53 protein-coding genes (1 of these 53 only partly in view) are annotated in these 57,096 nt (G+C 72.7%); 36 read left to right on the top strand and 17 right to left on the bottom strand.

Translation table 11 applies throughout. From position 1 onward, the window contains the following. From ABD363_RS07540 to pgi, 10 genes are all read left to right on the top strand, one after another. Positions 1 to 922, top strand: partial view of a gluconeogenesis factor YvcK family protein gene (locus ABD363_RS07540; RefSeq protein WP_344600912.1) — the 3' portion only. It extends 146 nt beyond the left edge of the window; the window shows 922 of its 1,068 coding nt (coding positions 147-1,068); the start codon falls outside the window, past its left edge; it ends in the stop codon at positions 920 to 922. Continuing rightward, entirely contained in the window at positions 913 to 1,902 is a 990-nt protein-coding gene (gene whiA, locus ABD363_RS07535; protein ID WP_344600910.1) for a DNA-binding protein WhiA, read from the top strand. Before ABD363_RS07540 ends, whiA begins: the two co-directional genes overlap by 10 nt. A 151-nt stretch (positions 1,903 to 2,053) precedes the next feature. After that, entirely contained in the window at positions 2,054 to 5,032 is a 2,979-nt protein-coding gene (locus ABD363_RS07530; protein ID WP_344600908.1) for a M14 family metallopeptidase, read from the top strand. Positions 5,033 to 5,267: 235 nt separating this feature from the next. Continuing rightward, positions 5,268 to 6,275 (top strand): type I glyceraldehyde-3-phosphate dehydrogenase, encoded by a 1,008-nt coding sequence (gene gap / locus ABD363_RS07525; protein ID WP_344600906.1) that lies wholly within the window; start codon positions 5,268 to 5,270, stop codon positions 6,273 to 6,275. A gap of 140 nt (positions 6,276 to 6,415) precedes the next feature. Continuing rightward, entirely contained in the window at positions 6,416 to 7,627 is a 1,212-nt protein-coding gene (locus ABD363_RS07520) for a phosphoglycerate kinase (protein WP_344600904.1), read from the top strand. Between the two features lie 6 nt (positions 7,628 to 7,633). Next, positions 7,634 to 8,410: a triose-phosphate isomerase gene (tpiA, locus tag ABD363_RS07515; RefSeq protein WP_344600902.1), complete on the top strand. Its 777-nt coding sequence runs from the start codon at positions 7,634 to 7,636 to the stop codon at positions 8,408 to 8,410. A 101-nt stretch (positions 8,411 to 8,511) separates the two neighbouring features. Then, positions 8,512 to 8,742 (top strand): preprotein translocase subunit SecG, encoded by a 231-nt coding sequence (gene secG / locus ABD363_RS07510; protein WP_344601152.1) that lies wholly within the window; start codon positions 8,512 to 8,514, stop codon positions 8,740 to 8,742. Between the two features lie 238 nt (positions 8,743 to 8,980). Next, entirely contained in the window at positions 8,981 to 9,316 is a 336-nt protein-coding gene (locus ABD363_RS07505; RefSeq protein ID WP_003957010.1) for an RNA polymerase-binding protein RbpA, read from the top strand. 120 nt (positions 9,317 to 9,436) lie between these two features. Continuing rightward, positions 9,437 to 10,705: an MFS transporter gene (locus ABD363_RS07500; RefSeq protein WP_344600900.1), complete on the top strand. Its 1,269-nt coding sequence runs from the start codon at positions 9,437 to 9,439 to the stop codon at positions 10,703 to 10,705. Positions 10,706 to 10,778: 73 nt separating this feature from the next. Further along, positions 10,779 to 12,434: a glucose-6-phosphate isomerase gene (gene pgi / locus ABD363_RS07495; protein ID WP_344600898.1), complete on the top strand. Its 1,656-nt coding sequence runs from the start codon at positions 10,779 to 10,781 to the stop codon at positions 12,432 to 12,434. A gap of 80 nt (positions 12,435 to 12,514) precedes the next feature. On the opposite strand, the gene ABD363_RS07490 is transcribed toward pgi, so the two are convergent. From ABD363_RS07490 to ABD363_RS07480, 3 genes are read right to left on the bottom strand one after another with little or no spacing between them, the layout of a single operon-like run. Continuing rightward, positions 12,515 to 14,800: an ABC transporter permease gene (locus ABD363_RS07490; protein WP_344600896.1), complete on the bottom strand. Its 2,286-nt coding sequence runs from the start codon at positions 14,798 to 14,800 to the stop codon at positions 12,515 to 12,517. A gap of 54 nt (positions 14,801 to 14,854) precedes the next feature. Next, the gene (locus tag ABD363_RS07485) at positions 14,855 to 15,607 is read right to left on the bottom strand and encodes an ABC transporter ATP-binding protein (protein WP_344600894.1); all 753 of its coding nucleotides are present in this window, start codon (positions 15,605 to 15,607) and stop codon (positions 14,855 to 14,857) included. Continuing rightward, positions 15,604 to 16,119 carry a PadR family transcriptional regulator gene (locus tag ABD363_RS07480; protein ID WP_344600892.1) on the bottom strand — a complete coding sequence of 172 codons (516 nt, stop codon included), beginning with the start codon at positions 16,117 to 16,119 and terminating at the stop codon, positions 15,604 to 15,606. Before ABD363_RS07480 ends, ABD363_RS07485 begins: the two co-directional genes overlap by 4 nt. 122 nt (positions 16,120 to 16,241) lie before the next feature. On the opposite strand from ABD363_RS07480, the gene ABD363_RS07475 reads away from it, so the two are divergent. The 5 genes from ABD363_RS07475 to ABD363_RS07455 all read left to right on the top strand — a co-directional run bounded on the left by ABD363_RS07475 (position 16,242) and on the right by ABD363_RS07455 (position 22,926). Continuing rightward, on the top strand, positions 16,242 to 17,504 hold the full coding sequence (locus tag ABD363_RS07475; RefSeq protein ID WP_344600890.1) for an ABC transporter substrate-binding protein: 1,263 nt from the start codon (positions 16,242 to 16,244) through the stop codon (positions 17,502 to 17,504). A gap of 214 nt (positions 17,505 to 17,718) precedes the next feature. Continuing rightward, positions 17,719 to 19,356, top strand: a complete 1,638-nt coding sequence (locus ABD363_RS07470) for a glycoside hydrolase family 13 protein (protein WP_344600888.1) — start codon at positions 17,719 to 17,721, stop codon at positions 19,354 to 19,356. 48 nt (positions 19,357 to 19,404) lie between these two features. Then, positions 19,405 to 20,730 carry an ABC transporter substrate-binding protein gene (locus ABD363_RS07465; RefSeq protein WP_344600886.1) on the top strand — a complete coding sequence of 442 codons (1,326 nt, stop codon included), beginning with the start codon at positions 19,405 to 19,407 and terminating at the stop codon, positions 20,728 to 20,730. A gap of 1 nt (position 20,731) precedes the next feature. After that, on the top strand, positions 20,732 to 22,090 hold the full coding sequence (locus ABD363_RS07460) for an ABC transporter permease subunit (protein WP_344600884.1): 1,359 nt from the start codon (positions 20,732 to 20,734) through the stop codon (positions 22,088 to 22,090). Continuing rightward, positions 22,087 to 22,926, top strand: coding sequence for a carbohydrate ABC transporter permease (locus tag ABD363_RS07455; RefSeq protein ID WP_344600882.1), 840 nt, complete (start codon positions 22,087 to 22,089; stop codon positions 22,924 to 22,926). The genes ABD363_RS07460 and ABD363_RS07455 overlap by 4 nt, the downstream gene beginning before the upstream one ends. 191 nt (positions 22,927 to 23,117) lie before the next feature. On the opposite strand, the gene ABD363_RS07450 is transcribed toward ABD363_RS07455, so the two are convergent. Next, on the bottom strand, positions 23,118 to 23,975 hold the full coding sequence (locus ABD363_RS07450; protein WP_344600880.1) for an NmrA family NAD(P)-binding protein: 858 nt from the start codon (positions 23,973 to 23,975) through the stop codon (positions 23,118 to 23,120). Then, entirely contained in the window at positions 23,972 to 24,403 is a 432-nt protein-coding gene (locus tag ABD363_RS07445; RefSeq protein ID WP_344600878.1) for a nuclear transport factor 2 family protein, read from the bottom strand. The genes ABD363_RS07450 and ABD363_RS07445 overlap by 4 nt, the downstream gene beginning before the upstream one ends. A gap of 156 nt (positions 24,404 to 24,559) precedes the next feature. Between ABD363_RS07445 and ABD363_RS07440 the strand changes: the two genes are divergently transcribed. Then, positions 24,560 to 25,153, top strand: a complete 594-nt coding sequence (locus ABD363_RS07440; protein ID WP_344600876.1) for a TetR/AcrR family transcriptional regulator — start codon at positions 24,560 to 24,562, stop codon at positions 25,151 to 25,153. A gap of 105 nt (positions 25,154 to 25,258) precedes the next feature. On the opposite strand, the gene pgl is transcribed toward ABD363_RS07440, so the two are convergent. From pgl to tkt, 5 genes are read right to left on the bottom strand one after another with little or no spacing between them, the layout of a single operon-like run. Beyond that, on the bottom strand, positions 25,259 to 26,044 hold the full coding sequence (gene pgl, locus ABD363_RS07435; RefSeq protein WP_344600874.1) for a 6-phosphogluconolactonase: 786 nt from the start codon (positions 26,042 to 26,044) through the stop codon (positions 25,259 to 25,261). Further along, a complete protein-coding gene (gene opcA, locus ABD363_RS07430; RefSeq protein WP_344600872.1) occupies positions 26,041 to 27,150 on the bottom strand; it encodes a glucose-6-phosphate dehydrogenase assembly protein OpcA in 1,110 nt (369 codons plus the stop codon). The genes pgl and opcA overlap by 4 nt, the downstream gene beginning before the upstream one ends. Then, a complete protein-coding gene (zwf, locus tag ABD363_RS07425) occupies positions 27,147 to 28,670 on the bottom strand; it encodes a glucose-6-phosphate dehydrogenase (protein ID WP_344600870.1) in 1,524 nt (507 codons plus the stop codon). The genes opcA and zwf overlap by 4 nt, the downstream gene beginning before the upstream one ends. A 4-nt stretch (positions 28,671 to 28,674) precedes the next feature. Beyond that, the gene (gene tal, locus ABD363_RS07420; RefSeq protein ID WP_344600868.1) at positions 28,675 to 29,793 is read right to left on the bottom strand and encodes a transaldolase; all 1,119 of its coding nucleotides are present in this window, start codon (positions 29,791 to 29,793) and stop codon (positions 28,675 to 28,677) included. A 34-nt stretch (positions 29,794 to 29,827) separates the two neighbouring features. Then, on the bottom strand, positions 29,828 to 31,915 hold the full coding sequence (tkt, locus tag ABD363_RS07415) for a transketolase (protein ID WP_344600866.1): 2,088 nt from the start codon (positions 31,913 to 31,915) through the stop codon (positions 29,828 to 29,830). Between the two features lie 373 nt (positions 31,916 to 32,288). Here tkt and ABD363_RS07410 point away from each other — a divergent pair, with 373 nt between their 5' ends. From ABD363_RS07410 to ABD363_RS07400, 3 genes are all read left to right on the top strand, one after another. Continuing rightward, entirely contained in the window at positions 32,289 to 33,242 is a 954-nt protein-coding gene (locus tag ABD363_RS07410) for a heme o synthase (protein WP_344600864.1), read from the top strand. 84 nt (positions 33,243 to 33,326) lie between these two features. Further along, entirely contained in the window at positions 33,327 to 33,659 is a 333-nt protein-coding gene (locus tag ABD363_RS07405; protein ID WP_344600862.1) for a hypothetical protein, read from the top strand. 86 nt (positions 33,660 to 33,745) lie between these two features. Next, positions 33,746 to 34,885 (top strand): amidohydrolase family protein, encoded by a 1,140-nt coding sequence (locus ABD363_RS07400; RefSeq protein WP_344600860.1) that lies wholly within the window; start codon positions 33,746 to 33,748, stop codon positions 34,883 to 34,885. A gap of 158 nt (positions 34,886 to 35,043) precedes the next feature. On the opposite strand, the gene ABD363_RS07395 is transcribed toward ABD363_RS07400, so the two are convergent. From ABD363_RS07395 to ABD363_RS07380, 4 genes are read right to left on the bottom strand one after another with little or no spacing between them, the layout of a single operon-like run. Further along, a complete protein-coding gene (locus ABD363_RS07395; RefSeq protein ID WP_344600858.1) occupies positions 35,044 to 36,066 on the bottom strand; it encodes a COX15/CtaA family protein in 1,023 nt (340 codons plus the stop codon). A 40-nt stretch (positions 36,067 to 36,106) separates the two neighbouring features. Then, entirely contained in the window at positions 36,107 to 36,823 is a 717-nt protein-coding gene (locus tag ABD363_RS07390) for an ABC transporter permease (RefSeq protein ID WP_344601150.1), read from the bottom strand. Between the two features lie 56 nt (positions 36,824 to 36,879). After that, positions 36,880 to 37,857, bottom strand: coding sequence for an ABC transporter ATP-binding protein (locus ABD363_RS07385; protein ID WP_344600856.1), 978 nt, complete (start codon positions 37,855 to 37,857; stop codon positions 36,880 to 36,882). Positions 37,858 to 37,892: 35 nt separating this feature from the next. Beyond that, the gene (locus ABD363_RS07380; RefSeq protein WP_344600854.1) at positions 37,893 to 38,705 is read right to left on the bottom strand and encodes an AAC(3) family N-acetyltransferase; all 813 of its coding nucleotides are present in this window, start codon (positions 38,703 to 38,705) and stop codon (positions 37,893 to 37,895) included. A gap of 161 nt (positions 38,706 to 38,866) precedes the next feature. Here ABD363_RS07380 and ABD363_RS07375 point away from each other — a divergent pair, with 161 nt between their 5' ends. The 14 genes from ABD363_RS07375 (at position 38,867) to ABD363_RS07310 (ending at position 50,113) form a co-directional block, all read left to right on the top strand. After that, positions 38,867 to 39,625 carry a helix-turn-helix transcriptional regulator gene (locus ABD363_RS07375; protein ID WP_344600852.1) on the top strand — a complete coding sequence of 253 codons (759 nt, stop codon included), beginning with the start codon at positions 38,867 to 38,869 and terminating at the stop codon, positions 39,623 to 39,625. Then, positions 39,622 to 41,043: a Fe-S cluster assembly protein SufB gene (sufB, locus tag ABD363_RS07370; RefSeq protein WP_344600850.1), complete on the top strand. Its 1,422-nt coding sequence runs from the start codon at positions 39,622 to 39,624 to the stop codon at positions 41,041 to 41,043. Before ABD363_RS07375 ends, sufB begins: the two co-directional genes overlap by 4 nt. Positions 41,044 to 41,126: 83 nt before the next feature. Then, positions 41,127 to 42,353, top strand: coding sequence for a Fe-S cluster assembly protein SufD (sufD, locus tag ABD363_RS07365; RefSeq protein WP_344600848.1), 1,227 nt, complete (start codon positions 41,127 to 41,129; stop codon positions 42,351 to 42,353). After that, a complete protein-coding gene (locus tag ABD363_RS07360; RefSeq protein ID WP_344600846.1) occupies positions 42,350 to 42,667 on the top strand; it encodes a non-heme iron oxygenase ferredoxin subunit in 318 nt (105 codons plus the stop codon). Before sufD ends, ABD363_RS07360 begins: the two co-directional genes overlap by 4 nt. 7 nt (positions 42,668 to 42,674) lie before the next feature. Continuing rightward, entirely contained in the window at positions 42,675 to 43,439 is a 765-nt protein-coding gene (gene sufC, locus ABD363_RS07355) for a Fe-S cluster assembly ATPase SufC (RefSeq protein WP_344600844.1), read from the top strand. Then, a complete protein-coding gene (locus ABD363_RS07350; RefSeq protein WP_344600842.1) occupies positions 43,436 to 44,692 on the top strand; it encodes a cysteine desulfurase in 1,257 nt (418 codons plus the stop codon). Before sufC ends, ABD363_RS07350 begins: the two co-directional genes overlap by 4 nt. A 16-nt stretch (positions 44,693 to 44,708) precedes the next feature. Next, a complete protein-coding gene (gene sufU, locus ABD363_RS07345; RefSeq protein WP_344600840.1) occupies positions 44,709 to 45,176 on the top strand; it encodes a Fe-S cluster assembly sulfur transfer protein SufU in 468 nt (155 codons plus the stop codon). Next, positions 45,173 to 45,508: a metal-sulfur cluster assembly factor gene (locus tag ABD363_RS07340; protein ID WP_344600838.1), complete on the top strand. Its 336-nt coding sequence runs from the start codon at positions 45,173 to 45,175 to the stop codon at positions 45,506 to 45,508. Before sufU ends, ABD363_RS07340 begins: the two co-directional genes overlap by 4 nt. A 214-nt stretch (positions 45,509 to 45,722) precedes the next feature. Next, the gene (gene dapD / locus ABD363_RS07335; protein WP_344600836.1) at positions 45,723 to 46,724 is read left to right on the top strand and encodes a 2,3,4,5-tetrahydropyridine-2,6-dicarboxylate N-succinyltransferase; all 1,002 of its coding nucleotides are present in this window, start codon (positions 45,723 to 45,725) and stop codon (positions 46,722 to 46,724) included. A 130-nt stretch (positions 46,725 to 46,854) separates the two neighbouring features. Next, positions 46,855 to 47,085: a hypothetical protein gene (locus tag ABD363_RS07330; RefSeq protein ID WP_344600834.1), complete on the top strand. Its 231-nt coding sequence runs from the start codon at positions 46,855 to 46,857 to the stop codon at positions 47,083 to 47,085. Between the two features lie 171 nt (positions 47,086 to 47,256). After that, entirely contained in the window at positions 47,257 to 47,814 is a 558-nt protein-coding gene (locus ABD363_RS07325) for a SigE family RNA polymerase sigma factor (protein ID WP_344600832.1), read from the top strand. Positions 47,815 to 47,828: 14 nt separating this feature from the next. After that, positions 47,829 to 49,046, top strand: a complete 1,218-nt coding sequence (locus ABD363_RS07320) for a WD40 repeat domain-containing protein (RefSeq protein ID WP_344601148.1) — start codon at positions 47,829 to 47,831, stop codon at positions 49,044 to 49,046. A gap of 198 nt (positions 49,047 to 49,244) precedes the next feature. Continuing rightward, positions 49,245 to 49,664, top strand: a complete 420-nt coding sequence (locus ABD363_RS07315) for a phage holin family protein (protein WP_344600829.1) — start codon at positions 49,245 to 49,247, stop codon at positions 49,662 to 49,664. Further along, positions 49,661 to 50,113, top strand: a complete 453-nt coding sequence (locus ABD363_RS07310; RefSeq protein ID WP_344600827.1) for a DUF3618 domain-containing protein — start codon at positions 49,661 to 49,663, stop codon at positions 50,111 to 50,113. The genes ABD363_RS07315 and ABD363_RS07310 overlap by 4 nt, the downstream gene beginning before the upstream one ends. Positions 50,114 to 50,260: 147 nt before the next feature. Here the strand turns inward: ABD363_RS07310 and ABD363_RS07305 are convergent, their stop codons facing one another. Continuing rightward, the gene (locus tag ABD363_RS07305) at positions 50,261 to 51,217 is read right to left on the bottom strand and encodes a YihY/virulence factor BrkB family protein (RefSeq protein ID WP_344600825.1); all 957 of its coding nucleotides are present in this window, start codon (positions 51,215 to 51,217) and stop codon (positions 50,261 to 50,263) included. A 107-nt stretch (positions 51,218 to 51,324) separates the two neighbouring features. On the opposite strand from ABD363_RS07305, the gene ABD363_RS07300 reads away from it, so the two are divergent. Next, positions 51,325 to 52,029, top strand: coding sequence for an antibiotic biosynthesis monooxygenase (locus tag ABD363_RS07300; RefSeq protein WP_344600823.1), 705 nt, complete (start codon positions 51,325 to 51,327; stop codon positions 52,027 to 52,029). A gap of 68 nt (positions 52,030 to 52,097) precedes the next feature. Here the strand turns inward: ABD363_RS07300 and ABD363_RS07295 are convergent, their stop codons facing one another. After that, complete coding sequence (locus tag ABD363_RS07295; RefSeq protein ID WP_344600821.1) at positions 52,098 to 53,930, bottom strand: endonuclease/exonuclease/phosphatase family protein; 1,833 nt, start codon at positions 53,928 to 53,930, stop codon at positions 52,098 to 52,100. A 315-nt stretch (positions 53,931 to 54,245) separates the two neighbouring features. On the opposite strand from ABD363_RS07295, the gene ABD363_RS07290 reads away from it, so the two are divergent. Beyond that, positions 54,246 to 55,673 (top strand): hypothetical protein, encoded by a 1,428-nt coding sequence (locus ABD363_RS07290; RefSeq protein ID WP_344600819.1) that lies wholly within the window; start codon positions 54,246 to 54,248, stop codon positions 55,671 to 55,673. A 205-nt stretch (positions 55,674 to 55,878) separates the two neighbouring features. Next, a complete protein-coding gene (locus tag ABD363_RS07285) occupies positions 55,879 to 56,466 on the top strand; it encodes a TetR/AcrR family transcriptional regulator (protein WP_344600817.1) in 588 nt (195 codons plus the stop codon). A gap of 50 nt (positions 56,467 to 56,516) precedes the next feature. Here ABD363_RS07285 and ABD363_RS07280 read toward each other — a convergent pair. Next, a partial coding sequence (locus ABD363_RS07280) for a TerD family protein (protein WP_344600815.1) occupies positions 56,517 to 57,096 on the bottom strand: 580 nt, incomplete at its 5' end.

Genomic DNA, 57,096 nt, shown 5'->3' with positions numbered 1-57,096 from the left:
GTCCGCCTCGCTCGCCGCGCTGCGCCGGATCACCGGCGACCTCACCGCCGTCGTCACCGTGGCCGACGACGGCGGTTCCAGCGGGCGCCTGCGCGACGAGCTGGGCGTGCTGCCGCCCGGTGACCTGCGCAAGGCGCTGGCCGCGCTGTGCGGGGACGACGACTGGGGCCAGACCTGGGCCCGGGTCATCCAGCACCGCTTCCAGTCCAAGGGCGAGATGCACGGCCACGCGGTCGGCAACCTGCTGATCGTCGCCCTGTGGGAACAGCTCGGCGACCACGTCCAGGCCCTGGACCTGGTCGGCAGGCTGCTCGGCGCGCACGGGCGCGTACTGCCCATGTCGGCCGTGCCGCTGGAGCTCCAGGCCCTGGTCAAGGGCCACGACCCGGACCGGCCCGAGAAGGTGGGCATCGTGCGGGGCCAGGCGACGGTGGCCCTGACCCCCGGCGAGGTGCAGTCCGTGCACCTGGTGCCGAACGACCCGCCCGCCGTCCCCGAGGCGGTCGAGGCCGTCCTCGACGCGGACTGGGTGGTGCTCGGCCCCGGCTCCTGGTTCTCCTCGGTCATCCCGCACCTGCTCGTGCCCGAGCTGCTGGACGCGCTCACGCAGACGAAGGCGCGCCGGGTACTCTCCCTGAACCTCGCACCGCAGCCCGGGGAAACCGAGGGTTTCTCCCCGCAGCGTCATTTGGAGGTTTTGGGACGACACGCCCCTAAACTCGCCCTGGACGTGGTGCTGGCCGACGAGGCCGCCGTGCCCGACCGCGACTCGCTGACCGACGCCGCCGAGCGGTTCGGCGCCGCGGTGGAGCTGGCGCCGGTGGCCCGGACCGACGGAACCCCGAGGCACGACCCGGAGCTGTTGGCCGCCGCGTACGACCGTATTTTTCGGATGCATGGAAGGATCGGCCCATGGCGATGACGGCAGCGGTGAAGGACGAGATCTCCCGGCTCCCCGTCACCCGGACCTGCTGCAGGAAGGCGGAGGTCTCCGCCCTTCTGCGGTTCGCCGGCGGCCTCCACCTGGTGAGCGGGCGCATCGTGATCGAGGCGGAGCTCGACACGGCGATGGCGGCCCGCCGCCTCAAGCGGGACATCCTGGAGATCTTCGGTCACGGCTCCGAGCTGATCGTGATGGCACCGGGCGGGCTGCGCCGCGGCCCGCGCTACGTCGTGCGGGTCGTCGCCGGCGGTGACCAGCTGGCCCGGCAGACCGGCCTGGTCGACGGGCGGGGCCGCCCGATCCGCGGCCTGCCCCCGCAGGTGGTCTCCGGAGCCACCTGCGACGCCGAGGCCGCCTGGCGCGGGGCGTTCCTGGCGCACGGCTCGCTCACCGAGCCCGGCCGCTCCTCCTCCCTGGAGGTGACCTGCCCGGGACCCGAGGCCGCGCTCGCCCTGGTCGGCGCCGCCCGCCGGCTGTCGATCGCCGCCAAGGCCCGCGAGGTGCGCGGCGTGGACCGGGTCGTCGTCCGCGACGGCGACGCGATCGGCGCCCTGCTCACCCGGCTGGGCGCCCACGAGTCGGTGCTGGCCTGGGAGGAGCGCCGGATGCGCCGCGAGGTCCGCGCCACGGCGAACCGGCTGGCCAACTTCGACGACGCCAACCTGCGCAGATCCGCCCGCGCGGCCGTCGCCGCCGGCGCCCGTGTGCAGCGCGCCCTGGAGATCCTCGGCGACGACGTCCCCGAGCACCTCGCCGCCGCGGGCCGGCTGCGCATGGAGCACAAGCAGGCCTCCCTGGAGGAACTGGGCGCGCTCGCCGACCCGCCGCTGACCAAGGACGCCGTCGCCGGCCGCATCCGCCGCCTGCTGGCCATGGCCGACAAGCGCGCCGCCGACCTCGGCATCCCGGGCACGGAGGCCAACCTCACCGAGGAACTGGCCGACAACCTCGCGGGCTGATGTGACGGAGGGCCGGAACGCCGGTGCGGACGTCCATTCGGGTGATCGGCACCGGCGTTCACGTGTCGTCGAGGCACCCTTGACTCGATCATGAAGTGTCATGAGCCTGGCACCTGTTCGCTGCTGCGGCGGACCCACGCTAGGGGGGTTCATGAGACGAAGAGCGAGATCGATCCTCGCTGTCGGCGCGCTCCTGATCGGCGGAGCGAGCCTCGCACCCATCGCCCAGGCACAACCCGGCACCTCCTCCGCATCCGGCTCCGGCACCGGTGAGGTCCCCGACACCGGCGAGGTCAAGGTCTTCCGCGCCGACGTCACCAGGAAACAGGTGCCGCTGCTGCTGGCGGCCGGCCAGGACGGCCACGAACTCGGCGAGCAGGTGCCCGACCGGGGCACGGCCACCGTCGAGGTCCACCTCACCGACCAGCAGGCGAGGACGCTGGAGAAACAGGGCGTCGACCTCGCCGAGCACACCCTCTCCGCCCGCGCCGAGGCCCGGGTCGAGGACGCCGCCGAGGGCGTGTTCCGCCCGTACGGCGGAAGCGGCGGCCTGAAGGAGGAGATCCTCCGGACCGCCCGGCAGCACCCCGGCCTCACCAAGGTCGTCTCCATCGGCAGGACCGTCAGGGGCCAGGACATCCTCGCCCTGAAGCTCACCAAGGGCGCCAGGAAGTCCGAGGACGGTTCCAAGCCCGCCGTCCTGTACCTGTCCAACCAGCACGCGCGCGAGTGGATCACCCCGGAGATGACCCGGCGGCTGATGCACCACTACCTGGACCGCTACACGACGGACCAGCGCATCAGGAAGATCGTCGACTCCACCGAGCTGTGGTTCGTCCTGTCGGCCAACCCCGACGGCTACGACTACACCTTCGAGAGCGACGACACCCGCCTGTGGCGCAAGAACCTCCGGGACGTCAACGGCGACGGCGTCATCTCCACCGGCGACGGCGTCGACCTCAACCGCAACTTCGCCTACAAGTGGGGCTACGACGACGAGGGTTCGTCCCCCCACCCCGCCAGCCAGACCTACCGCGGCGCCGGCCCCGGCTCCGAGCCCGAGACCCGGGCGCTGGACGCCTTCGAGCGGCGCATCGGCTTCGAGTACGGCATCAACTACCACTCGGCCGCCGAACTCCTCCTCTACGGGGTCGGCTGGCAGGTGGCCACCGACACCCCGGACGACGTCCTGTACAGGGCGCTCGCCGGCACGCCCGGCAACTCCGCGATCCCGGGCTACCACCCGCAGGTCTCCTCCGAGCTGTACACCACCAACGGCGAGGCGGACGGTCACGCGGCGAACGTCAACGGCATGGCGATGTTCACCCCCGAGATGTCGACCTGCCAGACCGCCTCGGACGCCGACCCGGACGACCGGTGGAAGGCGGCCGACTGCCGGTCGATCTTCACCTTCCCGGACGACGAGAAGCTGATCCAGCAGGAGTTCGCCAGGAACGTCCCGTTCGCGCTCTCCGTCGCCGAGACCGCCGCGCACCCCGACCGGCCGTCCTCCGCGGTCGGCCTGAGCGCCGCGGACTTCACCCCGGCCGCGTTCACCACGTCGTACGCGCGCGGCGCCGACCAGGAGGTCTCCGTCGTCGTACGCAAGGCGGTGCGCGACAAGGAGCTCAGGTACCGCGTCAACGGCGGCCGGGTCCGGGACACGGCCCTCAGGCCGTGGAAGGGCGGCGAGACCTACGGCGGGGACGACAACCTCCACTTCGACGAGTACCGGGCCGAGGTCGAGGACGGCGCGCCGGGCGACGAGGTCGAGGTGTGGTTCACCGGCGAGACGGCGAGCGGCCGGAAGGTCTCCAGCGAGCACTTCACGTACACCGTGGCCGAGCGCCCGCGCGCGGACGTGCTCGTGGTCGCCGAGGAGGGCACGGCCGCCACCCGGGCCCGGACGTACGTCGACGCGCTCAGGGCCGGCGGCCGCCGGGCGGCCGTGTGGGACGTGGCCGCCCGGGGCGCGCCCGACGCGCTCGGTGTGCTGAGCCACTTCGGCACCGTCATCCACTACACGGGCGCGGCCGTCCCGGGCGTCGCCACCCAGCTCGAACTGCGCGCCTTCCTCAACGAGGGCGGCAAGCTGATCGAGGCGGGCGAGCAGGCCGGCGGCAGCGTCGACCTCGGCGGCGGCAACCTGTCCGACGACTTCAGCCAGTACTACCTGGGCGCCTACACCCGTACGTCGACCCCCGGGGCCCGCGCTTTCACCGGTTCCGGCAGGCTCGGCGGCTTCACCGGCGCGCTCGGCGACGCCCCCGGCAACCCGCTGGACGCGGCGGGCACCTACGGGGTGACCTCCGACGAGCTGCCCGCGGACGAGTACCCCCGGTTCGCCGCCGCGGGCGCGGGCCGCTTCGACGGGACGGCCGACCCGTACGGACCCTACGCGGGCACGGCCATGGCGGCCGCCGTCCACACCGACGACGCCTACAAACGCCTCACCCGCACCATCGACCTCACCGGTGTCGACGCCGCCGACCGGCCGGCCCTGCGCACCCGGCTGCTGTGGGACACCGAGCCCGGCTACGACCACGTCCTGGTCGAGGCCCGCACCGCCGGCGCCGACGACTGGACCACCCTGCCCGAGGCGGGCGGCGCCACCGGCACCGCCGTGCCCGAGGAGTGCGCGGGCGGCTCCTACGTCGGCGAGCACCCCTGGCTGAAGCGCTACCTGACCGTGTCCCCGGGCGGCTGCACCGCGACCGGCACCACCGGGTCGTGGCACAGCCTCACCGGCGCCTCCGGCGGCTGGCAGCAGGTGAGCTTCGACCTCGGCGCCTACGCCGGGAAGACGGTCGAGATCTCGCTCAGCTACGTCACCGACCCCGGCACCGGCGGCCGCGGCGTCCTCGCCGACGAGGTCTCGCTCGTCGTCGGCGGCAGCGCACGGGAGACGGAGGGCTTCGAGACGTCGCTGGGCGCCTGGCGGGCGGCCGGACCGCCCGCGGGCAGCCCAGCCGTCCTGAAGGACTGGACGCGCACCGGGGCGCTGTTCCGGACCTACGGAGCGGTCACCACGGACGACACCGTGCTGCTGGGCTTCGGCCTGGAGCACCTGCCCGCGGCGGCCGACCGCAAGGCGCTCCTGGCCACGGCTCTGAGGGCTCTGGACGAGTGAAACACCGGCCGAGGGGCACTGACTCTCCGTAGCGAAATCGGGTGAATCAGGTCCCCGTCGGCCCCCGCGGTCCGGGCGGTCCGTACCCCTACCGGCGGGTACGGACCGCACCGCCGTGTACGGGCCGCTCGATGTCACCCCGGCGGCCTCGGGGAGGTAGGGTCGGGGGTGGTCGGGGACATCCCATACAGCTCGCCGGCATCGAGAGCCGGCGTACCAACGAGGAGATCGGTTCGTGACGATCCGCGTAGGCATCAACGGCTTTGGCCGCATCGGTCGTAACTACTTCCGCGCGCTGCTGGAGCAGGGTGCAGACATCGAGATCGTGGCTGTCAACGACCTGGGTGACACCGCGACCACCGCTCACCTGCTGAAGTACGACACCATCCTCGGCCGCCTCAAGCAGGAGGTCTCGCACACCGAGGACACCATCACCGTCGACGGCAGGACCATCAAGGTCCTGTCCGAGCGCAACCCCGCCGACATCCCGTGGGGCGAGCTGGGCGTCGACGTCGTCATCGAGTCCACCGGCATCTTCACCAAGAAGGAAGACGCCGAGAAGCACCTCGCCGGCGGCGCCAAGAAGGTCATCATCTCCGCCCCGGCGAAGAACGAAGACGTCACCATCGTGATGGGCGTCAACCAGGACAAGTACGACCCGGCGAACCACCACGTCATCTCCAACGCCTCCTGCACCACCAACTGCGTGGCGCCGATGGCGAAGGTCCTCGACGAGAACTTCGGCATCGTCAAGGGCCTGATGACGACGGTGCACGCCTACACCAACGACCAGCGCATCCTGGACTTCCCGCACAAGGACCTGCGCCGCGCCCGGGCCGCCGCCGAGAACATCATCCCGACGACCACCGGCGCCGCGAAGGCCACCGCCCTGGTCCTTCCGCAGCTCAAGGGCAAGCTGGACGGCATGGCCATGCGCGTCCCGGTCCCGACCGGCTCGGTCACCGACCTCGTCGTCGAGCTGTCCCGCGAGGTCACCAAGGAAGAGGTCAACGCCGCCTTCCAGAAGGCCGCCGAGGGCGAGCTCAAGGGCATCCTCGAGTACACCGAGGACCCGATCGTCTCCTCCGACATCGTCAACGCCCCGGCGTCCTGCACCTTCGACTCCTCCCTGACCATGGTCCAGGAGGGCAAGAACGTGAAGGTCATCGGCTGGTACGACAACGAGTGGGGCTACTCCAACCGCCTCGTCGACCTGACGGTCTTCGTCGGCGACCAGCTCTGACCGAACAGAGCGGGCACCTCGATGTGAGAGCAGGGCTCGGGCAGCGCGCGACCGCGCTGCCCGAGCCCTGACTCACGTACAGATCAGCCCTGTTCGATCACGAGCGCTTCCGAGCGATCACGAGCCCCTCAGGAGTCCCCATGAAGACGATCGACGAACTGCTCTCCGAAGGCGTCGCGGGCAAGCGGGTCTTCGTCCGCGCCGACCTGAACGTGCCGCTCGACGGCACCGCCATCACCGACGACGGCCGCATCCGCGCCGTCCTGCCCACCGTCAAGGCCCTCGCGGACGCGGGCGCCCGCGTGGTCGTCGCCTCGCACCTCGGCCGCCCCAAGGGCGCCCCGGACCCGGCCTTCTCCCTCGCTCCCGCCGCCGCGCGCCTGGGTGAACTCCTCGGCGCCGACGTCGCGTTCGCCGAGGACACGGTCGGCGAGTCCGCCACGTCCACCGTCTCCGGCCTCGCCGACGGCCAGGTCGCCGTCCTGGAGAACCTGCGCTTCAACCCCGGCGAGACCGCCAAGGACGACGCCGACCGCGGCGCCTTCGCCGACCGGCTCGCCGCCCTCGCGGACGTCTACGTGGGCGACGGCTTCGGCGCGGTGCACCGCAAGCACGCCTCGGTCTTCGACCTGCCGAAGAAGCTCCCGCACTACGCCGGCCACCTCATCGCCACCGAGGTCGGCGTCCTGAAGAAGCTCACCGAGGACGTCGAGCGGCCGTACGTCGTCGCCCTCGGCGGCGCCAAGGTCTCCGACAAGCTCGCCGTCATCGACCAGCTGCTCGACAGGGCCGACCGCCTGCTCATCGGCGGCGGCATGGCCTACACCTTCCTCAAGGCCAAGGGCTACGAGGTCGGCAAGTCCCTGCTGCAGGAGGACCAGGTCCCGGCCGTCACCGAGTACCTGGAGCGCGCCGAGAAGCAGGGCGTCGAGCTGGTCCTGCCGGTCGACGCGCTGGTCTCGACCGACTTCCCGGACCTGAAGACCAAGGCGCCGGCCAACCCCGCCGTCGTCGCCGCGGACGCCATCCCCGCCGACCAGGAGGGTCTGGACATCGGCCCCGAGACCCGCAAGCTGTACGCCTCGAAGCTCGCCGACGCCGCCACCGTCTTCTGGAACGGCCCCATGGGCGTCTTCGAGCACCCCGACTACGCCGAGGGCACCAAGGCGGTCGCCCAGGCCCTCGTCGACTCCCAGGGCTTCACCGTGGTCGGCGGCGGCGACTCCGCCGCCGCCGTGCGCACCCTGGGCTTCGACGAGCAGGCATTCGGCCACATCTCGACCGGTGGCGGCGCCTCCCTCGAATACCTCGAGGGCAAGACGCTCCCCGGCCTCGCCGCACTGGAGGACTGACCCTTTATGAGCACGCGCACGCCGCTGATGGCGGGCAACTGGAAGATGAACCTCAACCACCTGGAGGCCATCGCCCACGTCCAGAAGCTCGCCTTCGCCCTGGCCGACAAGGACTACGAGGCCGTCGAGGTCGCCGTCCTGCCGCCCTTCACCGACCTGCGCTCCGTGCAGACCCTGGTCGACGGCGACAAGCTCCGCATCAAGTACGGCGCCCAGGACATCTCGGCGCACGACGGCGGCGCCTACACCGGCGAGATCTCCGGCCCGATGCTGGCCAAGCTGAAGTGCACGTACGTGGTGATCGGCCACAGCGAGCGCCGCCAGTACCACAACGAGACCGACGAGCTGGTGAACGCCAAGGTCAAGGCCGCCTACAAGCACGGCCTGACCCCGATCCTGTGCGTCGGCGAGGAGCTGGAGGTGCGCGAGGCGGGCAACCACGTCGCGCACACCCTCGCCCAGGTCGAGGGCGGTCTGAAGGACCTCCCGGCCGAGCAGGCCGAGACGATCGTGATCGCCTACGAGCCGGTCTGGGCCATCGGCACCGGCAAGGTCTGCGGCGCCGAGGACGCCCAGGAGGTCTGCGCCGCCGTCCGCGCCAAGGTCGCCGAGCTGTACTCGCAGGAGGTGGCCGACAAGGTCCGCGTCCAGTACGGCGGCTCGGTCAAGTCCGGCAACGTCGCCGAGATCATGGCGCAGCCCGACATCGACGGAGCCCTGGTCGGCGGCGCCTCGCTGGACGCCGACGAGTTCGTCAAGATCGTGCGCTTCCGCGACCAGTGAGTGTGCGGTAACGGCGATACGTCGTACCCTTGCGGGGTCCAGCAGTGCCTGCTGGACCCCGTCGTCCGTCAGAATCCGAGGAAGTTGGTCCAGCCGTGGTTATGGGGTTCTCGATCGCCCTGATCGTCTTCAGCCTGTTGCTGATGCTGCTGGTGCTGATGCACAAGGGGAAGGGCGGCGGCCTGTCCGACATGTTCGGTGGCGGCATGCAGTCGTCCGTCGGCGGCTCCTCGGTCGCCGAGCGCAACCTCGACCGGATCACCGTGGTGGTCGGTCTGCTGTGGTTCGCGTGCATCATCGTGCTCGGGATCCTGATGAAGGTGAACAGCTGACCGGCGCACCGACCGCGGACCCCTGGTCGGTGCCGCCCTCGCGGCACGCACCGCTGCACCCGACGCCCCATGTCCGGTACGCGCTGCCCTGCGCGGCCTATCATGGGGCGTGCGTCTGGGTGCGGGGGCTGTAACTCCCATCACTGGACGCGCGTTGGGCCTTACGTAGACTGAGGCGCTCGCAGCGAAGCGAAACGCCGACTCGCTTCGCGGCACCATCACGCAGGGAGTTACGACCGTGGCAAGTGGCAACGCGATCCGAGGCAGCCGGGTCGGGGCGGGGCCGATGGGCGAGGCCGAGCGCGGCGAGTCCGCGCCGCGTCTGCGCATCTCCTTCTGGTGCTCCAACGGGCACGAGACACAGCCGAGCTTCGCCAGCGACGCGCAGGTCCCCGACACCTGGGACTGCCCCCGCTGCGGCTTCCCGGCCGGACAGGACCGGGACAACCCGCCGGACCCGCCGCGCACCGAGCCGTACAAGACGCACCTGGCGTACGTGCGGGAGCGCCGCAGCGACGCGGACGGCGAGGCGATCCTCGCCGAGGCGCTCGCCAAACTGCGGGGCGAGATCTAGGAGTTCAGGACCCGGCCGGGCATCGAGAGGTGTCTGGCCGGAGCTGTTCCCGGCCGCCCGGGGCCGGTTGTCAGTGGCGCCCCCTACGGTGTGTGCATCGGGCGAACCGTAGGGGGAGTCGTGGCGGCGGTCGAGACGGAAGGCGGGCGTGCGCCCGCGTGGCGTGGGGGATTCGGACGGCTGTGGAGCGCCGCCGTGCTCTCCAGCTTCGGTGACGCGCTGCGCACGGCCGCGCTGCCCCTGCTGGCCGTGTCGCTGACCGACGAGCCGCTGCTCGTCGTGTCCGTCACCGCCTGCGGTTATCTGCCGTGGCTCCTCTTCGGACTGCTCGGCGGCGCCGTCGCCGACCGCGTGGACCAGCGGCGCGCGATGTGGGCGGTGGACGCGGTACGGGGGCTGCTGGTCGCGGCGTTCGCGGTGGCCGTCGCCTGCGGTCACGTCTCGATCGGGCTGCTCGTCGCGCTGGCCTTCGCCCTCACCACGCTCCAGACCCTCTTCGACAACGCCGCCACCGCCCTGCTGCCCTCCCTGGTCGGCCCCGACGCGCTCGGCAGCGCCAACGCGCGGCTGATGTCCGGTCAGCGCATCGCGGGCGGCCTGCTCGGCGGGCCGGTCGTGCCGCTGCTGCTGGCGGCGGGGGCCGCCGTGCCCTTCGCGGTCGACGCCGCCACCTTCCTGTCGGCCGCCGCGCTGGTGGCCTCGGTGCGGACCACCGCGCCCGAGCGGGCGGTCCGCCCCTCGGGCGGCACACTGCGCCGGGAGATCGCGGACGGGCTGCGCATCCTGATACGGGACAGGGTCCTGCGCGGACTGTGCGCCGCCACCGCGCTGTGCAACATCGGCATGGGCGCCCTCGTCGCCACTCTGGTGCTCCTGGTGACCGACCGTCTGCACGCGGGCAGCGCGGGGTACGCGGCGGCGACGACCGCGTACACCCTCGGCAGCCTGGCCGGAGGAGCGGCCGACCGGCGGCTCGTGGCCCGCGTCGGGCGGGTGCGCGGGGTGCTGCTCGCCGGCTGCGTGCAGACCGCCGCGCTCGTGGTCATGGGGACGGTGCGCAGCCTGGCCGCGCTGGTGGCCGCCATGGCCGTGTTCGGGTTCATGGGCATGGTGTGGAACGTCAGCACGACCACCCTGATGCAGCAGCGCAGCCCCGCCGGGGCGCTCGGCCGGGTCGGCTCGGCCCACCGGACCCTCGCGGTGGCCGGGGCACCGCTCGGCGCGCTGCTGGGCGGGTCCGCCGCCACGGCCTGGGGAGCGCACACCCCGGCCCTGCTCGCCGCCGCCTTCTTCGCGCTGTCCGTCACCGCCCTGACACCCGCGCGCAAGCCGGACGTACCTGCTGTTGCACCGCACGACGACGCCACGACGGCTCACACCGGGCGCTGATCAACTAGGTTGGGACCGGCAGCGGGACAAGGTACGCAGCACAGGCAGGCAAGGAAGAAGGCTGGAGTACGAGATGAACGCAGACGGCCGTACCAGGCTCGACCAGAGGCCCGAGTGGACCGCGCTGGCCAAGCACCGCGAGGAGCTGGGCGAGGTGCAGCTGCGCGAGCTGTTCGCCGCCGACCCCGGCCGCGGCGCCGGCTACACGCTCCGGGTCGGCGACCTGTACGTCGACTACTCCAAGCACCTGGTCACCGACGAGACGCTGCGGCTGCTGCGGGAACTGGCCGCCGCCACCGACGTCTTCGGCCTGCGGGACGCGATGTTCCGCGGGGAGAGGATCAACACGACCGAGAACCGGGCCGTGCTGCACACCGCGCTCCGGGCGCCGCGCGACGCGGTGATCGAGGTCGACGGGGAGAACGTCGTGCCCGGCGTGCACGCCGTGCTGGACAGGATGGCCGACTTCGCCGAGCGGGTCCGCTCCGGCGCGTGGACCGGCCACACCGGCAAGCGCATCAGGAACGTCGTCAACGTCGGCATCGGCGGCTCCGACCTGGGCCCGGCGATGGCGTACGAGGTGCTGCGCAGCTACACCGACCGCTCCCTGACGGTCCGGTTCGTCTCCAACGTCGACGGCGCCGACCTGCACGAGGCCACCCGTGACCTCGACCCGGCCGAGACGCTGTTCGTCATCGCCTCCAAGACGTTCACCACCATCGAGACCATCACCAACGCCGCCTCGGCCCGTGACTGGCTGCTGAGCGGGCTGGGCGCGGGCCAGGAGGCCGTCGCGAAGCACTTCGTCGCCCTGTCGACGAACGCCGGGAAGGTCGCCGAGTTCGGCATCGACACGGCCAACATGTTCGAGTTCTGGGACTGGGTCGGCGGCCGGTACTCGTACGACTCCGCCATCGGCCTGTCGCTGATGATCGCCATCGGGCCGGACCGGTTCCGGGAGATGCTCGACGGCTTCCGCCTCGTCGACGAGCACTTCCGCACCGCCCCCGCCGAGTCCAACGTGCCGCTGCTGCTGGGCCTGCTGGGCATCTGGTACGGCAACTTCCACGGTGCCCAGTCGCACGCGGTGCTGCCCTACAGCCACTACCTGTCGAAGTTCACCGCCTATCTGCAGCAGCTGGACATGGAGTCCAACGGCAAGTACGTCGGCCGGGACGGGCGGGAGGTCGCGTGGGAGACCGGGCCCGTCGTGTGGGGCACGCCGGGCACCAACGGGCAGCACGCCTACTACCAGCTCATCCACCAGGGCACGAAGCTGATCCCGGCGGACTTCATCGGCTTCGCCGAGCCGGTCGCCGAGCTGAGCGACGGGCTCAAGGCGCAGCACGACCTGCTGATGGCGAACTTCTTCGCGCAGACGCAGGCGCTGGCGTTCGGCAAGACGCCGGACGAGGTGCGGGCGGAGGGGGTGCCGGAGGAGCTGGTGCCGCACAAGACGTTCAAGGGCAACCACCCGACGACCACGATCCTCGCGCGCGAGCTGACCCCGTCGGTCCTCGGCCAGTTGGTCGCCCTCTACGAGCACAAGGTGTTCGTGCAGGGCGCGATCTGGAACATCGACTCCTTCGACCAGTGGGGCGTCGAGCTCGGCAAGGTCCTCGCCAAGCGCGTCGAGCCCGCGCTGACCGAGGGCGCCGAGGTGCCGGGCCTGGACGCCTCCACCAAGGCCCTGGTCGCCGCCTACCGGGAGCTGCGCGGGCGGCAGTGACCGCCGACGGCCCGGGGGGCGGGAGCGGGCGGCGACGCCGCCCGCTCCCGGGAGCCGGCCCGGACCCGCGCGGCCGCCGGTCAGGCGACCGCGGTCAGGGTGTCCGCGAGGCGCCGGCGGGCCGCGCGGGACGCCGGGAGGGCGGCGAGGGCGCTCGCGCCGAGGACGGCGGCGGCGCCCAGGAGCACCAGGAGCGCGGGGGAGGGGCCCTGGGCGATGCCGGCGCCGATGCCGCTCGACCTGCCCTGGGCGTCGATCAGCCAGTGCGCGAGCGGCGGCCCCAGGGCGAGGGCGACGAGCACGGCCGCCAGGGCCGTGCAGCCGGTGGCGGTGACGGTGATCGCGGTGATCTGCCGGGGGGACAGGCCGATCGCCTTCAGGGCCAGCAGATCGCGTTCGCTCTCCCGTACGGTGCCGCCGATCGCCGTCAGCAGCTCGATGAGGCCGATGAGGGCGAGGACGGCGATCAGGCCGAGGACGACGCCGCGCAGGGGGGAGAGCCCGTCGGCCGGGTTGGTGACGGTGTGCACGTCGAGGTGGCCGCGCCCGGCCGCGGCGAGCCGGTCGGCGACCCGGTGCGGATCGGCGCCCGGGTCCAGGCGGAGCTGGTAGAAGCTCGGACCGAGACCGGGGTCGTTCTCGCGGAGGGTGTCGAGGGAGGTGGAGACGACCCGGCCGGCGTTCTCCGGCTCGATGCTGCGGCCCACGATGTGCAGGATCTGCGGCCGCTCGCCGACGGTCATCCGCACCCAGTCGCCGACGCGCACGTCCAGCAGGTCGAGCAGCCCCTGCCCGGCCACCGCCTCGTCGGGTCCGCGCGCGGGCCGGCCCTCGGCCAGGGTGTACGGGTAGGGGTCCGCGCGGGTGCCGAGGCCGCGCAGGGCGATGGTCGCCGTCTGGCCCGGGACCAGGGCGGCGACCTCGACGCCCGGGTGGGCGGCGGCGACCTGCGGATCGCGTTCCAGCAGGGCGCGCACCTCCCCGTCGCCCAGGCCGGTGTCCGCGTGGACGGTGAGCGCGGCGGGCAGGCCGACCTGCTCGGGCCTGCTGTGGAAGCGGTCGATGGTGGTCCACGCGCTCATCGCCACCACGATCAGCAGCAGCGGCAGGGCCAGCCGGACGACCGTGCCCAGCGAACGCGGGCGGCGTGTGAACGCCTTGTGCCAGCCCAGGACCAGCGCGGGCGGCACCCGCAGGCCCAGCGCCCGGCGCGCCGTCCCCGACAGCCGTCCGCCCGGCGGCCCCGCGGGCCGCGGCACCGGCACCGGCGGCACCCGTCCCGCCCGCCACGCGGCGAGCCCGGTGGTCGCGCCGATGAACAGCACCGCCCCCACCGGCACCGCGCACAGGGCCGGCGTGTGCCCGGGCAGCCCCTGCCACACGCCGACCGCGTCGCCGAGCCGCCCCGGGACACGGCTGCCCAGCGTCTCGGTGAGCGCGGCGGCGGCCGCGGCGCCCAGCAGCGCGTAGGCGAGGTGCTGCAGCAGGAAGACGCGGACGACCTGGCCCGGGGTGAAGCCGATCGCCTTCAGCACCGAGATGTCCCGCAGATGGCCGCGGATCCGGGTGCCGATCGCCCCGTGCACGGCGAACCCGGCGGCGGCCAGCGCCCCCAGCCCGAACAGGCCCAGCACCTGCCCGAGCAGCCGGTTGTCGCCCTGGGCCTCGGCGCGGGCCTGCGTCCAGGTGGAGACCTCGCCGATGGCCCCGGCGCCCAGCACGGTCACGGCGCGCTGGACGGCGTAGTCCGTGTCGCCGGGGTCCGCCAGCCGCAGCCCGATCACCTGCCCGCCGGGGCCGGGCACGGCGGACGGCAGCGCCCACACCAGCCCCGGCCGCTCACCCGGCCGGTAGCGGGGCTCGGCGCTGTCGGCGACGCCCACGACGGTCAGCTCCCGTGCGGTGCCGGGCACGGTGAGCGTGTCGCCGGGCTGGGCCAGCAGGGTGCGGGCGAGCCGGCTCTCCAGGACCACGCCGTTCGGGGCGGCGGCCGCCAGCCAGCGCCCGGAGGTGAGCAGCGGGCGGCCGACGGGCGGCGGCTCGGCGGAGGTGCCGCGCAGTTCGACCGAGGCCCGCGTGCCGCGCGAGGCGACCGTGACGGAGGCGACGGGGTAGGGGCCGGCGACGGACTCGACGCCGTCCAGCGCCGCCAGCTTCCGGGTGTCGGCGGCGGCGTCGGTGTGCAGCCACACGTGGGCGCCGCGCGCCTGGGCGAAGACGCGCTGCCAGGGGTTGGTCGCGTACCCGAACAGGGCCGTGGCCAGCAGCAGCGACACGACGATGCCCGCCGTGGCGAGGACCAGGAACAGCGCCTCGCCGCGGTGCGTGCGCAGATCGGAGTGCGCCCAGCGCAGGGTGGCTCGCACCGGCCTCAGCCCCTCGGCCCGCACACGGCGCGGCCACGGTCGTACACCCGCATGTCAGTCCCTGAGCTCCAGCACGCCGGAGATGCCCGAGCGGCGCGGCGGCGGACCGCCGTCCAGCTCCGCGTCGTCCACGATCCGCCCGTCGAAGAAGCTGATCACCCGGTCCGCGGCGCTCGCCAGCCGGGCGTCATGGGTGACCAGCAGGATCGTCTGGCCGCGCTGGTGGAAGCGGGACAGCAGCCGCATCACCTCGCGGGTGCCCCGGCTGTCCAGGCTGCCCGCGGGCTCGTCGGCCAGCAGCAGCGGCGGATGGTTGACCAGGGCCCGGGCGAGCGCGACCCGCTGCTGCTCACCGCCGGACAGCTCGCCCGGCATGCTGCGCTCCTTGCCCGCGAGCCCCAGTTCGGCCAGCAGCTCCTCCCGCTCGGCCCGCGCCCGCTTCGGCGGGACCCCGGCGAGCAGGGCGGGCAGCTCCACGTTGTCGGCGACGGACAGGTTCGACACCAGGTTGAAGAACTGGAAGACGATCCCGATGCGCTTGCGGCGCTCCACGGCCCAGCGGGCCTCGCCGTAGCCGTCCGTGCACTCGCCGTCCAGCCAGATGCGGCCGGCGTCGGGCCGCTGGAGCCCGCCGAGCAGGTGCAGCAGCGTCGACTTGCCGGCGCCGGACGGGCCGGTGACCGCCACGAACTCGCCCCGTTCCAGGCACAGGTCGACCCCGCGCACGGCATGGGCGGGCGCGCCCTCGCCGTGGTGCGTCTTGACCAGGCCCTCGGCGCGCAGCACGGGAGGGGGGCCCTCGCTCACTCCAGCTCCTCCAGCTCTTCCTGGCACCGCTCCAGCCAGTCGAGGTCGGCCTGCAGGTGCAGCATCGCGCCCTCGATCAGCAGATGGGCGATGCGGTTGTCCCGGTCTTCGGCGGCAGCCAGCCGCGACAGCTGCCGCATCGTGTTGAGGTACTGGCGCCGCTGCTTGTTGATGAGGGCGATCTGGTCGGCGAGACCGGTCTGCGGGGCCAGGGCCAGCTTCATGAAGAACTCGTCCCGCACCCGCGGCTCGTCCTCGGGTTCCTCGAACCAGGCGCGCAGCGCCGCCCGCCCGGCGTCGGTGAGGTGGTAGACCTTCTTGTTGGGCCGGCTGGACTGCTCGACGTCCTCGCCCTCGATCAGTCCCTGTTTCTCGAGGCGGCCGAGGGTGACGTAGATCTGGCCGACGTTCGGCTGAGGGTACGCGGAGCCCAGCAGTTGCTCAAGGTCCTGCTTCAGCTCGTAGCCGTGGGCGGGGCCGCGGGCGAGGAGTGCCAGGAGGGGCAGGCGCACGCGTGCAGTCCTCCTGTCCTCCGTAATGTGTGCCAGGCCCTAGTATCGCCCATACCTAACAGGTATACATGGCCTCTGACTGCGGGCGAAGGCGCCCGCGGCCGGTGTACAGGGAGGAACCTATGCGGTGGATGCGTGCCGCGGGTAGGGGCCTCCTCGTTCTCGTCGTCGTCCTGACCGGATACGTCGCCTCGGGCGCCCGTGCCGACGACCGGCCGGGCCGCGGCCCGCTCACCCTGGCCACCGCCGGCGACCTCACCGGCTATCTCGGCCCCCTGCTGGAGGGCTGGAACCGCGCCCGTCCCGGGGAGAGGGTCACCCTCGTCGAACTGCCCGACTCCGCCGACGAGACCCACGCGCAGATGGTCACCGACCTGCGCGGCGGCCGCGGCCGGTTCGACGTGCTCAACATCGACGTCAACTGGACGTCGGAGTTCGCCGCGGCGGGCTGGATACGGCCCCTGCCGCGCGACCGCTTCCCCCTCGACGCCTTCCTGCCGCCGGTCGTCGGCACCGCGACCTACGACGGGCGGCTGTACGCCGTCCCGTACGTCACCAACGCCGGTCTGCTGCTGTACCGCAAGGACGTCCTCGCCGCGGAGGGCGTTCCGCCGCCGCGCACCTGGGCCGAGCTGGAGCGGCAGGCGAGGACCATCGCCCCGAGGCACGGGCTCGGCGGCTACGCCGGCCAGTTCCTCCCCTACGAGGGACTCACCGTCAACGCGGCCGAGGCCGTCTACTCGGCGGGCGGCACGATCCTCGGCGACGAGGGCGAGCGCGTCACCGTCGACTCGGCGGCGGCCCGCGAGGGCATCGGGTTCCTCGCCCGCGGGGTGCGCGCGGGCTGGATACCGCGGGAAGCGCTGACGTACAAGGAGGAGGAGTCCAAGCAGGCCTTCCTGGACGGCCGGCTGCTCTTCCTGCGCAACTGGCCGTACGCCTACGTCGGCGCCTCCGCCGCGGGCTCGAAGGTCGCCGGGAAGGTCGGCGCCGTGCCGCTGCCGGGACCGGACGGGCCGGGGACGAGCGTCCTCGGCGGCTCCAACCTGGCCGTCAGCGCGCACGCCCGGCACCCCGACTCGGCCGCGCGCCTGATCGCGTACCTGACCAGCGAGCGCGTCCAGCGCCAGGTGCTCACCCGCGGCGCGCTGCCGCCGGTGCGCGCCGATCTGTACGAGGACCCCGGACTCGTCCGCGACTACCCCTACCTGCCGACCCTGCGGGAGAGCGTGCTGGCCGCCGCGCCGCGCCCCAAGAGCCCGCGCTACGACCAGGTCAGCCTCGCGGTGCAGGCGGTCGTGCACGACGCGATGACCGGGCGCCAGACGCCCGAGGCCGCGGTGCGCAGGCTGGCGCGCGAGCTGGCCGCGATCTCCCGCCGCTAGCCCCTACCCTCCCCGCTAGTTGCTTGTTAAGTAACGGAGACGTCTCCTCCGAGGGTGAAATGCCGTCATAAGTCCGCATCCCTCACCCTCCAATTCCCGGTATCTGCGCGCTGTTCGTTGACACCTTCACGACACGCCTACTTAACATGAATGCATAACCGTCAGTCCGGAGCGCGCACGCCCGGGCTTCCGCACGCACAGACAGGCCGACGGGGTGAGTCTCCAGCGCATCGACACCCGCCACTGGTGGCGCGACGCAGTGATCTACCAGGTGTACGTCCGCAGCTTCCTGGACAGCACCGGCGACGGCATCGGCGATCTCGCCGGGGTCCGGGCCGGGCTGCCGTACCTGAAGAAGCTGGGCGTCGACGGGATCTGGCTGAGCCCCTTCTATCCCTCGCCGCAGCACGACCACGGCTACGACGTGGCGGACTACTGCGACGTCGACCCGGTCTTCGGCGACCTCACCGAGTTCGACCTGCTGGTCGCGGCCGCCCACCGGCTCGGCATCAAGGTGCTGCTGGACATCGTCCCCAACCACTGCTCCAGCGAGCACCCCTGGTTCCGTGAGGCGCTGGCCTCCCCGCCCGGCAGCCCGGCCCGCGCCCGCTTCCACTTCGCCGACGGCCGCGGCCCGGACGGCGGCGAGCCGCCCAACAACTGGCACGCCATGTTCGGCGGCCCGGCCTGGACCCGGGTCACCGAGGCCGACGGGCGGCCCGGCCAGTGGTACCTGCACATGTTCACGCCCGAGCAGCCGGACTGGAACTGGCGCAACCCCGCCGTGGCCGCCGAGTTCGACCGCATCCTGCGCTTCTGGCTGGACCGGGGCGTGGACGGCTTCCGCATCGACGTCGCCGCCGGCCTGTTCAAGCACCCCGGCCTGCCCGACTCCGACGACCCGGAGGCCGACGCCCGCACCCGCGACTCGGTCAACCCGCTCGCCTGGAACCAGCCCGAGGTGCACGACGTGTGGCGGCGCTGGCGGTCGATCTGCGAGGAGTACACCGCCCGCGACGGCCGCGAGCGCCTGCTGGTCGGCGAGGTGTCCGTGCCCACCGCCCGCGAGCACGCCAAGTACGTCCGCCCGGACGAGCTGCACCAGGCCTTCTTCTTCGACCTGCTCAGCGCCCCCTGGGACCCGGACGCCTTCCGCAAGGTCATCTCCGAGGCGATGGAGGACATCGCCGGCACCGGCTCCACGGTCACCTGGGTCCTCAACAACCACGACCAGGTCCGCACCGTCACCCGCTACGGCGAGCCCACCCCGCAGGGCAGCGGACTGGGCGCCGCCCGCGCCCGCGCCGCCGCGCTGCTGATGCTGGCGCTGCCCGGAGCCGCGTACATCTACCAGGGCGAGGAGCTGGGCCTGCCCGAGGTCGTCGACCTGCCCGACGACGTGCTCACCGACCCCATCTTCCGCCGCACCGGCAGCCGCGCCCGGATCCGCGACGGCTGCCGGGTGCCGCTGCCGTGGTCGGGGCAGGCCTCGCCGTTCGGCTTCACCTCCGGCGCCGAGGACGCCCGCCCCTGGCTGCCGCAGCCCGACTACTTCGCCGAGTACGCCACCGACCGGGCCCTCGCCGACACCCGCTCCTTCTGGCACCTGTACCGCGACGGCCTGCAACTGCGCGCCGCGCTGCCCCAGCTGGGCGAGGGCACGCTGCGCTGGCTGGAGACCCCGCCGGGCGTCCTGGCCTTCGTCCGCGGCGACGACCTGGTGTGCGCCGTGAACTTCGGCACCGCCCCCACGCCCGCGCCGGTCCCCGGCACCCCGCTGCTCGCCAGCGCCCCCTGCCAGGCCGGGGTGCTGCCCGGCTCGACGGCGGCCTGGTGGATCACCGACCTCTGAGACCGCCGAGCCACCGTCACCTCCCATCCCACCGAAGGGACATCAACGATGATGCGACGACGTACCACCCTGCTCACGAGCTGCACCGCGCTCGCCCTGGCGCTCGGCGCGACCGCCTGCGGCGGCGGCCCCGTCACCGCCGCCGGCGGCGACAAGGCGCTGAGCGGCCAGACGGTCACGGTGGCCGGTGTCTGGTCCGGCACCGAGCAGCGGAACTTCCAGAAGGTGCTGGACGCCTTCACCGAGAAGACCGGCGCCAAGACGCAGTTCGTGTCCACCGGGGACAACGTCTCCACCGTCGTCGGCAGCAAGATCGAGGGCGGCAACGCCCCCGACGTCGTGATGGTCCCGCAGGTCGGCGTGCTCCAGCAGTTCGCGAAGCAGGGCTGGCTCAAGCCGCTGTCGCCGAAGACGCGGCAGGCCGTGGACGCCAACTACGCGAGCGTCTGGAAGGACTACGGCAGCGTCGACGGCACCCTGTACGGCCTGTACTTCAAGGCCGCCCACAAGTCGACCGTCTGGTACAGCCCCGACGCCCTCGCCCAGGCCGGGGTGGAGCCGCCGAAGACGTACGACGAGATGCTGGAGGCCGGGCGGACCGTCTCCGACTCCGGGCTCGCCGCGTTCTCGGTCGCCGGACAGGACGGCTGGACCCTCACCGACTGGTTCGAGAACATCTACCTCTCCCAGGCCGGCCCCGAGAAGTACGACGCCCTCGCCGCGCACGAGCTGAAGTGGACCGACGCCTCCGTGGTCGAGGCGCTCACCACGCTCGGCAAGCTCTTCAAGGACAAGCAGCTGATCGCGGGCGGCCAGAAGGGCGCCCTGAACACCGACTTCCCCGGCTCGGTGGAGAAGGTGTTCGGGCCGAAGCCCGAGGCCGGCATGGTCTACGAGGGCGACTTCGTCGCCGGCGTCGCCAAGGACCAGTTCGGCAAGTCGATCGGCGAGGAGGCGGACTTCTTCCCGTTCCCCGCGGTCGGCGACGGCAAGGCGCCGGTGGTCAGCGGCGGCGACGCGGCCGTCGTCCTGAAGGACGGCAGGAACCAGAAGGCCGCCCAGGCGCTCCTGGAGTACCTGGCCACCCCGGAGGCCGCCGCCGTGTGGGCCGAGGCGGGCGGCTTCCTCTCCCCGAACCGGAAGCTCGACCTCGCCTCGTACGGCGACGACGTCACCCGGGCCACCGCCGAGTCCCTCGTGAAGGCCGGGGACTCGGTCCGCTTCGACATGTCCGACCAGGCCCCGGCGGCCTTCGGCGGCACCAAGGGCGCCGGCGAGTGGAAGCTGCTGCAGGACTTCCTGCGCGACCCGTCCGACCCGAAGGCCACGGCGGCGAAGCTGGAGGCCGCGGCGGCCAAGGCGTACCGGGGCTGACATGACGACCACGCTCGTGAAAGAGACGAGCCCGCCGGCCGCCGCCGGCGCCGGGACCATCCGGCGCCCGCGGCGGCGGGGACGGGTCGTCGCCCTGCTCTTCGCCCTGCCCGCGCTGCTCCTGCTGGGCGCGCTCGTCGTCTACCCGGTGCTGTTCTCCGTCGGCCGCAGCTTCTTCGACGCCTCCGGCACCCGCTTCGTGGGCGGCGAGAACTACGCCGAGATGTTCCGCGACCCGGCGACGCTCAAGGCCATCCGCAACACGGCCGTCTGGGTCGTCGTCGCGCCGACGCTGCTGACCGGCCTCGGACTGATCCTGGCCGTCCTCGTCGAGAAGGTCCGCTGGGCCACCGCCTTCAAGCTGCTGCTGTTCATGCCGATGGCGGTCTCCTTCCTCGCCGCGGGCATCATCTTCCGGCTCGCCTACGACGAGGACCCGGACAAGGGCGTGCTGAACGCCGCCGTGGTCGCCGTCCACGACGCCTTCGAGGGCACCTCCTCCTACCCGACGGCCCGGGCCCGGGACGGGCAGGGGCTGACGAAGGAGGCGGACGGCTCGTACCGGACGGCCGCCGGCGTGTCGCCGGGCGACACGGTGGCACTCGGCCTGGTCGGCGTGCAGCCGAAGGACCTGCCCGCCGGCGCCGAACCCGCGTACGGGGCCGCCGCGCGCACGGCCGGCCCCGGTGAGCTGCGCGGCGTGGTGTACCTCGACTTCACGCCCGGCGGGGGAGGGGAGCAGGGCGTGGTCGACCGGCGGGAGAGCGGGCTGCCGGAGATGAGGGTCGAGGCGGTGCGCGACGGCAGGGCGGTCGTCTCCACGACCACCGCGTCCGACGGCTCCTTCCGCTTCGCGGACCTGGCCGACGGCTCGTACACCGTCCGGCTCCCCGCCGCGAACTTCGCCCCGCCCTACGAGGGCGTCTCCTGGCTCGGGCCGACGCTCGTCACGCCCGCGATCATCGGGGCCTACCTGTGGATCTGGACCGGCTTCGCGATGGTGCTGATCGGCGCGGGGCTGTCGACGCTGCCGCGGGACGCGCTGGAGGCGGCGCGGATGGACGGCGCCAACGAGTGGCAGATCTTCCGCAGGATCACCGTCCCGCTGCTCGCGCCGGTGCTGACGGTGGTGTTCGTGACCCTGGTGATCAACGTGATGAAGGTCTTCGACCTCGTCTACATCATCGCTCCCGGGCCCGTGCAGGAGGACGCCACCGTGCTGGCGACCCAGATGTGGCTGGTGTCGTTCGGCGGCGGCAACAACCAGGGGCTGGGCAGCGCCCTGGGCGTGCTGCTCCTGCTGCTGGTGATCCCGGCCATGGTCTTCAACGTCCGCCGCTTCCGAAGGAGTCAGCGATGAACACCGTCCGGCGCTCCCTGGCCAACGGGGTCGTCCAGGCCTTCCTCGTGGTGGTCGGGCTGGTGTGGATGACCCCGCTGGCCGGGCTGTTCCTGTCGTCCCTGCGGTCCGCCGAGGACACCGCCGAGGGCGGCTGGTGGACGGTGTTCACCAGCCCCGGCCGGCTCTCCTTCGACAACTACGCGGCGCTGCTGGACAACAGCGGGATCACCCGGGCCTTCTGGAACACGGTGCTGATCTCGGTGCCGACGACCGTGCTGGTCGTGGTCGTCGCGGCGCTCGCCGGATACGCCTTCGCCTGGCTGGACTTCCCGGGCCGGGACGCCGTCTTCCTGGTCGTGGTGGCCCTGCTGGTGGTGCCCGTGCAGGTCGGCCTGCTGCCCGTCGCCAAGCTCTTCGGCCAGCTCGGCCTGTTCGGCACGATCCCCGGCGTGGTGCTCTTCCACGTGGCGTACGGGCTGCCGTTCGCGGTGTTCCTGCTGCGGAACTACTTCGCCGAGATGCCCAAGGAGATGCTGGAGGCGGCCCGCATGGACGGCGGCAGCGAGTGGCGGATCTTCACCCGGCTCGTGCTGCCGGTGGGCCGGCCCGCCATCGCCAGCCTCGCCATCTTCCAGTTCCTGTGGGTGTGGAACGACATGCTGGTGGCGCTGCTCTTCGCCGACAGCTCCGCCCAGCCGCTGACCGTGGAGCTCCAGTCGCAGATCCGGCAGTTCGGCAGCAACATCGACGTGCTGGCGCCGGGCGCCTTCCTGTCGCTGATCGTGCCGCTGGTCGTGTTCTTCGCCTTCCAGCGGCACTTCGTGCAGGGCGTGATGGCGGGGTCGGTGAAGTAGCGCCGCAGGGGCCCCGGGCGCCGGACCGGCGCCCGGGGCCCCTCCGGCGGCTCCCCGTGGCACCGCGGCGCCCGGCGCGCCCGTTCACCGCACGGCGCGCGGGGACGGGAGCGGCTCCGCCGCACGCCCTGCGCGCCGCTTGCCGGAAGCACGCACCGGGCGCCGCTGTCCGGCGGACGCCGCCCGCCGGGTCACCGGGCGGCGGCTTCCCGCGCCAGGGCCCGCTCCACGTGGGCGCGGAAGTCGCGCGGCGGCCGCCCGGTCAGACGCTCCACGGTGTCGGTGACCCGGTCCTCAGCCCCGGCGGCGATCGCCCGGTCCAGGTCCGCGAGCACGGTGGCGAACTCGCGGGGCATGCCCAGCGCCAGGCGATCGCACAACTGCTCGTACGTCAGCCGCCGGTGGACGACCGCGCGGCCGGTCACCTCGCTGAGGACGGCGGCCACCTCGGTGTGGCTCAGCGCCCGGGGACCGGTGACGACCAGGTCGGTGTCCGGGCTCCGCCCGGCGGTCAGCGCGTGCACGGCGACGGCCGCGATGTCGTCGGCGTCGACGAAGGCCACCCGCCCCTCACCGGCCGCGGTCAGGATCACGCCCTGCTCGCGGATGCTGCGGGCGTGCATGTGGTCGCCGGTGAAGTTCTGCATGAACCACGACGGCCGCAGCACCGCCCACTCGTCGAACAGACCGGGCAGGGCCTGGTGCACCTGCCCGACGGCCGGGCCGCCGGCCGGGATCGCCGAGGAGCTGAGCAGCACGGCCCGGCGCACTCCGGCCGCCCGGGCCCGTTCCAGGAAGGGCAGCATCACGGCGGCCGGGTCGGCGGAGGCGAGGGGCGGGACGAGGTAGACCCGGTCCGCGTCCCGCAGGGCCTCCTCGTGCGTCGCGGGGTCGTACCAGTCGAAGCGGACGGCGGTGGCGCCCTCGACGGGAGCGGCGCGCCGGCTCGCGGCCCGGACCCGGTGGCCGTGTGCGGTGAGCCCGGCGGCCACCCGGCTGCCGGTCGTGCCGGTGGCGCCGATGACCAGGGTGGCGGGGGAGGCGGTCACCGGCCCGCCTCCGCAAAGTCGGCCGCGCCGTCCCGCGGGATCGCGAGCGGGTTCCAGTAGTCGCGGTAGCGGGTGATCCGGCCGTCCGCGACCGTCACGACGGCGATGTAGGTCATGTCGTAGGGCTGTCCGGTCTGCACCAGGCGCCCCAGGGCCCGCATCTCCACCACGATGGTCCCCGGGTCCTCGGTCCGGTGGATCTCCAGCTCGGGGAACTCGTGGAGCTCGATGCGCTCGGGGTAGTGGCGCATGTACGCGCCCACGGCGGCCTTGCCCTCCAGCCGCTTCGGCCACCCCTCGGGGGCGAAGGGGAACTCGAACACGCCGTCGTCGGCCCACAGGTCGACCCAGGCGGGGATGTTCCCGTCGAGCAGCAGCCGAAGGCCGTGGCGGTAGACGTCGGCCGCCGTCCGCGCGTACGTGGTCATGGCGTTCTCCTCCTCCGATAGGATGCGGACCGCGAGTCCGCTTAAAAGAGAATACGGACCAGAGGTCCGCTTATCAAGTCGATACGGACCGCCGGTCCGCTTCCCGTGCCCGTCGGGGCCCGTCCACGTCCCCGTCCTGTCTCACCGGAGGAACCCGTGCCCGAGCGCAAGCCCCGCGCGGACGCCCTGCGCAACCGCGAAGCCGTCCTGGCGGCGGCCGACCGGCTGTTCGCCGAGTGCGCCCGCCCCGAGGACGTGACCATGGCCGACATCGCGGCCGCCGCCGGCGTCGGCAAGGGCACCCTCTTCCGCGGCTTCACCGACCGCACCGGCCTGATCCTCGCGCTCTGCGAGGCCCGGCTCGACCCGCTGCGCCGCGCCGTCGCCGACGGCCCCCCTCCCCTCGGCCCCGGCACCCCGCCCGTCGAGCGCGTGCACGCCCTGCTGGACGCGCTCCTGTGCTTCAAGCTCGACCACCGGCACCTCTCACTGGCGCTGGAGGGGACCGGAAGCGACAGCCCCTACCGAACGGACCACTACGACTGGTGGCACCGCACGCTGCGAGACGTCCTGGCGGAGATCCCCGGCCTGACCGGCGCCGGCTTCACCGCGCACGCGCTGCTCGCGGCCGTCCGCGCCGACCTCGTCGACCACCTCGTCGACCGCGAGCACATGACCCGGGAGGACCTCCGGGCCGGCCTGGCCGCCCATGTCACCCGGGTGCTGCGGGAGCCGGATGCCGGGCCGTGACCGGCCGGCGCGAGGCGGACACGGCCCCGGGAACGCGAAAGCGGCCGGTGCCCCACGCGTGTCGTGGGGCACCGGCCGCTCACCGGGACCGGAGCGCCGTCGCCGTCACGGCGACGCCGGCGGATACAGCGACCGCGGCAGCTGCGCGGCCGCCGCCGCGTCCAGCAGCCACAGCGTGCGGGCCCGGCCGTACGCGCCCGCCGCCGGAGCCTGGATCTCACCCGCGCCCGACAGGGCGATCGCCGCGGCCTGCGCCTTGTCCTCGCCGGCCGCCAGCAGCCACACCTCGCGGGCCGCGCGGATCGCCGGCAGCGTGAGCGTGATCCGGGTCGGCGGCGGCTTGGGCGCGCCGTGCACGCCCACCACCGTCCGCTCCGTCTCCCGGACCGCCGGCAGCTCGGGGAAGAGCGACGCCACGTGCGCGTCCGGGCCGACACCCAGCATCAGCACGTCGAACACCGGGACGGGGCCGTGGTTCTCCGGTCCCGCCGCCCGCGCCAGCTCCTGGGCGTACGCGGCCGCCGCCGCCTCCACGTCCGCGCCGTACGGGCCGTCCGAGGCGGGCATGGCGTGCACGCGCTCGGGGTTCACCGGCACCGCGTCCAGCAGCGCCTGCCGCGCCTGCGTGACGTTGCGCTCCGGGTCGCCCTCCGGCAGGAACCGCTCGTCGCCCCACCACAGGTCCAGGCGGCTCCAGTCGACGGCGTCCCGGGCCGGCGCGGCGGCCAGCGCGGCGAGCAGCCCGTTGCCGTTGCGGCCGCCGGTGAGGACCACGGACGCCGAGCCCCGGGAGGCCTGCGCGTCCACGATCTTCGTGATCAGCCGGGCCGCCGCGGCCTGGGCCATCAGCTCCTTGTCGCGGTGCACGACGAGCTGGGGTGCCGTACTCACTTCGCCGCCTTCCGCACCGGTTCCGGGGTGGGGGACTCCTGCTTCACCGGCGCCTTCGCCGTCGCTTTCGCCGCGGGTGCTTTCGCAGCGGTCTCGACGGGAGCGGGGACCGCGACCGGTCCCTCTCCGCCGCTCGCGGGTTCTCCTTTGGCCGCCGGCCGCGCCGGCTCCGGGTCCTTCGCCGGCTTCAGCCGGTCCACCCCGTACCGCAGTGCCGACGCGTACGTGTCGTCCGGGTCCAGGCGGCGCAGCTCCTCCGCGATCAGCTCGGCCGTGTCCCGCCGCTTCAGCGCCACCGCACGGTCCGGCTGGCCCTGGATGGACAGGTTCGCGAGCGAGCCGTCCGCGCGGTCCAGGACGATCGAGCCGCAGTCGGTGTCCATGCGGACCGCCGTCAGACCCGGGCCGCCGGACAGCGAACGCGTCACGGGGACGCCCAGCCGGTCCGCGAGCCACATCGCCAGCAGCTCACAGCTCGGGTTGAACTCCTCGCCCTCCACGTCGACGGCCTTGACCTCGCAGTCGACCTGGTCGAGGGCGGCCGCCAGCATCGAGCGCCACGGCGTGATCCGGGTCCAGGCCAGGTCGGTGTCGCCGGGCGTGTAGGCGTCCGCCCGCGCGGCCAGTTCCCGGATCGGCTCCTCGGTGGCGTACAGGTCGGTGATCCGGCGCTGGGCGAGGGCGCCCAGCGGGTCCTTCGCCGGGTCGAGCGGCGCGTTCACCGGCCACCACACCACCACCGGGGCGTCCGGCAGCAGCAGCGGCAGCACCACCGAGTCGGCGTGGTCGACGATCTCGCCGTACAGCCGCAGGATCACCGTCTCGCCGGTGCCCGCGTCGGCGCCCACCCGGACCTCGGCGTCCAGCCGGGACTGCGTGCGGTCGCGCGGCGAGCGCGAGACGCGCTTGACGACGACCAGGGTGCGGGCGGGGTGCTCGTGGGCGGCGTTGCTGGCGGCCTTGAGGGCGTCGTAGGCGTTCTCCTCGTCGGTGACGATGACGAGGGTGAGCACCATGCCCACGGCCGGGGTGCCGATGGCGCGACGGCCCTGCACCAGCGCCTTGTTGATCTTGCTGGCCGTGGTGTCGGTCAGGTCTGTCCTCATGGCCGCCGCCAGCTCCGTCCGTCTCGCCGCAGCATCTCCTCCGCCTCGGCCGGCCCCCAGGTCCCGGCCGGATACCGGGCCGGAGTGCCGTGGGCGGCCCAGAACTCCTCGATCGGGTCGAGGATCTTCCAGGACAGCTCCACCTCCTCGGTGCGCGGGAAGAGGTTGGCGTCGCCCAGCAGCACGTCCAGGATCAGCCGCTCGTACGCCTCCGGGCTGGACTCGGTGAAGGACTCGCCGTAGGCGAAGTCCATCGACACGTCCCGGATCTCCATCGACGTGCCCGGCACCTTGGAACCGAACCGGACGGTGACCCCCTCGTCGGGCTGGACCCGGATCACGATCGCGTTCGAGCCCAGCTCCTCGGTGGCGGTGGCGCCGAACGGCGAGTGCGGGGCGCGCTGGAAGACCACCGCGATCTCCGTCACCCGGCGGCCCAGCCGCTTGCCGGTGCGCAGGTAGAACGGCACCCCCGCCCAGCGGCGGTTGTCCACCTCCAGCTTGATCGCCGCGTAGGTGTCGGTGGTGGAGTTCGGGTCGATGCCCTCCTCCTCCAGATAGCCGATCACCTTCGCCCCGCCCTGCCAGCCGGCCGTGTACTGGGCCCGCACCGTGGACCGGGCCAGGTCCCGCGGCAGCCGCACCGCGCCGAGCACCTTGGTCTTCTCCGCCGCCAGCGCGTCGGCGTCGAAGGAGGCCGGCTCCTCCATCGCGGTGAGCGCCATCAGCTGCAGCAGGTGGTTCTGGATGACGTCCCGCGCCGCGCCGATGCCGTCGTAGTAGCCCGCCCGGCCGCCGATGCCGATGTCCTCGGCCATGGTGATCTGCACATGGTCCACGAAGGACCGGTTCCAGATCGGCTCGAACAGCTGGTTGGCGAAGCGCAGCGCCAGGATGTTCTGGACCGTCTCCTTGCCCAGGTAGTGATCGATGCGGAACACCTGCTCCGGCGCGAACACCTCGTGCACCAGCGCGTTCAGCTCCTCGGCCGAGGCCAGGTCGTGCCCGAACGGCTTCTCGATCACCGCCCGCCGCCAGGAACCGGCGCGCTGCTCCGCCAGCCGGTGCTTCTTCAGCTGCCGGATGACCACCGGGAACGCCGACGGCGGCACCGACAGGTAGAAGGCGAAGTTGCCGCCGGTGCCCTGCGCCTTGTCCAGCTCCTCGATCGTGGCGCGCAGCCGCTCGAAGGCGGCGTCGTCGTCGAAGGTGCCCTGCACGAACCGCATGCCCTGGATCAGCTGCTGCCAGACCTCCTCCCGGAAGGGGGTGCGGGCGTGCTCCTTGACCGCGTCGTGCACCTCCTGCGCGAAGTCCTCATGGGCCCACTCCCGGCGGGCGAACCCCACCAGCGAGAACCCCGGCGGCAGCAGCCCCCGGTTGGCCAGGTCGTACACGGCCGGCATCAGCTTCTTGCGGGACAGATCACCCGTGACACCGAAGATGACCAGCCCCGACGGCCCCGCGATCCGCGGAAGCCGCCGGTCGGCCGGATCACGCAGCGGATTGCCGCTCGACACCTGTTCAGCCCTCCGCGGGGGCGAGGCGCTTGAGCTCCGCCTCGGTCGACTTCAGCAGGTCGTTCCAGGACGCCTCGAACTTCTCGACGCCCTCCTTCTCCAGCAGCTGCACCACGTCGTCGTACTTGATGCCGAGCGCCTCGACCGCGTCCAGGTCGGCACGGGCCTGCTCGTAGGTGCCGGCGACGGTGTTGCCGGTGATCTCGCCGTGGTCCTCGGTGGCCAGCAGCGTGGCCTCCGGCATGGTGTTCACCGTGTTCGGCGCGACCAGCTCGGTGACGTACATCGTGTCGCTGTACGCCTTGTCCTTCACCCCGGTCGACGCCCACAGCGGGCGCTGCTTGTTGGCGCCGGCCTTCTCCAGCGCCTGCCAGCGCTCGGAGCCGAACACCTCCTCGTAGGCCTGGTAGGCCAGGCGCGCGTTGGCGACCGCGGCCTTGCCGCGCAGGGCCTTGGCCTCGTCCGTGCCGAGCGCGTCGATCCGCTTGTCGATCTCGGTGTCGACGCGGGAGACGAAGAAGGACGCCACGGAGTGGATCTGCGACAGGTCCAGGCCGCGCTCCTTCGCCTTCTCCAGGCCGGTCAGGAACGCGTCCATGACCTTCCGGTAGCGCTCCAGGGAGAAGATCAGCGTGACGTTGACGCTGATGCCCAGGCCGATGACCTCGGCGATGGCCGGGATGCCCGCCTCGGTCGCCGGAATCTTGATCAGGGTGTTGGGGCGGTCCACCAGCCAGGCGAGCTGCTTGGCCTCGGCGACCGTCGCCTTGGTGTCGTGCGCCAGGCGCGGGTCCACCTCGATGGAGACCCGGCCGTCCTGGCCGCCGGTGGCGTCGAAGACGGGCCGCAGGATGTCGGCGGCGTCCCGGACGTCCGCCGTGGTGATCATGCGGATGGCCTCTTCGACCGTCACCCGGCGGGCGGCGAGGTCGGACAGCTGCTGGTCGTAGCCGTCGCCCTCGCTGATCGCCTTCTGGAAGATCGTCGGGTTGGTGGTGACGCCCACGACGTGCTGCTGGTCGATCAGCTCAGCGAGGTTGCCGGACGTGATCCGCTTGCGCGACAGGTCGTCCAGCCAGATCGCGACGCCTTCCTCGGAGAGGCGCTTCAGTGCGTCGGTCATGGAAATTCCATCTCCTACGTGTCGTGTATGAGCGTCAGCGCTGTGCTGCGGCGATCGATTCCCGGGCCACGGCCGCCACGTTCTCCGCAGTGAAGCCGAACTCGCGGAAAAGGACCTTGCCGTCGGCGGACGCGCCGAAGTGCTCCAGGGAAACGATGCGGCCGGCGTCCCCGACGTACTTGTGCCAGGTCAGTCCGACCCCGGCTTCCACCGCGACTCGGGCCTTCACCGACGGCGGCAGGACGCTGTCCCGGTACCCCTGGTCCTGCTGCTCGAACCACTCCACGGACGGCATCGACACCACCCGCGTGGGCACGCCCTCGGCCTGGAGCCGCTCGCGCGCCTCCACGGCGACGTGCACCTCGGATCCGGTGGCGATGAGGATGACCTGCGCCTCGCCGCCCTCGGCCTCGAACAGCACGTACCCGCCGCGCGCCGCGTCCTCGTTGGGCTCGTACGTCGGCACGCCCTGCCGGGTGAGGGCCAGGCCGTGCGGCTGCCCCTTGCCGAACTCCTTCGTCCAGCGCTTGAGGATCTCCCGCCAGGCGATGGCGGTCTCGTTGGCGTCGGCCGGGCGCACGATGTTCAGGCCCGGGATGGCGCGCAGCGCGGCCAGGTGCTCGACGGGCTGGTGGGTGGGGCCGTCCTCGCCCAGGCCGATGGAGTCGTGCGTCCACACGTACGTCACCGGCAGGTGCATCAGCGCCGACAGCCGCACGGCGTTGCGCATGTAGTCGGAGAACACCAGGAAGGTGCCGCCGTAGACGCGGGTGTTGCCGTGCAGGGCGATGCCGTTCATCTCCGCGGCCATCGCGTGCTCGCGGATGCCGAAGTGGATGGTGCGGCCGTACGGGTCGGCCTCCGGCAGCGGGTTGTCCGCCGGGAGGAACGACGACGTCTTGTCGATGGTGGTGTTGTTCGAGCCGGCCAGGTCGGCGGAGCCGCCCCACAGCTCGGGGATCACCGCGCCGAGCGCCTGGAGCACCTTGCCGGACGCGGCACGGGTGGCGACCGCCTTGCCCGCCTCGAAGACCGGGATCTTCTCCTCCCAGCCCGCGGGCAGCTCGCCCCTGCTGACCCGGTCGTACTCGGCGGCCCGCTCGGGGTTGTTGTCCCGCCACTGCTGGAAGGACTTCTCCCACACGGCACGGGCCGCCTCGCCCCGGTCCAGGGCCTTGCGGGTGTGGGCGATGACCTCCTCGGCGACCTCGAAGGTCTTGGCCGGGTCGAAGCCGAGGACCCGCTTGGTGGCCGCGACCTCGTCCTCGCCCAGCGCCGAGCCGTGCGCGGCCTCGGTGTTCTGCGCGTTCGGCGCCGGCCAGGCGATGATCGAGCGCATCGCGATGAAGGACGGCCGGTCCGTGACCTCCTTGGCCCGCTGGATCGCCTCGAAGATCGCCCGCGGGTCCAGGTCGCCGTTCTCCTGCGGCGCCACGCGCTGCACGTGCCAGCCGTAGGCCTCGTACCGCTTGACGGTGTCCTCGGAGACGGCGGTGGCGGTGTCGCCCTCGATCGAGATGTGGTTGTCGTCCCACAGCAGGATCAGGTTGCCGAGCTTCTGGTGGCCGGCCAGGGAGGAGGCCTCGGCGGAGATGCCCTCCTGCAGGCAGCCGTCCCCGGCGATGCAGTAGACGAAGTGGTCGAAGGGGGACTCGCCGGGGGCGGCCTCCGGGTCGAACAGGCCGCGCTCGTAGCGGGCGGCCATGGCCATGCCGACGGCGTTGGCGACGCCCTGGCCGAGCGGGCCGGTGGTGGTCTCCACACCCACGGTGTGCCCGTACTCGGGGTGGCCCGGCGTCTTGGAGCCCCAGGTGCGGAAGGACTTCAGGTCCTCCAGCTCCAGGCCGAAGCCGGCCAGGTACAGCTGGATGTAGAGAGTCAGCGACGAGTGGCCGGCGGACAGCACGAAGCGGTCCCGTCCGACCCAGTCCGCGTCCGCCGGGTCGTGCCGCATCACCTTCTGGAAGAGGGTGTAGGCGGCCGGCGCCAGGCTCATCGCCGTACCCGGATGGCCGTTGCCGACCTTCTGTACGGCATCGGCGGCCAGGACACGCGCGGTGTCGACGGCACGCTGGTCCAACTCGGTCCAGTCGAGGTCTGTGGTGGTCGGCTTGGTGCTCACCCTGGGTCAGGGCTCCTCTCCACATGTCGTAGTCCGGTGCACGTGGGCGCCCACCGGCGGCCGGCGTGTCCGTGCGTCGGCCGGCCGTGTCGAGCCTACCCCCGGAAGTACGTGCGTTTTTGCGTGTCGTCACAGACTGCCGGGACTCTTCGCGACGCGCCTGCCGACCGCCCGGAACCGCAGGTGACAGGTGAAGACGGGGCCGCTCATCCGGGTGCTCGATCGAGCTGCTGTGCGCCCGTCGGATCACGTCCGCCAACACGACCCCACCCCCACGGAGGCGGGGATATGGGCAACGTCTAGAGTGGCGTGGTACGCGCGAGCCTTTACCCGTACTTCACACGGGCGGGCTTGCTGGGATGTCTCTGTAGGGGTGTGCGTGACGGCCGTCGAATCCCGTCCAGCGGGGGTGCTGGGGAAGAGCAGGAGCTCCAGTCACCGGCCGTTCGGGGCCCGTGTCAAGGCGTTCGTGGCACTGACCAAGCCGCGGATCATCGAGCTGCTGCTGATCACCACGGTCCCGGTGATGTTCCTCGCCGAGCAGGGTGTGCCCGACCTGACGCTGGTGCTGCTCACCTGCCTCGGCGGCTACCTGTCCGCGGGCGGCGCCAACGCGCTGAACATGTACCTCGACCGCGACATCGACGCGCTGATGGACCGCACCTCGCAGCGCCCCCTGGTCACCGGCATGGTCGGCCCCCGCGAGTGCCTCGCCTTCGGCATCACGCTGGCGGTCGTCTCGACGCTGCTGTTCGGCCTCACCGTCAACTGGCTGTCGGCCTGGCTCTCCCTCGGCGCGCTGCTGTTCTACGTGGTCGTCTACACGATGATCCTCAAGCGCCGCACGGCGCAGAACATCGTGTGGGGCGGCATCGCCGGCTGCATGCCGGTGCTGATCGGCTGGTCGGCCGTCACGAACTCGCTGTCGTGGGCCCCGGTCGTCCTCTTCATGGTCATCTTCTTCTGGACGCCGCCGCACTACTGGCCGCTGTCCATGAAGGTCAAGGACGACTACGCGCGCGTGGGCGTGCCGATGCTGCCGGTCATCGCCTCCAACAAGGTGGTCGCCCGGCAGATCGTGATCTACAGCTGGGTGATGGTCGCGGTGTCGCTGCTGCTGACCCCGCTGGGCTACACCGGCTGGTTCTACACCGCGGTCGCCCTGGCCGCGGGCGGCTGGTGGCTGTGGGAGGCGCACGCGCTGCAGAACCGGGCCAGGGCCGAGGTGACGGGCGCCAAGCTCAAGGAGATGCGGCTGTTCCACTGGTCCATCACCTATGTGTCGGTGCTGTTCCTGGCGATCGCGGTGGACCCCTTCCTGCGCTGAGCGCCGCCGACGGGCGGGGTGCGTGGCCGAGGCCACGCACCCCGCCCGTCGCCGTTCCGGCTACCCGTCGGTAGCATCCTGGCCATGGCAGACACACAGCAGGTTGACGCGAAGGCCGAGCGCACGGCGGCCCGGCTCGCCAAGCGGATCGGCGCCTTCGCCAAGGCGCACGGCGGGGCCGAGGGCCAGGTGGCCTACCTCGGGCAGCGCGGGGCCCGGATCGTGCTCGTCGGCGAGGACGGCGGCTGGGGCGACCTGGTCGCGCCGACGTACGCGATCGCCCGGAAGGCGGTGGAGAAGGCGGGGATCACCGCCCACGAGGCGTTCGACGGCGAGTTCGCGGCGAAGGTCAGGACGGGCCCGTACGAGTGGTCGCGCATGGCCGGGATCCAGGTGGGCGGGAAGAGCAACACCTGAGACCCGGTTCACCCGTTAGGACCGTAGGAGCACGGGCCGGCGACGGCCCGGCCGAGGAGCGCACGGTCCAGTCACGGGGAGCCCGGATGATCGAGACGCCGTCCCTCGTGGACCAGTACTGCCACGGCGTGCTGAGAACGGAGCTGGGCCTGGGCACCTTCGAGGCCCAGCTGGCCCGCACCGAGGGGCCGCCCGCGCCGGGCACCACCCTGTTCGACACGCAGACCGGCTTCGCGGTACGCCGCTGGTGCCCGCCGCTGCTCGGCCTGGAACCGCACTGCCCGCCCGCCCGCTACCTGGCCCGGCGCCGGGAGCTGGGCGTCCTGGAGGCGGGCCGCCGGCTGCTGCGGGGCAGCGGCATCACGACCTATCTGGTCGACACCGGCCTGCCGGGCGATCTGACCGGCCCCGCCGAGATGGCGTCCGCCGGGGCCGCCGAGGCCCACGAGATCGTGCGCCTGGAGCTGCTGGCGGAGCAGGTCGCCGACACCTCCGGGACCGTGGAGGCGTTTCTCGCCAATCTCGCCGAGGCGGTGCACGGCGCCGCCGCGCACGCCGTGGCCTTCACCTCCGTGGCGGGCGTACGGCACGGGCTGGCCCTCGCCCCCGAGCCGCCGGGGCCCGGCGAGGTGCGCGGCGCGGCCGGGCGGTGGCTGGCCGGACGGGAGGTCGGCGGGGAGCTGAGCGACCCGGTGCTGCTCAGGCACCTGCTGTGGAGCGCGGTCGCCTCGGGGCTGCCGCTGCAGCTGCACGCCGGGCTGGGGGAGCCGGGCCTGCGCATCGACCGCACGGACCCGGTGCTGCTGACGGACTTCGTACGGGCCACCGCCGGGCTCGGCACCGACCTCGTGCTGCTGCACGGCTACCCGTACCACCGGCACGCCGCCCACCTCGCCGGCGTCTTCCCGCACGTGTACGCCGACTCGGGCGCCGCCCTGGTCCGCACCGGAGCCCGCGCCGCGACCGTCCTCGCGGAGATCCTGGAACTGGCCCCCTTCGGCAAGATCCTCTTCTCCAGCGGCGCCCGGGGCCTGCCCGAACTGCACGTGGTGGGCGCCCGCCTGTTCCGCGAGTCCCTCGCGCGCGTGCTGGGCACCTGGGTCGCCGAGGGGGCGTGGTCGCCGGGGGACGCGCAGCGGGTGGCGGGCATGATCGCCTCGGGGAACGCGACGCGGGTGTACGGACTGGACCGAGCCGGGCCGCTCAGCCGGGCAGCGCCACCGTGAGGTCCGCCCCGAGGAGCTGCCCCGGGAACCCGAGCCGGGACACGCCGAGCAAGGGGCCGGCGGTGGCGAGGGCGGCGCCGTCGGGCCGCGGCGGCACGGGCGCATCCGTTCGCCGGGACGGCCGGAGGGGTTCCGGCCGCCCGGAAGGGCCGGTCCGGCTATCGGGGGCCGGCCACCGGCACGCCGGCGCTGTCGGGCTCCCGGGCCGGCAGCGCCGCGGGCGTGTCCTCCGGGCGCTCGCGCAGCGACAGCAGCACCCGCAGCACCCAGATCCACATCACGCACGAGCCGAACATGTGCGCACCGACCAGCATCTCGGGCAGCTCGGTGAAGTACTGCACGTACCCCACGGCGCCCTGGAGCAGCAGGATCACGAACAGCTCACGCGTCCGGCCCAGCGGCCCCCTCGGCGCGTCCACCGCCTTCAGCACGAACCACAGCGCGAACGTCAGCGTCACCACGATCCACGCCAGCACGGCGTGCAGCTTGCTGACCGTCTCCCAGTCCAGCGGCATCCGCGCGACCTCGCTGGAGTCCCCCGCGTGCGGACCCGCCCCGGTCACCACCGTGCCGGCCGCGATCAGCAGCACGGACGCGGCGACCAGGCACCACACCAACTGCTGCACCGCCTTCCCGACCAGCGGCCGGGGAGCGGCGTCGCCCTCCCTGGTGCGCTGCCACATCACCGTCGCCACCGCGATGAGCGCCGAGGAGAGCAGGAAGTGCGCCGCGACGGTGTAGGGGTTCAGGCCGACGAGCACCACGATGCCGCCGAGGACCGCGTTGCCCATGACGATCCAGAACTGCGCCCAGCCCAGCCGGGTCAGGCCGCGGCGGTACGGCTTCCGCGAGCGGGCGGCGATGATCGCCCAGCCGACGGCGGCGCACAGCACGTACGTCAGCAGCCGGTTGCCGAACTCGATGTAGCCGTGGACGCCCATCTCGCTGGTCGCGGTGAGCGAGTCGTCGGTGCACTTGGGCCAGGTCGGGCAGCCCAGGCCCGAGCCGGTCAGCCGGACGGCACCGCCGGTGACCACGATGACCACCGACATCACGAGCGCGGACAGGGCGGCCCGCTGGACCGTCCGGGGGGCGGGGGTCCAGCGGGCGGCGACGAAGGCGAGCGGGTTGCGCACGGCGGCTGCGGCGTCGGCGCGGGTCACGTTTGACACGCGTTCCATCGTAGGGGTCGGCTTGTGCACGCGTTCACGAGGGTCCCGCCTACTCCCAGCGGAAGAACTTCCCCGCCGCCGCGAGCCCGGCGGCCGCCCAGACGGCGAGGATCCCCAGGTCGCCCCACGGCATGCCCGCCCCGTGCTGGAGCACGTCCCGCAGGCCGTCGGAGAGCGCGGAGACGGGCAGCAGGCCCAGCACGCTCTGCACCGCGTCCGGGAACTTCTCCAGCGGCACGATCACGCCGCCGCCGACGAGCAGCAGCAGGAAGACCAGGTTGGCCGCGGCCAGCGTCGCCTCCGCCTTCAGGGTGCCCGCCATCAGCAGGCCGAGGCCGGAGAAGGCCGCCGTGCCCAGGAGCAGCAGCAGGAGCACGGGGAGGGGGCCGCCGCGCGGCGACCAGCCGAGCGCGAAGGCGATCACCGTCAGCAGCGCCACTTGGAGCACCTCGGTGACCAGCACGGACAGCGTCTTCGCGGTCATCAGGCCCCAGCGGGGCAGCGGCGAGGCCGCCAGCCGCTTCAGCACCCCGTACCGCCGCTCGAATCCGGTCGCGATGGCCTGCCCCGTGAACGCCGTGGACATCACCGCGAGGGCGAGGACGCCGGGGGCGAGGAAGTCGACGGCCTCGCCCGCGCCGGTGTCGACGATGTCCACCGAGCTGAACAGCACGAGCAGCAGCGTCGGGATGATCACCGTCAGCAGCAGCTGCTCGCCGTTGCGCAGCAGCATCCGCGTCTCCAGGGCGGCCTGGGCGGCGATCATGCGGGGGAGGGGCGCGGCGCCGGGCCTCGGCGTGTGGGTCCCCGTACCGGTGGCGGTCACGAGCGCAGCTCCTTGCCGGTCAGCTCCAGAAAGACGTCCTCCAGGGTGCGCCGTTCCACCGAGATGCGGTCCGGCATCACCCCGTGCTGGGCGCACCACGACGTCACCGTCGCGAGCAGCTGCGGGTCGATCCTGCCGGTGACCCGGTAGGAGCCCGGCGCCGGCTCCGCGGCCGAGCAGTCCGCGGGCAGCGCCTTGAGCAGGGAGCCCACGTCCAGGCCGGGCCGGCCGGAGAACCGCAGCGTGTTCTCGGCGCCGCCGCGGCACAGCTCCTCCGGGGAGCCCTGGGCGATGACCCGGCCCGCGTCGATGATCGCCACGTCGTCGGCGAGCTGCTCGGCCTCGTCCATGTGGTGGGTGGTGAGGATCACGGAGACGCCGTCGGCGCGCAGGTCCCGGACCAGGTCCCAGGTGGCGCGGCGGGCCTGCGGGTCCAGGCCCGCGGTCGGCTCGTCGAGGAACACCAGCTCCGGACGGCCCACCACGGCCATCGCCAGCGCGAGCCGCCGCTGCTGGCCGCCGGAGAGCCGGCGGTACGCCGTCCGGCCGCAGGAGCCGAGGCCGAGCCGCTCGATCAGGGCGTCCACGTCCAGCGGGTGCGCGTGCAGCTTCGCCACGTGGCGCAGCATCTCGTCGGCCCGCGCGCCCGAGTAGACGCCGCCGGACTGGAGCATCACGCCGATGCGGGGCCGCAGCGCGCGCGAGTCCCGCACCGGGTCGAGGCCCAGGACGCGCACCGTGCCGGAGTCCGGCCTCCGGTACCCCTCGCAGGTCTCGACCGTGGTCGTCTTGCCCGCCCCGTTGGGGCCGAGCACGGCGGTGACTCCCGCCCGGGCCACCAGGTCGAGCCCGTCCACCGCGGTCTTCGTGCCGTACCGCTTCACCAGGGCCCGGACCTCGATGAGCGGGTGTGAGGCGAAGCGTCTCCCCGCGGGGTGGGGGCCGGGGGACGGACGGGCGGGCTCACTTCGCATGAGTCCAGAGTCTAGGTACGCGGGCGGGCGGGCGTTCAGCCGGGCGGGTACAGGAACTCCTCCGTGCGCGGCCGGTGCATCGCCAGCCACCTCTCGGCATAGGCCACCGCGTCCGCCACCGGGAACAGCCGCGCGTCGGCCGCCCCGACCCTGCCCCGGACCACGGGCCGGTCCCGTTCGAAGTCGTGCCCGAGCTCGTCGAACCGTTCGGAGGTGACCGACACCTCGGTCACCACCTCCCAGCCGTACGGCCCGGGGCGGCCGACCTCGACGAGCGGGGACGGGATCCGGTACTCGGCGAGGTGGAAGCTGGTGCAGGCGTCGTACCCGGCGCCGAGCAGCAGCACCCGCGCGCCCATCGCCTCCAGCTTCGCCAGCGGGCTGCGCTCACCCAGCCGGCAGTCGGGGGCGTGGCCCTCGACCACCTCCGCCGCGCGCGAGCCGACGGCCGCGAACGAGGTCTGCGGGTGCGCGCTGCGCAGGGCGCCCGGCCAGGTCCGCACGGTCTCCGGGATCACGCCGACCCCGCGCGCGGGGGTGATCAGCGGGTCGTACGCGGGCATCGCGGCCCGGACGGTCTCCCACCACTGCTCGGGCACCGGCGGGTCGCGCCACAGCGCCGGGTCGGACAGGTCGCCGGTCTGGGTGGGGACCACCAGCGTGCCGTCCGGGGCGAGCACGTCCAGCAGGCCCTGGACCACCGCGACGGCGCCGCCGCAGACCCAGCCGAGGGAGCTGAGCGAGGAGTGCACGAGGAGGGTCTCGCCGGAGCGGACCCCCAGTTCGCGCAGCTGCGCGGCGAGGGTGCCCCGGGTGACGAGAGGGCCGGTGGGAGGGGGTACGGGCATGGTTCGCGAGTGTCCCGCAAGCGGCTTCGGCATGCCACCGCTTCGATCGATCGCAGATCGTTTCCGCAGGTCGGATTAGGTATGCCTAAGTGACGCAGCGCACCGTCGGCGGGCCCGGACGCGGCTTGCCCGGCCCCGAAGAATTACGCAACAATGGCGTTGTGAAAAACGGTGCGCCATCGACGGGGATCCCCCACGAGGAGCTCGCGACCGGGGAGCGGCCCACCCGCAACCGGGTCGCGCGGTCCATCCTGGACCACGGCCCGTCGACCGTCGCCGAACTCGCCGAGCGGCTGGGACTCACCCAGGCGGCCGTGCGCCGCCATCTCGACGCCCTGGCCGCCGACGGCGTGGTCGAGGCCCGCGAACGCCGGGTCTACGGCACGCGCACGCGCGGCCGGCCGGCCAAGGTGTTCGCCCTGACCGACTGCGGGCGGGACGCCTTCGACCAGTCGTACGACAAGCTCGCCGTCGACGCGCTGCGCTGGATCGCCGAGCGCGAGGGCGGCGGCGAGGCCGTCGCCGCCTTCGCCCGCGCCCGCATCGCCGCCCAGGCCGAGACCTACCGGAAGGCGGTCGAAGCGGCCGCCCCGGACCAGCGGACCGAGGCCCTGGCCAAAGCCCTCAGCGCGGACGGGTACGCTGCAACCGCGCGCAGCGCTCCCCAGCCCCACACGGGCGAGCAGCTGTGCCAGCACCACTGCCCGGTCGCCCACGTCGCCGAGCAGTTTCCGCAGCTGTGCGAGGCCGAGACGGAATTTTTCGCCGAGCTGCTCGGTACACATGTGCAGCGGCTGGCGACCATCGCACACGGCGACGGTGTCTGCACCACCTTCATTCCGAAGGCGCCCAAGACTTCCAAGACCAGTCACTACAGCCACAACGCATCTGCAAGCACGGCCGGGAGGAACCCCGCATGACTCTCCCCACGGAGACTGCCCACCCTGAGCTCGAGGGCCTGGGCAAGTACGAATACGGCTGGGCCGACCGGGACGAGGCCGGTGCGTCGGCACGTCGCGGCCTGGACGAGGACGTCGTCCGGGACATCTCCGCGAAGAAGGACGAGCCGGAGTGGATGACCAAGCTCCGCCTCAAGGGCCTGCGCCTGTTCGAGAAGAAGCCCATGCCGAACTGGGGCTCGGACCTGTCGGGCATCGACTTCGACAACATCAAGTACTTCGTACGCTCCACGGAGAAGCAGGCGGAGTCCTGGGAGGACCTGCCCGAGGACATCAAGAACACCTACGACAAGCTGGGCATCCCCGAGGCCGAGAAGAAGCGCCTCGTGGCCGGTGTCGCCGCCCAGTACGAGTCGGAGGTCGTCTACCACCAGATCCGCGAGGACCTGGAGGAGCAGGGCGTCATCTTCCTGGACACCGACACCGCGCTCAAGGAGCACCCGGAGCTCTTCAAGGAGTACTTCGGCACGGTCATCCCGGCCGGCGACAACAAGTTCGCCGCGCTGAACACCGCCGTGTGGTCCGGCGGTTCCTTCATCTACGTGCCGCCGGGCGTGCACGTGGAGATCCCGCTCCAGGCCTACTTCCGCATCAACACGGAGAACATGGGCCAGTTCGAGCGGACCCTGATCATCGTCGACGAGGGCGCCTACGTGCACTACGTCGAGGGCTGCACGGCCCCGATCTACAAGTCGGACTCGCTGCACTCCGCGGTCGTCGAGATCATCGTCAAGAAGAACGCCCGCTGCCGCTACACGACCATCCAGAACTGGTCGAACAACGTCTACAACCTGGTCACCAAGCGCGCCGTGGCCTACGAGGGCGCGACCATGGAGTGGATCGACGGCAACATCGGCTCCAAGGTGACGATGAAGTACCCGGCCGTCTACCTGATGGGCGAGCACGCCAAGGGCGAGACCCTGTCCATCGCCTTCGCGGGCGAGGGCCAGCACCAGGACGCGGGCGCCAAGATGGTCCACATGGCGCCGAACACGTCGTCCAACATCGTCTCCAAGTCGGTGGCGCGCGGCGGCGGCCGCACCTCCTACCGCGGTCTGATCGAGATCGGCGAGGGCGCCCCGGGCTCGAAGTCGAACGTGCTCTGCGACGCGCTGCTCGTCGACACCATCTCCCGCTCGGACACCTACCCCTACGTGGACGTCCGCGAGGACGACGTGTCCATGGGCCACGAGGCGACCGTCTCCAAGGTCTCCGAGGACCAGCTCTTCTACCTGATGAGCCGCGGCCTGAGCGAGGACGAGGCGATGGCGATGATCGTGCGCGGCTTCGTCGAGCCGATCGCCAAGGAGCTGCCCATGGAGTACGCGCTGGAGCTCAACCGGCTGATCGAGCTGCAGATGGAGGGCGCGGTCGGCTAACCACCGGCCAGGGGCGGCCCCGGCGCCGCCCCGCCGTCCCCGTCAAGCCCCTTACGTAACGGAAAGCGAGCACTACGACAGCCATGGCTGAGGCTCAGAACTCCCCCACCTCCGGCTTCGCTACGGCGGGGGGACCCCCACCGGTCGGCTCCACGACCGCCGGTGCGATCGCGGTCGCCGCCGAGGCGGACTCCACCGTCGCCACGCGCATGAGCGCGCCGCCCTCCTTCGACGTCGCGGACTTCCCCGTCCCGCACGGCCGCGAGGAGGAGTGGCGGTTCACCCCGCTGGAGCGGCTGCGCGGCCTGCACGACGGCACCGCCGTCGCCACCGGCGAGGGCGTGAAGGTCACCGTCGAGGCCCCCGAGGGCGTCACCGTCGAGACCGTCGGCCGCGACGACGCGCGGCTCGGCAGGGCGGGCACCCCGGTGGACCGCGTCGCCGCCCAGGCGTACTCCGCCTTCGAGCGGGCCTCGGTCGTGACCGTGCCGAAGGAGACCGTCCTCACCGAGCCGATCCGCATCGCGGTGCACGGCCAGGGCGGGGTCGCCTACGGCCACCAGGTGATCGAGCTGGGCGCCTTCGCCGAGGCCGTCGTGGTCATCGACCACACCGGTGACGCGGTGCTCGCCGCCAACGTCGACTACCTCCTGGGCGACGGCGCCAAGCTGACCGTCGTCTCCGTCCAGGACTGGGACGACAAGGCCGTGCACGCCGCCCAGCACAACGCCCTCGTCGGCCGGGACGCGTCCTTCAAGTCGATCGTCGTGACCTTCGGCGGCGACCTGGTGCGGCTGCACCCGCGCGTGAACTACGCCGGTCCCGGCGGCGAGGTCGAGATGTTCGGCCTGTACTTCACCGACCGGGGCCAGCACCAGGAGCACCGGCTCTTCGTCGACCACAACGTCCCGCACTGCAAGTCGAACGTGGTCTACAAGGGCGCGCTGCAGGGCGACAACGCGCACGCGGTGTGGATCGGCGACGTGCTCATCGAGGCCGCGGCCGAGGGCACGGACACCTACGAGATGAACCGCAACCTGGTCCTCACCGACGGCGCGCGCGTGGACTCGGTCCCCAACCTGGAGATCGAGACCGGCGAGATCGTCGGCGCCGGCCACGCCTCCGCCACCGGCCGCTTCGACGACGAGCAGCTCTTCTACCTGATGGCCCGCGGCATCCCGGAGCACGAGGCCCGCCGCCTGGTGGTCCGAGGCTTCTTCGCCGAACTGGTCCAGCAGATCGGCCTCCCGGACATCGAGGAGCGCCTGATCGCCAGGATCGAGGAGGAGCTGGAGGCGTCGGTCGCATGACCTTCGTACGCGCCTGCGGACTGGGCGAGCTGGAGGAGGACACCCCGAAACGGGTGGAACTCGACGGCACGCCCGTGTCCATCGTGCGGACCGAGGGCGAGGTGTTCGCGATCCACGACATCTGCTCGCACGCGAACGTCTCCCTCTCGGAAGGCGAGGTCGACGCCTGCCACATCGAGTGCTGGCTGCACGGCTCGCGCTTCGACCTCCGCTCCGGCAAGCCCGACGCCCTCCCGGCGACGCGCCCCGTCCCCGTATACCCCGTAAAGATCGAAGGGGACGACGTGCTCGTCTCCCTCACCCAGGAGTCCTGAGGCACCCATGGCTACGCTTGAAATCCGAGACCTGCACGTCACCGTCGAGGCCGACAACGCCACGAAGGAGATCCTCAAGGGCGTCGACCTCACCGTGAAGCAGGGCGAGACGCACGCCATCATGGGCCCCAACGGCTCGGGCAAGTCGACCCTCGCCTACTCCCTCGCGGGTCACCCCAAGTACACGATCACCGGCGGCACCGTCACCCTCGACGGCGAGGACGTCATCGAGATGTCCGTCGACGAGCGCGCCCGCGCCGGCCTGTTCCTCGCCATGCAGTACCCGGTCGAGGTCCCCGGCGTCTCGGTCTCCAACTTCCTGCGCACCTCCGCCACCGCCATCCGCGGCGAGGCCCCCAAGCTGCGCACCTGGGTGAAGGAGGTCAAGGAGGCCATGGAGCGCCTCAACATGGACCCGTCCTTCGCCGAGCGCAACGTCAACGAGGGCTTCTCCGGCGGTGAGAAGAAGCGCCACGAGATCCTCCAGCTGGAGCTGCTCAGGCCGAAGGTCGCGATCCTCGACGAGACCGACTCCGGCCTGGACGTCGACGCCCTGCGCGTCGTCTCCGAGGGCGTCAACCGGGTCCGCGAGACCGGTGAGGTCGGCACCCTGCTGATCACCCACTACACGCGCATCCTGCGCTACATCAAGCCCGACCACGTCCACGTGTTCGCCAACGGCCGCATCGTCGAGTCCGGCGGTCCCGAGCTCGCGGACAAGCTGGAGAACGAAGGCTACGAGGCATACGTGAAGGGTGGCGCATCCGCGTGACACAGCTGCCGGGCCTCCTCGACACCGAGGCGATCCGCAAGGACTTCCCGATCCTGGACCGAGTGCTCCACGACGGGAGGAAGCTCGTCTACCTCGACAACGCCGCGACCTCGCAGACCCCGCGCCAGGTCATCGACGTGCTCGACGAGTACTACGAGCAGCACAACGCCAACGTCCACCGCGGCGTGCACGTCCTCGCCGAGGAGGCCACGGCACTGTACGAGGGCGCGCGCGACAAGGTCGCCGAGTTCATCAACGCGCCCAGCCGCGACGAGGTGATCTTCACCAAGAACGCCTCGGAGTCGCTGAACCTCGTGGCCAACATGCTGGGCTGGGCCGACGAGCCCTACCGCGTGGACTCCGAGACCGAGATCGTCATCACGGAGATGGAGCACCACTCCAACATCGTGCCGTGGCAGCTGCTCGCGCAGCGCACGGGCGCGAAGCTGAAGTGGTTCGGTCTCACCGACGACGGCCGGCTCGACCTGTCCGACATCGACGAGATCATCACCGAGAAGACGAAGATCGTCTCCTTCGTGCTGGTCTCCAACATCCTGGGCACGGTCAACCCGGTCGAGGCGATCGTGCGCCGCGCCCAGGAGGTCGGCGCCCTGGTGTGCGTCGACGCCTCCCAGGCCGCCCCCCACATGCCGCTGGACGTGCAGGCCCTGCAGGCCGACTTCGTGGCCTTCACCGGCCACAAGATGTGCGGCCCGACCGGCATCGGCGTGCTGTGGGGCCGCCAGGAACTGCTGGAGGACCTGCCTCCGTTCCTGGGCGGCGGCGAGATGATCGAGACGGTGTCGATGCACTCGTCGACGTACGCCCCCGCCCCGCACAAGTTCGAGGCGGGCACCCCGCCGATCGCGCAGGCGGTCGGGCTCGGCGCGGCGATCGACTACCTGAACTCGATCGGCATGGACAAGATCCTCGCGCACGAGCACGCGCTCACCGAGTACGCGGTCAAGCGGCTGTCGGACGTCCCCGACCTGCGCATCATCGGCCCGACCACGGCCGAGGACCGCGGGGCGGCCATCTCCTTCACCCTCGGCGACATCCACCCGCACGACGTGGGCCAGGTCCTCGACGAGCAGGGCATCGCGGTCCGCGTCGGCCACCACTGCGCACGGCCCGTCTGCCTGCGGTACGGAATTCCCGCGACCACGCGAGCGTCGTTCTATCTGTACTCCACGCCGGCCGAGATCGACGCACTGGTCGCGGGGCTGGAGCACGTACGGAACTTCTTCGGCTGAAGGGCGTGCTGAAACCGTGAAGCTGGACTCGATGTACCAGGACGTCATCCTGGACCACTACAAGAACCCGCACGGGCGTGGTCTCCGGGACGGCGACGCCGAGGTGCACCATGTGAACCCGACCTGCGGGGACGAGATCACGCTGCGCGTGAGGTACGACGGCACGACCATCGCCGACGTCTCGTACGAGGGTCAGGGCTGCTCCATCAGCCAGGCGAGCGCCTCGGTGCTCAACGAGCTGCTGGTCGGCAAGGAGCTGGCCGAGGCGCAGAGGATCCAGGAGACCTTCCTGGAGCTGATGCAGTCCAAGGGCCGGATCGAGCCCGACGACGCCATGGAGGACGTCCTGGAGGACGCGGTCGCGTTCGCCGGGGTGTCCAAGTACCCGGCCCGGGTCAAGTGCGCCCTGTTGAGCTGGATGGCCTGGAAGGACGCGACGGCCCAGGCGCTGGGCGGAGCCGACGCCGAAAGGAAGACGGCATGAGCGACACCGTGGAGATGAAGCCGGTCTCGGAGGAGGAACTCCGCGAGGCCCTGATGGACGTCGTCGACCCCGAACTGGGCATCGACGTCGTCAACCTGGGCCTGATCTACGGCATCCACATCGACGAGGAGGCGAACATCGCCACCGTCGACATGACCCTGACCTCCGCGGCCTGCCCGCTGACGGACGTCATCGAGGACCAGGCCAGGTCCGCCACGGACGGCCTCGTCAACGAGTTGCGCATCAACTGGGTCTGGATGCCGCCGTGGGGCCCCGACAAGATCACGGACGACGGCCGCGAGCAGCTTCGGGCGCTCGGGTTCAACGTCTGAGACCCACCGGCCGGCGGACACCGGACGGAGCCGACGGCGACGCCCCCGGGGCGTCGCCGTCTCCCGTACCCGCACCCCGCCCGGGTGCCCGCGGCGCTTTCCCGGCGGCCCGGCCCGGCACCCCGGTGACCTGGGTTCCGGACCGGCCGCCCGGCACGCGGGACGAGCCGGGGCCGGTTCGCCTCGCCGGCCCCCGGGCGGTTAGGTTGCCCTCATGACCGACACGACTGCTCCCCGCACCACCGGCGCCGTGGCCGCCGGCCTCGCCACGATCGCCGCCGACGGCACCGTTCTCGACACCTGGTTCCCCGCGCCCGAACTGGTGACGGCGACCGACCAGGACCCCGGTCCGGCCGGCACCGAGCGGCTGACCGCCGAGCGGGCCGTGGAACTGCTCGGCGAGGGCGCCGCCAAGGCGATCGGCCCGGACGCCCTCAGGGGCGTCGAGGTCGTCGCCGTCCGCACGGTCATCGCCTCCCTCGACGACAAGCCGGTCGACACGCACGACGTCTACCTGCGCCTGCACCTGCTGTCGCACCGGCTCGTCAAGCCGCACGGCCAGAACCTCGACGGCATCTTCGGCTTCCTCGCCAACGTCGCCTGGACCTCGCTCGGCCCGGTCGCCGTCGACGACGTCGAGAAGGTGCGGCTGAACGCCCGCGCCCAGGGCCTGCACCTGCAGGTGACCTCGATCGACAAGTTCCCGCGGATGACGGACTACGTCGTCCCCAAGGGCGTCCGCATCGCCGACGCCGACCGGGTCCGGCTCGGCGCCCACCTCGCCGCGGGCACCACCGTGATGCACGAGGGCTTCGTCAACTTCAACGCGGGCACGCTCGGCACGTCGATGGTCGAGGGCCGGATCTCCGCGGGCGTCGTGGTGGGCGACGGCTCGGACATCGGCGGCGGCGCGTCGACGATGGGCACGCTGTCCGGCGGCGGCAACGTGATCATCTCCATCGGCGAGCGCTGCCTGATCGGCGCCGAGGCGGGCGTCGGCATCGCCCTCGGCGACGAGTGCGTGGTCGAGGCCGGGCTGTACGTCACCGCCGGCACCCGCGTCACCATGCCCGACGGCCAGATCGTCAAGGCCCGCGAGCTGTCCGGCGCCTCCCACATCCTCTTCCGCCGCAACTCGGTCACCGGCGCGGTCGAGGCCCGCCCGAACAACGCGGTGTGGGGCGGCCTGAACGAGATCCTGCACAGCCACAACTGACGTCCGCACACGGGTTCGGGCGGGCCCGTGAGGATGAGCCGGCGTGACCTCGCGGCGGGTCCGGCGGATGAACGGGTGGACACGGAAGTCCGGTCATACGCCGAACCGACGAGACGAGGGGCTGGGGAAGATGAGGAACGAGCGGATGCGGGGCGTGACACGCGGGCTGACCGGGGCGGGGGCCGCGGTGGCGGTGTGCTGGATGGCGGCCGGGGCCGCGCACGCCGACGAGACCAACCACCACTCGAACAACGGCCCCCGGGTCGGCCTGGTCAACGTCGACGTCGGCCAGGTCGACGACCCGATGGAGGACGTGCTGGAGCACACGCTGCTCTTCGGCGACGGCTACCGCTGGAGCTGATCCGCACACCGCGGGCCGGGGCCCGTACCGCACGACGCGGTACGGGCCCCGGCCCGTTCGGCGTTTTTGGCCGCGATGTCCCGCCGGGACGGCATAGCGGGAGGCCGCCCGGTGCGTCTCAAGGAGCACAGGGGCCGGGCACGGGGCCCGCCCGGGGAAGAGAAGGTGACGATGGATGCCCAGGCGGAGGAGAGCTTCCGGGAGTTCGTGGCGAACCGGTCGTCCGCGCTGCTGAGGACGGCGGTCCTGCTGGCCGGCGGCGACCGCCACGCGGGCGAGGACCTGTTGCAGAACGCCCTGATGAAGGCGGCCGGCCGCTGGCACCGCATCGACGAGCCCGAGGCGTACGTACGGCAGGTCCTGTACCGGCAGCAGGTCAGCCGCTGGCGGCTGAAGTGGCCGGGACGCGAGCTGAGCGTCGCCGAACCGCCCGACACCGGCACAGGCCCGGACGCCTCGGCCGCGGCCGAGCTGCGCCTGGTGATGCGCGGCGCGCTGGCCCGGCTGACCGCGCGGCAGCGCACCGTGCTGGTGCTGCGCTACTTCGAGGACCTGCCCGAGGCCGACGTGGCCCGCATGCTCGGCTGCTCCGTCGGCACCGTACGGTCCACCACCCACCGCTCCCTCGCCCGGCTGCGCGCCCTCGCGCCCGAACTGGCCGCCCTGGGCCCGGCCGACGTCGAGCGGCAGCCGTCCCGTGACTACGCGCCCGTGGAGGTGCGCCCGTGAATCCCGCGAACCCCGTGAACGTCGCGGAAGCCGTACGCGACGCGCTGCGCGACCAGGCCGACCGGCAGCCGCCCGCGGCGCCCGGGCTCGCCGACCGGGTGCTGGCGGCCCGCCGGCGCCGCCTGGCCCGCCGGCTCGCGTCCGCGGCCGCCGCCACCGCCGCCGTGGTCGCCGTCGCCGTGGCGGTGCCGCTGCTGGATCCGGGCAGGGAGGACGTGCGCCCCGCCGGCGTGCTGGACGGCGGGGGGATCCTCGGCCACCCGGACCAGTCGCCGCCGCGTGAGTTCATCGCCGCGGGGAGGACCGCGCTGGCCGCCTACTACACCGCGCGGACCGTCGCGCGGTCGGAGAAGGAGGGGGTCTTCACCCGCACCTACCGGCTGCTCGACCCGAGGACCGGACGGTACGAGAAGGACGACCGGTGGTCGTTCGTCGCCGCCGCGCCCGGCCTGCGCACGGCCGCCGTCCTGGAGCGGCGGCTGCCCGCCCGGCGGATCGGACTGCTCGACCTCACCACGGGGGAGGTCGAGCGCTGGATCCCGGCCGGCCGGGGCGTGGGCGGTCTCGCCTTCTCGCCCGACGGGAGCAGGCTCGTCGCCACGACGTACGACGAGCACCCCGATCTGCGCGACCGGGTGCGGTCGTCCTCCGGTGAGGAGCAGTGGCTGCCGCGGTTCGGCGGCAAGCCGGGCCGGACCGGCTTCTACGTCCTCGACGTGCCCTCCGGCGCGGGCTCCTGGAGCCCGGTCGCGCACCGCCGCGACATCAACAGCCGCCAGGACTTCTCCTTCTCCCGGGACGGCAGGCTGGTGTACTCGCAGGTCGTCGGCGACCGTGACGGGCTGCAGCAGTTCCACGACCTCACGGGCGACGAGGTCGCCGCGCCCGCGAACGAGCGGCATCTGCGGTCGGACGTCGGCGCGCGGCTGTCCCCGGACGGCCGGCTCGCCGCGCTGGGCCTGACCGCCGAGGCCGAGGACAGGTCCTGGTCCTCGATCCGGGACCCGCGCACCGGCGAGGAGATCACCAGGGTGCGCGGGGCGCACCTGCTGGCCTGGGCGGACGACCGGCGGCTGATCGCCTGGGAGCGGGCACCCGGGTCGGAGTCGTACCGGCCCCGGCTGGTGCTGGTCACGATCGGCAGCGACAGGGTCGTGCCGCTCAGCGGAGTGCGCGAGCCGGACGAGGACTTCGACAGCCTGGAGTGGGAGCCCGTCTTCGCGGAGCGCTGACGCCTCCCGGCCGCGCGGCCGCTCGTCCCGCCGTACCACGCGGGACGAGCGGCAGGCCGCCCGCGTCCGTCCCCGTGAAGGGGGTGGTCGTGGCGCACGGGGTTCGGCCGAAGGGCGGGGCGGGCGGGGCGGGGCGCGAGGGTAGCGAGGGCCGGGAAGGGTACCCGGGAGGCTTGGGACCGAGAGGAGGCGGACACCGTGACCGGGACCATGGCACACAAGCCTGTGCACGACGAGCGGCACTCCGTGGGCGAGCTCGTCGCCCAGGCCACCGAACAGCTCTCCCGGCTCGTGCGCCAGGAAGTGACCCTCGCGAAGGAGGAGCTGACCGAGAAGGGGCGGCGCGCCGGGCGCGGCGGCGGGTTGCTGGGCGCCGCGGGCGCCGTCGCCTACGCCGGTCTGCTCTTCCTGGCCGGTACGGCCGCCGCCGCGCTCTCGCTGGCGCTGCCCGTGTGGGCCGCGACGCTCATCGTGACGGCGGTGCTGTTCGCGGTGGCGGGAGCGCTGGCCGTGACCGGGCGCACCCAGCTCCGGCGCGCCGTGCCGCCGATGCCGGAGAAGACCCTGGGCAGCGTCAGGGCCGACATGGAGGAGATCAGGGAAAGGGCGCACCGATGACGGACGAGGCGAGGAGCGGGGACGGCGCGCGGCCGGACGGGGCCGCCGGCGGGGTCAAGGGGCCCGACGAGCTGCGGCAGCAGATCGAGCGGACCCGCAGCCAGCTCGGGGACACCGTGGAGGAGCTGGCGGGGAAGATGGACGTGAAGGGACGGGCGCAGGCGCGGGCCGCCGATCTCAGGGACAAGGCCGGTGCGATGGCGGTGCAGCTGCGCAGCACCGTGGCGCAGGCGGGGCACGCCGTGCAGGGCAGGGCGGCGCAGACGGGCCACGCCGTGCAGGACAAGGCGGCGCAGACCGGTCACGCCGTGCAGGACAAGGCGGCGCGGGCCGAGGGAGCCGGGCTGCGGCATCCCGGATCGGTGCTGTTCGCCGGGGCGGCCGCGGGGGCCGTGGGGGGCGTGGTGGCGCTGGAGGTGCTGCGGCGGCGGTACACGGGACGCCGCTGACGGGACCTTCGGCGGTGCGGCGGGAATGTCCGCGGGCGCCTCCGGCGGGTGGGCCGGGGCGCCCGCGGCGGCCTGTGCCGCTCCGGCGGGGGCGTGCGGCGCGTTCGCGGCGCGCCGGGGGCCGGGGCCGCGCCGGGCGGGTGGCGTTCAGTGGCCTTTCGCCGCGCGGAACCTCGGGGGCCACTTGCGGGTGTCCCTCGGCTCCACGTACGGCTCCTCCGTCGGCGGCCGCCCGCCGCAGGTGATCGCCCGTTCGCGGGCCAGCTCCGCGTCGAACTCCAGGCCCAGCAGGATCGCCAGGTTGCTCAGCCAGAGCCACACCAGGAAGACGATGGCGCCGGCCAGGGTGCCGTACGTCTTGTTGTACGTGCCGAAGTGGGCGGCGTAGACGGCGAAGCCCGCGGAGGCCGCCAGCCAGATCAGGGTGGCCAGGACGCTGCCGGGGGAGATCCAGCGAAAGCCCCGGCCGCGGACGTTGGGGGCCGCCCAGTACAGCAGGCCGATCATGAGGACGACCAGGAGGAGCAGGACCGGCCACTTGGCGACGCCCCACGCCGTGAGCGCCGCGTCGCCGAGGCCGATCGCCGTGCCCGCCCGCTCGGCCAGCGGGCCGGTGAACACCACGATCAGGGCGCTCGCGGCCAGCATCAGCATCAGAACGACCGTCAGCGCCAGGCGCAGCGGCGTGAGCTTCCACACCGGGCGGCCCTCGGGAAGGTCGTACACCGCGTTGGACGCGCGGATGAACGCGGCGACGTAGCCGGACGCGGACCACAGGGCGAAGAGCAGGCCGGCGACGGCCAGGACGCCTCCGGTGCCTCCGGTGTCGCTCAGCTGGACCACCGCGTCGCGCAGGATGTCCCGGGCGGGGCCGGGGGTCAACTCCTCGGTGTTGTCGAGGAGTCCGTCCGTGGCGCGCCGGCCGATCACGCCCGGCAGGGAGACGAGCAGGAGGAGGGCCGGGAACAGCGACAGGACGCCGTAGTACGTCAACGCGGCGGCGCGGTCGGACAGTTCGTCGTCCAGGAGCTCCTTCAGCGTGCGCCGCGCCACCGCCCGCCAGGACCGTGCGGGCAACCGGCCGGGGCCGTCCTTCGCGTCCATGGGACGCGGGTCTCCCGAATTCCCCTCCCCAATCGCCGAGTTGACCTGAATCTTGGTTGAGGTCGAAGAGTGGGGGCGGACAACGACCACCGGACCTGGAGGTTGGCATGACCCGTCGTACCGATGCACACCCCGACCCCGCCCGGCCCGGCGTCGGCGCGCCCTTCTTCAGCACCTGGCGGGTGGGCACGCCCGAACGGCAGCGGCAGGCCGTCGAGGCGATCGCCCGGACCTGGGAACGGCGCCCGTGGCCGACGCAGGGCCTGCTCGGCTACCACGTCTACGCCGGGCACGACGGCGACACCCTGCTGCACTACTCGCAGTGGACGGACGAGGCCGCGTACGAGGCCTTCGTGAAGACCCGTCGGCAGGAGCGGAACGACGAGATCGACACCGCCGTGCCGGGCATCGAGCGGGTGCGGCTCGGACGGTACCGGCATTACCGCAGCAGGGTGGCGGAGGACCGGGACCGGCGCACGCCCGGATGCGTGGTGGTGGTCGAGATCGAGTTCGAGGGGGCGGACGCCGCGCGGCAGCGCGCCTGGGTCGACGGCGTGTTCGCGGCGCTGGAGAGCGAACCGCACCAGCATCGCGGCGGCCTCTCCGCGCACTTCCACCTCGGCACGGACGGCACCAGGGTCCTCAACTACGCCGAGTGGGAGAGCGCCCGGGCGCACGCCGAGGCCCTGGCCGCCCCCCGGGAGGGCGTCGGCTCGGCGGGCCCGCTGTGGGAGCGCGTGCAGAACTGGCCCGGGCTGAAGAACAGCTCGGTCAGCCGGTACGACCATGTCCTCGGGCTCCTCCCCGACTGACCCGGGGCGCGGACGGCTCCGTCCGCGGGGCCGTCCGGACGGGGCGTCCGGACGGCCCCGCGGAGGGCCTACGGGCGGAAGCGCAGCACCTGCGGGTCGTGGTCGCTGATCTGGTCGTGGAACTCCGCGTTGATGTGCACGCTGTCGTAGGAGAACGCGCCGCGGCGGATCGACGGGCTGACCAGGATCTGGTCCAGGGCCTGGCTGTTGCCCTGGTAGACGTAGGAGTAACGCTCGCTGCGGGGCAGCGACTTGATCGCCGACCACAGCTCGCCGTCGCCCTCCAGGATCCGGGTGGTCCCGGAGAACTCGAAGTCGTTGATGTCGCCCAGCGCGACGACGTCGGCGTTCTTCTGGACGTCGAGGATCTCCTCGACGAAGGCGTGCACCGCCGTCGCCTGCTGGTGGCGCTGGGTCTCCGAGCTGCGGACCGGCGGCTGGTAGGCCGCGGTCAGGCCCTGGTCGCCGCCCTTGGAGTTGAAGTGGTTGGCGATCACGAAGACCGTGCGGCCGCGGAAGACGAACTCGCCCACCAGCGGCTTGCGGCTGTTCTCCCAGGCGGGGTTCGCCGGGTCGACGCGGCCCGGGGAGACCGTCAGGGCCGCCTTGCCGCGCACCTTCGTCACCCCGGCGGCCGTCGTCGCGTCGCCGCCCGCGCGGTCGGTGAAGGAGACCCGCTCGGGGTTGAACAGGAACACCTGGCGGATGTTGCCGCCCGGCTCGCCGCCGTCCGCGCCGTCCACCGGGTCGACGGACCGCCAGTCGTAGACGGGGCCGCCCGCCGCGGCGATCGCGTCGATCAGCCGGGCCACCGTCCGGCCGGCGGTGACCGTGCCGTCGTCGGTGGCGCCGGTGTCGTCCTGGATCTCCTCCAGGGACACGATGTCGGGCGACCGCAGGTGGCGCACGATCGCGTCGGCGTGCGCGGCGAAGGTGTCGTCGGAGGGGTCGAGGTTCTCGACGTTGTACGTGGCGACCGCCAGTTCGCCGTTCCGCTGCCCGCGGGTCGTCTCGCGCTGCAGGCCGGCGCTCCTGAGGGCGCCGAGCTCGTTCGCCACGAGGGTGTAGCCGCCGTACTGGTTGTAGTCGAGCGGGCCCGTCGTGGTGCCGGTGAGGGTGTCGCCGACGTTGGCGTCGGGGAAGTCGGCCGCGGCGCCGAGGGACTGGATCTGGAGGCGGCCGGTGTTCTGGGAGCCGTAGGAGCCGTAGACCGTGCCGCCGCGGCGGCTGGGGTTCTCCCGCGGCTTCACCGTCACCCACAGCTCGGTGTACGGGTCGGTGGCGCCGACCACGCGGGCGTCGGCGACCCGGACGTTCATGCCCTCCAGGGACTCGTAGTGGTCCAGGGCGTACGCGGCGGGGCGCAGCAGCAGGGCGTTGACCGAGTTGTTCGCGGCCGGGTCGCCGGCGGGTGCGTAGGCGTCCGGCACGGAGCCGGCGTCGATCACCGTCGCGGCCGGGACCGGGTTGCCGCCGGAGACGACGGTGACCGTCGGGCGGGTGATCTGGGTCAGCGACTGGTTGCCGGAGGAGGTGCCGCCCGGGACGTACTCCGAGACGGTGCCGGAGACGGTGACCGCGTCGCCGACGGCGACCTTCGGGGCGGAGCTGGTGAAGACGAAGACGCCCTCGCTGGTGGCCGCGTCGGCGTCCGGGTCAGGGTCCTGCATCCAGAAGCCCTTGGAGGAGCCGTAGGTGCGGACGCCGGTGACGATTCCGGCCACGTCCGTGACCTTCTGCCCGGCGTACGGCGATATCCGGGTGTCGCCCTGGACGTCGTGGATGCGCACGGAGTCCGCGTGCGCGGGCGTGGGGAGGGCGACGGTCTGGGCGGCGACCGCCGCGGAACAGACGGCGGCGACGGTGAGCGCGGCGAGGCGCGCGGACGATTTGCTCGGCAACGGGATCCCTCCGGGGACGTGACGGGGCGCCGGGACGAGAGGCGGGAACGTGCGGGAACAGCGGGAGCGACGGCCGCGGCCGGCGGGGCGGCGCGACCCCCGTAGAAGCCGGTGGGCCCGGGCGGGCGGAGGTGCAGCCCGGTGAACAGGTGTCCGCCGATTTCTACGCGCGTCAATCTCCAGCCTGCCCGGGCCGCTTGTCAAGGTTTCGGCCATGTACGCCTCCTGACGGGCAGATGAACCGGGCGGCATGGGTGAAAACCCGTCTAGGCTGAGCGGTTGAGTCGAAGCGACGTGCGCTAGGAGAACCAGCCGATGTCAGACAGCTCCACCCTGCCGCCCGTACGGCTGCGACCCGAAGCGGAGCTGGCCCGCGACGCACTGTCCACACCGCTGCTCTCCCGGGCCGCCCGGCTCGCCCGCTGGGCCGGGCCGGACACCCGCGTCGACGCCGGGGGCGGGCTCGTCGACGAGCAGCTGCCGGCGGCGGCCGAGGCGCTGGGACTGAGCGGCCGGGACGCGACGGCGTACGCCGGCGAGGCCTGGCGGATCGCCGTGGACACCGGGCTCGTGGAGATCGTCGACCAGGAGGAGGGCACCGTCGCGCCCGGCAAGGACCTGGCGCTGCTCACCGGCGGCTCGCCGCAGGACGTGCTCGGCGTGTGGCGCGACGCCCTGGAGGCGGTGCTCGCCGACGCGAGCGTGCCCGACCTCGACGGCCTGGCCGACGCGGTGGACGAGGACGGAAGGATCGACTTCTCGGCGCTGGAGTGGGACCCGGAGGCGGAGGCGGAGTTCCTCGACGGGGTGCTCGGCAACCTGTACCTGCTGACCGTCGACCAGGACGGACCCGGCGACGCGCCGGTGCCGCTGCCCGCGCTGGCCGCGTCGGTGCTCGTGCCCGGCGACATGCGGGAGCCCACCAACGACGTGCTGGAACGGGTGTCCGACGCGATGATGCGGCTGGACGACCAGTTCCGGCTGCTGGAGCCGGCCGGGCTCGTGCAGTACCAACCGGTGGACGAGGCGCTCCGGGCGGGCGACGCCGAGGAGGAGGCGGCCGCGGCCGACGACACCGACGTCTCCCGCTACGGCATGGTCCGGCTGACGCCGCTCGGCCGGTACGGGCTGCGGGCACGGCTGCTGGAGGCCGGGTTCGAGGCGCCGGCGGTCGGGGACCTCGCCGACAAGGGGGCCGACGCGCTGCTCGACGGGACGGCGGCGTTCCCGCCCGCGGCGGCGCAGGCCGAGACCGAGCAGTGGCTGGCCCGGCGCCGGCCCCTCGACGCCGCCCGGGAGCTGCTGGCCGCCGCCCGCGGCTCGGACCCCGGCGCGCCGCTGCGGCGGCTGCGCTGCCAGCAGGCGCTGTCGCTGGTCGGCGCCGAGGCCGAGCCCGCGCTGCGGGAGGTCCTCGACGATCCCGAGCTGGGCGGGCTGGCCCGGGTGTGGCTGACCGAGCACGGGGCCCGCGACGTGCCCGCGCCGTCGCAGGAGATGGTCTTCTGGCTGACCGTCGACACGGTGGCCGCGCAGCTCGCCGCCGAGGGCAACTCCGAGGAGCTGAGCGCGCTGGTGCGGGGCCTGGCCCAGCAGCACAGCGGTTTCTTCGCGGCGGCGTGGCGGGTCGACCACCCGGCCACCGCGGAGGTGCTGGAGGCGATGGGGCGGCTGCACCCGGACAAGCGGATCGCCAAGGAGGCCCGGAAGGCGGCGTTCAAGGCGCGGTCCCAGCACGGCGGCTGAGGCGGGGCGGCCGCCGCGCGCCGCCGTCGCCGGTCCCGGCGGCCGCGCCCTGGGGCACCCCGCGGCCGGCCTCGTCCCCGGGCGCATCCGCCGGCCCGGCGTGCTCGCGGGGCGGCGGCCGGCGGGCGGACACCGGCGGCAGGCCGCCGGCGCGCCGCGCCCCGATAAGCTGCGCGGAGGATCCCCGGTGTGCGAGGAGTGCGGGATGGCGCAGGTCAGGCCCATGCGCGCGGACGCCCGGCGCAACTACCAGCGGTTGCTGGAGGCGGCGGCGGAGGCCTTCGCCGAGCAGGGGGAGAACGCGTCGCTGGACGACATCGCCAAGCGCGCGGGCGTCGGGTCGGGGACGCTGTACCGGCACTTCCCGACGCGGCAGGCGCTGCTGGAGGCCGCGTACGTCGACCGGATCGAGGCGATCGCGGCCCGGGCCGGCGCCCTCGCGGCCGAGCTGCCGCCGGGCGAGGCGCTGACGGAGTGGCTGCACGAGCTCGGCGTCGGGATGATCCAGGTGCGGGGGCTGAAGGCACTGATGGGGGCGGCCGTCACGGACGGCGGCCCGGCCGTGGTCACCGCCTGCGGCGACTCGGTGAAGGACGCGGCGGCGCGGCTGGTGGGCGCGGCGCAGCGGGAGGGGACGCTGCGCCGGGACGTCGAGCCGATCGAGGTCCTGCGCCTGGCCCACGGCGTGGCGACGGCGTCGGAACTGGCGGACGGGCAGGGCCGGTGCATCCGCCGGTACCTGTCCCTGCTGACGGAGGGACTGCGGCCGGGCCCGGGGGACGGCGGCGCCTGACCCCGGGCCGGCGCCCCGGGCCAGGGGCGCCCCCGGAGCCGTACGGGCCGCTACAGGGCCTGGGCGGCCGGCTTCACCATTCCCCGTACCGTGCGGGACTTGACGAAGTCGCCCATGGCGGTCATCTCCCACTCGCCGGAGAACTGACGGATCAGCTTGGCCATCATCACGCCCGTCTGCGGTTCGGCGCTGGTGAGGTCGAAGCGGACCAGCTCCTCGCCGGTCGCGCCGTCCAGCAGACGGCAGTAGGCCTTGGCGACCTCGGTGAACTTCTGGCCGGAGAAGGAGTTGACGGTGAAGACCAGGCCGGTGACTTCCTGCGGGAGACGGCCGAGGTCGACGGTGATCACCTCGTCGTCGCCGCCGCCCTCGCCGGTGAGGTTGTCGCCGGAGTGCCGGATGGCGCCGCCCACGATCTGCAGCTTGCCGAAGTAGCAGCTGTCGATGTGGTTGCGCTGCGGCCCGTAGGCGATGACCGAGGCGTCCAGGTCGATGTCCCTGCCGCGGTACGCCGGCTCCCAGCCGAGGCCCATCCTGACCTGGGACAGGACGGGACGGCCGCCCTTGACGAGGGAGACCGTCTGGTTCTTCTGGAGGCTGACCCGGCCCTTGTCCAGGTTGATCTTCCCG

Origin of the sequence: Streptomyces glaucus (assembly GCF_039533365.1) — a bacterium.
In the GTDB taxonomy this organism is placed as follows: domain Bacteria; phylum Actinomycetota; class Actinomycetes; order Streptomycetales; family Streptomycetaceae; genus Streptomyces; species Streptomyces glaucus.
This window is presented reverse-complemented; position numbering and strand designations above follow the sequence as displayed.

Bases quoted from the DNA above. Each gene is read 5' to 3' on its own strand.
- whiA (WP_344600910.1), top strand. From the start codon at position 913: ATGGCGATGACGGCAGCGGTGAAGGACGAGATCTCCCGGCTCCCCGTC.
- ABD363_RS07530 (WP_344600908.1), top strand. From the start codon at position 2,054: ATGAGACGAAGAGCGAGATCGATCCTCGCTGTCGGCGCGCTCCTGATC.
- ABD363_RS07520 (WP_344600904.1), top strand. From the start codon at position 6,416: ATGAAGACGATCGACGAACTGCTCTCCGAAGGCGTCGCGGGCAAGCGG.
- tpiA (WP_344600902.1), top strand. From the start codon at position 7,634: ATGAGCACGCGCACGCCGCTGATGGCGGGCAACTGGAAGATGAACCTC.
- secG (WP_344601152.1), top strand. From the start codon at position 8,512: ATGGGGTTCTCGATCGCCCTGATCGTCTTCAGCCTGTTGCTGATGCTG.
- pgi (WP_344600898.1), top strand. From the start codon at position 10,779: ATGAACGCAGACGGCCGTACCAGGCTCGACCAGAGGCCCGAGTGGACC.
- ABD363_RS07475 (WP_344600890.1), top strand. From the start codon at position 16,242: ATGCGGTGGATGCGTGCCGCGGGTAGGGGCCTCCTCGTTCTCGTCGTC.
- ABD363_RS07465 (WP_344600886.1), top strand. From the start codon at position 19,405: ATGATGCGACGACGTACCACCCTGCTCACGAGCTGCACCGCGCTCGCC.
- ABD363_RS07460 (WP_344600884.1), top strand. From the start codon at position 20,732: ATGACGACCACGCTCGTGAAAGAGACGAGCCCGCCGGCCGCCGCCGGC.
- ABD363_RS07455 (WP_344600882.1), top strand. From the start codon at position 22,087: ATGAACACCGTCCGGCGCTCCCTGGCCAACGGGGTCGTCCAGGCCTTC.
- ABD363_RS07445 (WP_344600878.1), bottom strand. From the start codon at position 24,403: ATGACCACGTACGCGCGGACGGCGGCCGACGTCTACCGCCACGGCCTT.
- opcA (WP_344600872.1), bottom strand. From the start codon at position 27,150: ATGAGGACAGACCTGACCGACACCACGGCCAGCAAGATCAACAAGGCG.
- tal (WP_344600868.1), bottom strand. From the start codon at position 29,793: ATGACCGACGCACTGAAGCGCCTCTCCGAGGAAGGCGTCGCGATCTGG.
- ABD363_RS07405 (WP_344600862.1), top strand. From the start codon at position 33,327: ATGGCAGACACACAGCAGGTTGACGCGAAGGCCGAGCGCACGGCGGCC.
- ABD363_RS07400 (WP_344600860.1), top strand. From the start codon at position 33,746: ATGATCGAGACGCCGTCCCTCGTGGACCAGTACTGCCACGGCGTGCTG.
- ABD363_RS07395 (WP_344600858.1), bottom strand. From the start codon at position 36,066: ATGGAACGCGTGTCAAACGTGACCCGCGCCGACGCCGCAGCCGCCGTG.
- ABD363_RS07390 (WP_344601150.1), bottom strand. From the start codon at position 36,823: ATGATCGCCGCCCAGGCCGCCCTGGAGACGCGGATGCTGCTGCGCAAC.
- ABD363_RS07385 (WP_344600856.1), bottom strand. From the start codon at position 37,857: ATGCGAAGTGAGCCCGCCCGTCCGTCCCCCGGCCCCCACCCCGCGGGG.
- ABD363_RS07380 (WP_344600854.1), bottom strand. From the start codon at position 38,705: ATGCCCGTACCCCCTCCCACCGGCCCTCTCGTCACCCGGGGCACCCTC.
- sufB (WP_344600850.1), top strand. From the start codon at position 39,622: ATGACTCTCCCCACGGAGACTGCCCACCCTGAGCTCGAGGGCCTGGGC.
- sufD (WP_344600848.1), top strand. From the start codon at position 41,127: ATGGCTGAGGCTCAGAACTCCCCCACCTCCGGCTTCGCTACGGCGGGG.
- ABD363_RS07360 (WP_344600846.1), top strand. From the start codon at position 42,350: ATGACCTTCGTACGCGCCTGCGGACTGGGCGAGCTGGAGGAGGACACC.
- sufC (WP_344600844.1), top strand. From the start codon at position 42,675: ATGGCTACGCTTGAAATCCGAGACCTGCACGTCACCGTCGAGGCCGAC.
- ABD363_RS07340 (WP_344600838.1), top strand. From the start codon at position 45,173: ATGAGCGACACCGTGGAGATGAAGCCGGTCTCGGAGGAGGAACTCCGC.
- dapD (WP_344600836.1), top strand. From the start codon at position 45,723: ATGACCGACACGACTGCTCCCCGCACCACCGGCGCCGTGGCCGCCGGC.
- ABD363_RS07330 (WP_344600834.1), top strand. From the start codon at position 46,855: ATGAGGAACGAGCGGATGCGGGGCGTGACACGCGGGCTGACCGGGGCG.
- ABD363_RS07325 (WP_344600832.1), top strand. From the start codon at position 47,257: ATGGATGCCCAGGCGGAGGAGAGCTTCCGGGAGTTCGTGGCGAACCGG.
- ABD363_RS07310 (WP_344600827.1), top strand. From the start codon at position 49,661: ATGACGGACGAGGCGAGGAGCGGGGACGGCGCGCGGCCGGACGGGGCC.
- ABD363_RS07305 (WP_344600825.1), bottom strand. From the start codon at position 51,217: ATGGACGCGAAGGACGGCCCCGGCCGGTTGCCCGCACGGTCCTGGCGG.
- ABD363_RS07300 (WP_344600823.1), top strand. From the start codon at position 51,325: ATGACCCGTCGTACCGATGCACACCCCGACCCCGCCCGGCCCGGCGTC.
- ABD363_RS07290 (WP_344600819.1), top strand. From the start codon at position 54,246: ATGTCAGACAGCTCCACCCTGCCGCCCGTACGGCTGCGACCCGAAGCG.
- ABD363_RS07285 (WP_344600817.1), top strand. From the start codon at position 55,879: ATGGCGCAGGTCAGGCCCATGCGCGCGGACGCCCGGCGCAACTACCAG.